This window comes from Rhodoblastus sphagnicola (genome assembly GCF_002937075.1).
Taxonomy (GTDB): Bacteria; Pseudomonadota; Alphaproteobacteria; order Rhizobiales; family Beijerinckiaceae; genus Rhodoblastus; species Rhodoblastus sphagnicola.
On the sequence record NZ_NHSJ01000055.1, the window covers coordinates 1 to 47,930 of the forward strand.

The window sequence follows — 47,930 nt, forward strand, 5'->3', positions numbered from 1 at the left end:
ACGAGCGAAGCGCGTCCGGAGCTATCCAAAGCCTGAGGCCTCGACCGCTTCGCTCGTCAGCGTCAGGCCGTCGGCGTCGGTTTCGTCCTTGAGTTGGACGCCGCTCAGTCCGCGTTTTTGCGCCGCGCCTAGAAGATAGATCGTTTTGCGCGCGGCGGCGGTGTAGGTGAGGCCTTCCGGTCGGATGTTGGAGATGCAGTTGCGGTCGGCGTCGGTGCGGCCTTTTTGCGGCGCGTAAGTGAGGTAGAGGCCCATGGAATCGGGCGAGGACAGGCCCGGCCGCTCGCCGATCAGCACCAGCACGATTTTAGCGCCCAAAGCTTGGCCGATTTCGTCGCCGAGCGCGACGCGGCTTTGCGCGGCGAGCGCGACCGGGCCGAGGGTGAAGTTTTCTTGTCGCAGCATGGGCAGCAGCACGGCGAGGAAGGGGGCGACGTTGGTCTCGATGGCGAGCGAGGACAGGCCGTCGGCGACGACCAGCGCGAGATCGCAAGGGTTTGGTTGCAGTTTTTCTCGCGAAGATTCGTCGAGGCGGCGGCCGAGGTCGGGGCGCTGAAGGTAAGTCGCGCGGTCGGGCGCGGCGCTGTGGACCCGGAACACGTCGAGGTTTTGGGCGTGTAACGCCGCCTCGACGGCGTCGGCGTCGAGCGGGCGGTGCACGGCGTCGCGGGCGCGGGCGTGGTCGAACTGGAAATCGAGATGGGCTGATGTGGGCAGGCTGGTGCCGGCGCGGCCCAGCGCGATGCGCGCGGCGGTGAGGCGGCGCAGCTCGGTCCAGGGGTTTTTTGTGACTTCGCTCATTGGGCGCCTCCAAAGGCCAGGGCGCGCAACTGGGACGGCAGGTTTTGCCCCAGCTTCGCCGCCGCCGCGTCGACAAAAATGCCGGCGCGCTCCAGCCATGCCGCGAATTCGGGCGCGGGGGACAGGTTCAGCACGCGGCGAGCGTAGAGCGCGTCGTGGAAGCTGGTGGTTTGGTAATTGAGCATGATGTCGTCGGAGCCGGGGATGCCCATGATGAAATTGACGCCGGCCGCGCCGAGCAGGGTCAGCAGCACGTCCATGTCGTCCTGGTCGGCCTCGGCGTGGTTGGTGTAGCAGATGTCGCAGCCCATTGGGACGCCGAGCAGCTTGCCGCAAAAATGGTCTTCCAGGCCGGCGCGGATGATTTGCTTGCCGTTGTAGAGATATTCCGGGCCGATGAAGCCGACCACCGTGTTGACCAGCAGCGGCTTGAATGCGCGCGCCACAGCGTAAGCGCGGGCCTCGACGGTTTGCTGGTCGACGCCGTGGTGGGCTTCCGCCGAGAGCGCCGAGCCCTGGCCGGTTTCGAAATACATGACATTGTCGCCGAGCGTTCCGCGCTTGAGCGACAGCGCGGCGTCGCGGCCCTCCTTCAGCACAGCGAGATTGACGCCGAAACTGGCGTTGGCGGCCTGCGTGCCGGCGATGGACTGGAACACCAGATCGACCGGGGCGCCTCGCGAAATGGCCTCGATGCTGGTGGTGACGTGGGTGAGGACGCAGGATTGCGTCGGGATGTTCTGGCGCGAGATGATTTCGTCGAGCATGGCGACGAGCTTTATGACCGCCGGAATGGAATCGGAGGCCGGGTTGATGCCAATCACCGCGTCGCCCGAGCCGTACATCAGGCCGTCGAGGACGCTGGCCGCTATGCCCGCCGGGTCGTCGGTGGGGTGATTGGGTTGCAGTCTGGTCGAGAGGCGGCCGGGTAGCCCGATTGTGTTGCGGAATTTGGTGACGACGCGGCATTTGCGCGCGACCAGGATGAGGTCTTGCGCGCGCATGATTTTCGACACCGCCGCCGCCATTTCCGGCGTCAGGCCGGGCGACAGGGCTTTGAGCGCGGCCTCGTCGGCGGCGTCGGACAGCAGCCAGTTGCGGAAATCGCCCACGGTGAGATGCGAGACCGGGGCGAAGGCGTTGGCGTCATGGCTGTCGACGATCAGCCGCGTGACTTCGTCCTGCTCGTAGGGGATGACCTGCTCGTTGAGAAAAGTTTTGAGTGGCAGGTCTGCGAGCGCCCATTGCGCGGCGGCGCGCTCACTGTCGTCGGACGCGGCTATCCCTGCGAGCGCGTCGCCGGAGCGCGCCGGAGTCGCCCTGGCGAGCAGGGTCTTGAGGTCGTCGAAGCAAAAAGTTTGTCCCTTGACGCTCTGCACATAGGCCATGGATTTTTCCGTCGTCGGTTTCGTCGGAGTAAAATAGACTTTGGTCGAAGATGGCCGCTATCCCAAATCGGCAAAGGCCGAAAAAAAAGTTGATGCGCGGCGCCGATTTCGCCCGGCCCGCCAAAACCGTGGATTTGCGGCGCAAAACTCTTGCCTTGTGCGCAGCGGCAGGGCAGTCTTGCCCCCCTTTTAAGTTCGCGTTTCGGATCGCCGTTCAGATGAAAGTCACGCTTGAGAGATCGGCCCTGCTCAAATCGCTTGGTCATGTGCATCGCGTCGTCGAACGGCGCAACACCATTCCGATTCTGTCCAACGTGCTGCTGAGCGCCAGCGGGGACGGCCTGCAATTGAAAGCGACCGATCTCGATCTGGAAGTGACGGAGAGCGTGCCGGCCGACGTCGGCCAAGCCGGCGCCACCACCCTGCCCGCCCATACGCTGTATGAAATCGTGCGCAAATTGCCCGATGGCGCGCAGGTGTCGCTGGAGGCCGGGGAAAACGGCCAGTTGCAACTGCGCTCCGGGCGCTCGCGCTTCAACCTGCAAAGCCTGCCTGAGGGCGATTTCCCCGATCTCGCGGCCGGCGAACTGACGCATGCGTTCAAACTCGCCGCGCCGGAGCTGAAACGGCTGATCGACAAGACGCAATTCGCCATTTCCAGCGAGGAAACCCGCTATTATCTCAACGGCGTGTTCATGCATGTCGCGGAGGTCGAGGGTCAGGCTTTCTTGCGCGCGGTGGCGACGGATGGGCATCGGCTGGCGCGGCTCGAAACCCCAGCGCCAGCGGGCGCCGTGGGCATGCCGGGCATTATCGTTCCGCGCAAGGCCGTGGCCGAGGCGCAAAAACTGATCGAGGACCCGGAGACGGAGATCGGGATCGAACTGTCGTCCACAAAGATCCGCTTCACCATCGGGCCGGTGGTGCTGACCACCAAATTGATCGACGGCTCCTTCCCCGATTACGGCCGCGTGATCCCGACCCAGAACGAAAAGTTCCTGACGGTGGAGCGCAAGGACTTTTCCGAGGCCGTGGACCGCGTCTCCACCATTTCCTCCGAACGCGGGCGGGCTGTAAAGCTCGCGGTGTCCGAGGGCAAGCTGGTGCTGTCGGTGACCAATCCGGATTCCGGTTCGGCGGTCGAGGAGCTTGAGGTCGATTACGATGGGGGGCCGCTCGAAATCGGCTTCAACGCCCGCTACCTGCTGGACATCGCCGGCCAGCTCGACAGCGACACGGCTCTGTTCAAACTGAACGATTCGGGTTCGCCGACCATCATCCAGGACCGCGACGGGGCCAGCGCGCTCTATGTGCTGATGCCTATGCGGGTTTAGCCGACGCTTCCGAAAGGTGTTGTCACGCCGGGATCACGATGATGTGATCCCGGGTGACGTTTCGGCAATATTCCTCGGCAAATCGCGAGGATTGAACTGTAATCGGCCAGGATCAGGGCGGTTTCAACTCGCGAATTGCTTGGGATGCAATTCGCGAGTTAATGGATCATTAACTTTCGTGAGCGCATCATTTTTTACTCAAATTGTACTGAGGGCGTTGTTGTACTGAAGGCGTTAATACGGGGTCGATGAAGGCCCCTGGGGGTCGCCATGTCCGCCATTTGTGTCATTGATGATGACTGCCTGACGCGCCTCGCCGTCGAAATGACGCTACTGGACGCGGGCTTCCCCGTTCAAGCTTTCGCGTCGGCCGCAGAATTCCTGCAAGCCCGCGAGTTCGATGACATCGGCTGCATCCTGACCGACATCGAAATGCCCGGCGGCGTGACCGGCCTCGATCTGCTGGCCGAGATCGGGAAAAACGCGCCCGACTGTCCCGTGGTGGTGATGACGGGCAAGGGCGAGGGCGCGTTCCGGAGAGCCGCGCTTGCGCTTGGCGCCAGCGCCTATCTCGAAAAGCCGGTTTCCGCCAAACGTCTCATCGACGCCATTTCCAGCGCCCTGCGGCCAGCCGCGCGCATAATGGCGGCGGAATAAAACGCGACGAAGGCCGCGGCGTTCGGACGAGACCTCATTGAGTCAAGCGCAAAGGCTTTCCTGACGACGTCGAGGCCAATGCCCCCGCCCCTTCACCTTCCCCCGCTTCCCGCGCGCTGGGAGAGCGGGAAAGTATCGCTGCGGCCGAAACCTTTTGACAGGAACACCCGAGCCGCCCCTGGCGGGAAATTCTCGATCCGCCCGGCGATGACAAAGCCGCCGCGCTCGTAAAAAGCGCGGGCGGCAGGGCTGAAGGTATCGAGATAAATCCCGACGCAATTTTTCGCGCGGGCCAGGGATTCCGCGCGCGCCAGCAGGGCGCGGCCGAGGCCCGCCCTGCGCGCCCGTGGGGCGACGTAAAACTGCGCGATATAGAGCCAGCGCCAGTGGATCACGCCGTTGACGCCGCCGATGCGCGCGCCGGCGCCGTCGCGGGCGACCAGGGCGAACGCCTCCTCGTCGCGCGGGCCGAATTCGGCGGCGACTTCAGCGCCCAGCGCCTGTGCATTAGCCTGCGCCTCGCTTGCGTCGCGGGCGGCGATTTCGATATGGAAGCTCTCGGCGCTTGCCATTGCGTCAGTCATGGGTTCGTCATGAAACGATTTTTATTGGCCTTGGCAATAGCTTTTTGCGCATGCGGCGCGGCGCGCGCGGACGATTGCGCCACGCCAGTCCGGATCGAGGCGCCGCTCGACGAGCCCTTGCGGTCGCTGGAGCGCGTCACCGATTACCAGATGATGCTGGAAAGCTGCACACGCGACGACACCGCGATTCTGGCGATTCGCGACATGAAAGTCGATGGCGAGGAACTGTTGCTGACCGTCAATCCCGAAACGCTGCAGACCCGGTTGGAGCGCGCCGCCTGCTGGACGTGTCGCGAGGCGGGGCCGGACGCATGGAAAAGCCGCTATATCCGCGCGGTGGAGGAATTTGGCGCGGCGACCGGCAAAAAACTGCCTCCCGGCGCGAGTTGGCTGGAAAACGCCGGCCTGACCCACGCGCGCGACAATCGCGGCGTGTTCGTCACCGGCGATCTCTGCCCGTCACACAAGCCGCTGGAGCGGAGGTTCCTGCAAAATCTGGAAACGCAGGACGCAAAGATCGCCCTGTCCGTTACCGGCTTGTGGGTCACGCAACATGGGGATGATTTTCGCTGGCTGCGAAAAGAAAAGGCGGAAAAACGGCTGGACATCCTGTGGACAAATCACTCGTTCACCCACCCGTTCCGGCCCAGCCTGCCGGACGGCGACACTTTCATTCTGACCAAGGGACTCGATCCCGAGGACGAAATCGTCAATGTCGAGCGACTGCTGATCGCCAATGGCGAGACGCCCAGCGTGTTCTTCCGCTATCCTGGGCTTGTTTCCAATTCCGCTTGGGCGACCCGCTTGCGCGCAGCGCATTTGATTCCGCTTGGCGCCGATTCCTGGCTGGCCCTGGGCGAGAAGCCAGGACCGGGAGGCGTGATCCTCGTCCACCCCAACGGCAACGAGCCGGCGGGGATAGCCGCCTTCGAAAGACTCAACCATTCCGGCGCTGTGCCCAGACCCTTCCGACCACTCATGGAAGCTCCCTGATCAGCCGCAGGCCAAGCGTTGCGTCGCGGTCGCCTGCGAGCGCGGCGCGAAGCAATGTTCGGGCGGATCGCGGTCCACGACAATGCTGCGCATCTCGCTGGCCGCCGGGCGCGGCGCGCGGTCGAACAGAAAGGCGGGAACGACCTGAGCGGCCGCAGGTCTCGGCTCCGCCGTCCGCGCGGGCGGAGCGGGCTGGTTGGCGAGCATGGCGAGTCCCGCCAAGACGCCGGTGACAAGGAATAGACGACCGAACAGAGCTGACTGCTTCATGACCGCCTCCGAAACAGGAATTCCACAACGCAACCGCACGCTAGCGCGTTCATTCCCTCGATTCGAATCACAAGGTCGTGTACTGCGGCGGCAGTGTCGGAGGTGGTAAAGTTTCCACACTGACCGGGTTTCAAAACGGAGCGCCCATGGAAGCCAAGGATTCACCGCTGACCTTTGAGGCCGCCATGCGCGAACTCGAAGAGATCGTCGGCGCGCTGGAAAAGGGCAATGTCGATCTCGACAAAAGCATCTCGCTATACGAGCGCGGCGAGTTCCTGAAGAAACATTGCGACGCCCTGCTGAAGAGCGCCGAGGCCCGCATCGAGAAAATCGTGCAGGGCGCCGACGGGTCCGCCAAGGGGGTCGAAAAGCTCGACGTGGAGTGAGCGCGCCATGAGCGAAACGGTCGAAGCCCGAATCATTCCACCCTTGCGTGACATCGGCGGGTTCGGTGTGCGCCGCGCCCTGCCCGCGCCGGCCCGGCGCTCGATCGGGCCCTTTGTCTTTCTCGACGAAATGGGGCCGGCGGATTTCGCGCCCGGACTTGGCCTCGACGTGCGGCCGCATCCCCATATCGGCTTGGCCACACTCACCTATTTGCTCGACGGCGCGCTGTTTCATCGCGATTCGCTCGGGAACGACCAGGAGATCACGCCCGGCGCCGTCAACCTGATGGTGGCCGGCCGCGGCATCGTCCATTCCGAGCGTTCGCCGCAAAAATTTCGCGCCACGGGCGGACGCATGGCCGGGCTGCAATTCTGGCTGGCCTTGCCCCAGGCGCGGGCCGAAATCGCGCCGAGTTTTTGCCATTACGATGCCGGGCGACTTCCCTTGATCGCAGGCGATGGTTTTCGCGCCCGAATTGTCATTGGCGCGCTGGAAGGCGTCGCGGCGCCGGTCGAGAATCTGTTCGGCCCCTGCGAGTTGGCCGAAATCACCCTCGAATCCGGCGCGGCTTACGAAATAGGCCGCACATACGAGGAGCGGGCGCTCTATCTGATTTCCGGCGCGATCGAGATCGAGGGCGAGGTTTTTTCCGACAAGAGCCTGATCGTGCTCAAACCCGGCGCCGACATCGCCTTGCGCGCGAAAACGGCGGCGCGCCTCGCCCTGGTCGCCGGCGATCCGCTCGACGGGCCGCGTTTCCTGTGGTGGAATTTCGTCTCAGCCAGCCACGCGCGCATCGTCGAGGCGCGCGAGGACTGGATTGCCGGACGATTTCCGGGCATTGAGGGGGATGCGGACTTCATTCCCGCCCCCGAATTGAAAGCGCTATGACCCAGACCCATCACGCCCGAGCGCCCGCGAAGATCAATCTCACGCTCCACATCGAAGGGCGGCGGCCCGACGGCTACCACGAATTGACGAGCCTGGTCGCCTTCGCCGGCGCGGGCGATCTGCTCACCTTCGCGCCTGACGATCTGTTTTCGCTGGAGGTTTCCGGGCCGACCGCGATCGAGGCGGGAGACGGCGGCGACAATCTGGTGGCGCGGGTCGAACGCGCGCTGCGCGCGGAAAAACCCGACTTGCGCACGGGCGCCTTCCATCTGACCAAGCAGCTGCCGGTGGCGGCGGGCGTCGGCGGAGGCTCGTCCGACGCCGCCGCTGCGCTGCGGCTGCTGGCCGCCGCCAACGGCCTTGCCGCCGACGCCCCCACGCTCTACGAAGCCGCGCGGCGCACCGGCGCGGATGTGCCGGTCTGTCTCGATCCCCGCGCGAAATTTATGCGCGGCGTTGGGGAAAAGCTCGGACCGGCGCTGAAACTGCCGGCGCTGCCAGCCGTGCTGGTCAATCCGCGCGTGCCCGTCGAAACCAAGGCCGTGTTCCAGAAACTTGGCCTGAAACCCGGTCAAAGCTTTGGTTATGGCCCGCATCCCTCTGTCACCGACGGCATGGACTTCGAGAGTTTTCTGCGCGCGCTGAAAAAAGGCCGCAACGACATGGAGGACGCGGCCTGCGTGATCGCCCCCATCGTCGGCCATGTGCTGGCGACGCTCGCCGGCGCGCGCGGCTGCCGTCTGGCGCGCATGTCCGGTTCCGGCGCCACCTGTTTCGCCTTGTTCGACACCTGCCGGCAGGCGGGCGCGGCGGCGCGCGCGATCACCGCCGCGCATCCGCAATGGTGGGTGAAGCCGACCGTGCTGCGGTAAACGCGCGCATGCAGCGTCCGCGTTGCCGGCGCCTCAATCGCCCGGTTCCGCCCTGACAAAAAAAAGGCCGCTGCAAACAGCGGCCCAAGTCTAGGGAGGAAACGCCCAAGGAGGGCTGCAGCACAGGCGAGGCCCGCGCTACGAAGAACAGCCTATGTTGCGCCGCACAAAATGTCAATTGCTTTTGCTGCGTCGCATCATTGCCTGATCGCAAAGGTGGAATTTGGCGGCGATACAGGCGAAGCGCCTGTCGTTCGGGAGGAAGATCGCTTGGGGGAAACATGGTGAAATCCGCCGTTCATGGGGCTGTTGTTCTTTATGTGGCGCTGGCGCTGACGCCCGCCGCCTTCGCGCACGATGCGGCTTTCGTCGCGCCCGAACAATCCGAGGCGATTCTGATCCTGCCCGATCCGCCGGCGGAGGGGTCCGACGCGCAAAAAGCCGATCTGGCGCGCTTGCACGAGATCGAGCTTACGCGCACGCCGCAGCAGGTGGAGGTCGCGCGCGCCGATGGCGCCAACCAGACGATTTTCCTGTTTCAAAACCTGTTCGGCGAGATGTTCACGCAGGCCAGTCTGCCGCTGACCGCCGCGCTGGGCGCGCGCGTTGTCGCGGACGCCGACGCCAACGCGGATGCGGCGAAGGATCTGTTCCAGCGCAAGCGGCCCTTTGTCGCCGATCCCACGCTGCGGCCGGCGTGCCCGGCCTCGTCCAGGAGCAATTCCTATCCGAGCGGCCACGCCATGGTCGGCTGGCTGCTCGGCCTCACGCTGGTCGAAATGGTCCCGGAGCGGCGCGCGGAAATTCTCGCCCGCGCGGCGGATTACGGCCGCGCCCGAAACATCTGCGGCGCGCATTATCCCAGCGACGTGGAAGCCAGCCGGGCGCTGGCCTATGCCGTCCACGGCGTCATGGCGCGGAACCCGGCTTATCGAGCGGAGCTTGCGGCGGCGCGGGCGGAATTGCGCAAGGCGCTGAACCTTCCGGACGCGCCCTGACCGCGTCATACGGTTTCCGCAGGATCGCGATTCGCGGAAACAAGATCGCGCGGAATTCCTTGAGTTGGAAGCGGAATTCCGCGCGAACGGAATACGAAATCAAAAATGAATCATTCGGATTTCGTATCACTCCATCCCGGCGACGGTATGGTCCTTGTTGAAGCCGCGGTTCAACATGATCGCCTGGGGATGGCCTTGGGCGTCGCGCCATTTGGCGCGGCAGATTTCCGGGCCGCACCAGATTTCCGGAAAATGGTAGAGCGGCTTGCCGTTGTTCATGCGCGCGCCATAGGAGACCTCGGGCTTCCAGCCCTTGGCGAGCAGGGCCGCGCGGGTCGGCTCATAGGGCGCGCCCGAGGCGATTTGCGCCAGCGCGGGCGTGGCCAGCGCGACGGCGAGCGCCAGTGCGCAAATGCTTGTCTTCATCATTGTCTCCAGGATCACCAAAACTTGCCAGATTGTTCATAACGGCTTCGCGTACAGCAATTCCAGCACGGCGCGCGAAGGATAGCCATCCGCCCTTGGCAGGCCAGCGCCGCGCTGAAAGGCGTGGATGGCGAGCCGCGTCACCGGACCGAATCGCCCGTCGATCTTGCCATCATAAAGGCCTTTTGAGGTCAGGCCGCGCTGGATCGCCTCGCGCTCGGCCGCCGAAAGCGGCTGCGCCTCGACGGGCCATTTCTGCTGCAACACCGGGCGCCCGGCGATGCGCTCTGCCAGCACCGCGCCGGCGAATGCGTAGGAGTCCGAGAAATTATAGGCCTTCAGCACGAAGAAATTTTCGCTGAGCAGGAAGGCGGGGCCGTCGGCGCCAGCCGGGAAGAACAGCATGGCGACGCCTTCGCGCGGCAACGCACCGCCGTCGAGTTTTTGAAAACCCGCCGCGCGCCAAGCGGAAAAATCCTGCTTCAGCGTGGCATAGTCGAAAGTTTCCGGCGCGCGCGTCTCGATCAGCGGGGTGAGGCCCGCGACCCAGCCGCTTTCGTGCAGGAAATTGCCGATGGAAAGCAGCGAATCCGGCGCGCTCCAGATGTCCGGCGCCGAGCCGGATGCGCTTTTGGCGTATTTGAGATAGGCCGAGGGCATGAATTGCGGATCGCCCATAGCCCCCGCCCACGAGCCCTTCAGCTTGTCTCTCGCGAAACCTTTTTGCAGCAGCACGAGGCCGGCGACGAATTCCTGGGCATAGACGGGATTGTCAGGATGCAGGAAGGCGAGCGTGGCGAGGGTGCGGAAAATGTCGCGGTCGCCGCGCGAACGGCCGAATTCGCTCTCCATGCCCCAGAGCGCGACGATCATCTCGCCGGGCACACCCGTGGCGCGGGCGGCGGAGGCTAAAGCGGCGGCGTTTTTTTGCGCCATGTCGCGGCCGGTTTTTGCGCGGCTGGGCGAGGCGGCCTCATCGACATAGGTTTTGAGCGGGCGGGTGAACTCGCCCTGCCCCGCGCGCTTGCCGGAGAGCGAGGGATCCAGGCTCAAGCCGCCGGCGACGGACTCGAAAATATCGTCCGACACGCCAGCCTCGCGGGCGGGGCCGCGCAGGTTTTCGACAAAGCCGGAGAACTCGTCGGCGAAAGCCGGGCTGGCGGCCAGCGCCGCCATCAGTGTCAAAAATCCGCGTCGGTTCATGCCAAGACTCATTTTCGGCCGCCCCATTCGGCCAGAGCTATGCCAGACAAGCCCAGAATCATGGCGGCGGCATGGTAGGCGTGAAACGGCTCGCCGAGCAGGCTTATCGCAAACAGGGCGCCGAACAAAGGCGTCAGATTGGTGAAAATGCCCGCCCGCCCCGGCCCGATCAACTCCACCGCGCGCATGAAGAAGATTTGCGAGATCAGCGACGGAAACAGCGCGACAAACAGGACGAAGGCCCAGCCTTTCGGCGTCGGCCAGAAGAAGCCGCCGGAGGCGATCTCCCAGGCGAAGAAGGGCAAGGATTCGACAAAGGCCGCGATCGCCATGCCGGAGAAGAACACCAGCGGCGCGAGCGGCGGTCTTTCGCGCAGGGCGACCGTGTAGAGCGCGTAAAGCACGCAAGCCGCGAGCATCATGGCGTCGCCCACATTCAGCGAGAACGCGCCAAGCGCGAAAATATCGCCGTGTGTGGCGATCAGGCCGGCGCCGCTGAAGGACAAGCCCATGCCGGCGATTTGCAGCGGGGTCGCGGGCAAACCCTTGAACAAGGCCCCGATCGCCAGCACCGTCGCGGGGATCGCCCCTTGCAGCAGCACGATATTGACCGCGCTGGTGCGCGAGCCCGCGAGATAGAACAGCACGTTGAAGCCGGTATAGCCGCAGAGCGCCATCAAGACGAGATAGGTTTTCCGCGCCCGCAAAACCGGCGCGGCCTTGCGCAATTTTCCGCGCAGAAACGGCAGCAGCAGGCCGCAGACCACCAGCCAGCGCAGTGTCACCAGCGTGAGCGGCGGAACCTCGCCCACGGCGGCGCGGCTGACCACGCCGTTGGCGCCCCACATGGCGGCGGTCAGAACCAGCAAAGTCACCGCGCTGCCGTTGAGGGCGCGTTGCGCGCGAATCCATGCGGTCACGTCTCTCTCCTCAAACCGCGAGGACTTTGGCGGCGCCGGCGGAAATGTCCAGTACTCGCCGCGCAAGCCGGGTTTGCGTCGAAAAAAACACGCAATCGCGCGGCTACACTGCGGCCAAGCTTCCGACCCGGAGTCGACTCCCATGCGCCTGCTGCTGTCTTTCGCCGCCCTGTGCCTCGCCTGCCCCGCGCTCAAAGCGGCGGAGATCGAGGCCTCGTCGCGGATCGAGTCCGTCACGCTCTATCCCGACGCCGCGCAGGCGACCCGCGCCATCGAAGTCGATCTGCCGGCCGGGGCGAGCCGCGTCGTGCTGCGCGGCCTGCCGGCGTCTCTCGACGCGTCCACCCTTCAGATCGCCGGCGAGGGCGACAATGCGCTTATTCTTGGCGCCGTGGACGTGCGCCGGACCGCGGCCAAACCCGATTCCGGGTTCGAGGCTCAACTCAAAGCGCTGCGCGACGAACGCGAGGCCGCGCAGGTCAAGGTGGACGCCCTCGCCGCGAAAGTGGCCATGATTCAGGCCTATGGGCAAAAGGGTCCGCAAGCCAGCGACGACAAGCCTTTTTCCGCGCCGGACTGGAGCGCGGCCTTCGATCTGTTGGGAAGCGCGCTGGCCAGGAACGGCGAGGATCTGCGACTGGCGCGCGCCGCCGTGGCGGGAATCGAGACCCGGATCAGGGCGCTGGAGGCGGCAAAACCCGCGCCCGGCCCGCGCGGCGCGGCGCAGGATGTGGCTGTCGATGTCGAGGCGCCGGTTTTGGGCAAATACCGGCTCAGCCTGACCTATCGGCTGCGCGGCGCGCGCTGGACGCCCGCGTACGAGGCGCGGCTGACCACCGGCGACAAGGGCAAGGGATCGAAGCTGGAATTGCTGCGGCGCGCCGCGATCAGCCAACGCACCGGCGAGGATTTTGACAATGTGACCCTCAGCCTCGCCGCCTTCCCCGCCGCCTCCGGCGCCAGCGCGCCCGAGCCGCAGCCGCAACGAATCGACTTTTTCGAGCCGCCGGTAATGGGCGCGGCGATGCGGGCCGCGCCGGCGCCCGCCGCCGCGCCGCCTGCCATGGCCGAGGATTCCGCCATGCCGAAGCGACGCGAGGCGGCCAAACCACAAATGGCCCAGATCGAATCCCATGGCGTGCAGGCGTTTTTCCGCGCGCCGGGAAAAGTGAGTCTCGCTTCCGACGGGACCACCAAACTGGTCGCGCTGTCGGCGCAGACACCCGCCGTGGAACTGAGTTGGAAGACCGCGCCCGCGCTCGATCCGCGCGCCTTCCTCGCGGCGCATTTCGTCAATGGCGAGGAGGCGCCGCTGCTGCCCGGCCCCGTAACTCTTTATCGCGACGGCGCCATGATCGGACAGGGCGCGCTGAAAATGGTCGCGGCGCAAGAGGCCGCGGATCTCGGTTTCGGGCCGGACGAGCGGGTGAGCGTCACGCGCGCTCCGATCAAGCGCAAGGAAAACGAGCCGAACTGGTATGGCCAGACCAAGACCGAGACGCGCGAATATAAAACCGTGCTGCGCAATCTGCACGATTTCCCGGTCAACCTGCTGGTGGCGGACCAGACGCCCTATTCCGAGACCAACGCCATCAATGTCGAGCTGTTGCCGCAGACCACGCAAGGCGCCGACAAGGACCCAGAGGGCAAGCGCGGCCTGCTGAACTGGCGTTTTTCGCTCGCGCCCAATGAAAGCAAGGAGGTGCGCCTTGCTTATCGCATGAAATGGCCCGCCGACCGCGAGGTTGTCGTTCCCGGCGCCGATTGACGCTGATGGATCTAAGCGGCGGCGTCCCCGTCCGCGCTCACCACATGTCCAGCGCCACGCGGGCCTCGTCCGACATGCGACTCTGGTCCCACGGCGGGTCGAACACCATTTTCACGTCGACGCCGGCCACGCCCGGCACGGACGAAACCGCGTTCTCGACCCAGACCGGCATTTCGCCCGCCACCGGGCAACCCGGCGCGGTGAGGGTCATGTCGATCTTCACGAAATGGCTGTCGTCGATCTCGACGCGGTAGATCAAGCCGAGTTCGTAGATGTCGGACGGAATTTCCGGGTCGTAGACCGTCTTCAGCGCGGCGATGATATCGTCGGTGAGCCGGTCGTAATCCTCCGGACGCACCTGCGCGTCGGCGGCGATCACAGGATGATTGGGCTGGGTGTCGGTTTCGGTCATTGCGGGCTTGTCCTGGCTTCATCCATCAGGCGAACAAATCGGCGGCGCGGATCAGAGCGGCGACGAGGGCGTCGACCTCCTCGCGCGTGTTGTAGAGGGCGAACGACGCCCGGCAGGTCGAGGTCACGCCATAGCGCGCCAGCAGCGGCTGGGCGCAATGCGTGCCGGCGCGCACGGCGACGCCGGCGCGGTCGATCACCGTCGCGACGTCATGGGCGTGCGCGCCTTTCATCTCGAAGGAAAACAGCGCGCCTTTATCCGGCGCCGTGCCAAACAACCGCAGGAACGAAAGATCCGCGAGGCGCGCGCCCGCGTAATCCGCGAGATCGGCCTCGTGGGCGCGAATGGCGTCGCGGCCGAGGGAGTCCATGTAATCCAGCGCCGCGCCAAGGCCGATGGCCTCGGCGATCGGCGGCGTGCCGGCTTCAAATCTGTGGGGAGGAACGCCATAGGTGACATTTTCGCATGTCACGGTCTCGATCATCTCGCCGCCGCCGGCGAAGGGCGGCAGCTTTGTCAGCCATTCCTTCTTGCCGTAGAGCGCGCCGATGCCGGTGGGACCATAGAGCTTGTGGCCGGTGACGATGTAGAAATCGACGTCGAGATCGCGCACGTCCACTTGCGTGTGGACCGCGCCCTGCGAGCCATCGATCAGCACCGGAATCCCGCGCGCGTGGGCGATCCGCACGATCTCCTTCACCGGCGTCACCGTGCCCAGCACGTTGGACATGTGCGTCAGCGCGACGATCTTGGTCTTGTCGGTCAGCGCCGCCTCGAAACGGTCGAGCGAAAAGCTTCCGTCATCCTCGACATCGACCCATTTCAGCACCGCGCCCTTGCGCTCGCGCAAAAAATGCCAGGGCACGATGTTGGAATGATGTTCCATGATCGAGAGCACGATTTCGTCGCCCTCGCTTATGTGCGCAAGGCCGTAGGACGAGGCGACCAGATTGAGCGCTTCCGTCGCGCCGCGCGTGAAAATGATCTCGTCGGTCGAGCCGGCGTTGAGGAAGGCGCGCATTTTTTCGCGCGAGGCTTCATAGGCGTCGGTCGCGGCATTGGCGAGATAATGCAGCCCGCGATGGACGTTGGCGTATTCATGCTCGAACACATGGGTGACGCGTTCAATCACCTGACGCGGCTTTTGCGCGCTGGCGGCATTGTCGAGATAGACCAGCGGCTTGCCATAGGGCTTTTCGCTCAGGATCGGGAAATCCGCGCGGATCTTCGTCAGATCGTAAATCGGCTTCATCTGGTTCATACCAGCGTCTCCTCGCCTAAAATTTCGGAAAGATCGACGCGCAGCAGGTCGCGCAGAACTTCGCTTTCGAGCGCGTCGAACACGTCGGCCGCGAAGGCGTCGATCAGGATTTTTTCCGCCTCGATTGTTGGGATGCCGCGCGTCTCCAGATAGAACAGGTTTTGCGCGTCGAGTTTTGTTACCGCCGCGCCGTGGCCGCAGGCGACATCATCCGCGAAAATCTCCAGCTCCGGTTTTGCCGAGAGCGCAGCCTCGTCCGAGAGCAGCAGGCCCCGGCACATCATCTTGCCGTCGGTTTTTTGCGCGTGCGGCGGCACGGTGATCTTGCCTTGAAAGACGCCGTTGGCGTGATCGGCCAGCACATATTTGAAGGTCTCGCGGCTCAGTCCATGCGGCGCGTCGTGGCGCACCACCAGCGTCACGTCGGCATGATCGTTGCGGCCCAAAACGGCGGCGCCGCCGAGGTGCAATTGCGCGCCCTCGCCCGCCAGCGACACGAAATATTGCCGACGCAGAAACGGGGTTTGCGCCAGCAGGGCGACCGAACGCAATTTGGCGCGGGCGGCGAGCGTGGCGGTGAAGGACTGCAACTCGACGCCGGCCGTCTCGCGGCAGCGGCAGGCGTGATCGAGTTGCGCGTCTTCACCGAGTTCGATGAACAGCGCGCTGTCGCCGAAACCGGCGAAACCCTCGTCGCGGGTTTCCACGATTTGCGCGCGGGCTTTCGCGCCGAGGCGGATGAGGTTGCGGCCGAAGCGGCTGCGGTCTGTCTGCGCGCCGGTCAGAGCGACGATCTCGATCACCGGGTCGATGCGCGCGCCCGCCGCGATGTCCAGCACGAATCCGCCGCGTGAAAGAGCGGCGTTGAGATCGAGCAGCGGATCGGCGGCGGCGCCGAGAAAATCCGTCTCCCGGGCCGACGCGATGGCGACGCCGGCGATTTTGGAGACATCGTCGGAGAGGTCCGGAGCGTAAAATCCATCGACGGTGACGATCCGCAGCCGCGCGCTCGCGCCGAGCTTGCCGCGCGCGACCGAGAGCGACGCGTCGTCCGGCGCGGCGGCCAGCGGCGGCACTGTACGCAGCCGGGCGCGCAGGTCGGAATAATGCCAGCTTTCGACACGACGGCTAGGCAGGCCCGCCTGCCTGAACTGCGCGAAGGAGGCGCGTTCGGACGGGGAGGCGTCGGCCGGGAGAAGTGTTGCAAACGCCTCGTCGGCCTTGCTGGGCGCAAGCGCAATCACGCCGCCGCTCCTTCCGCGTATTCGGCATAACCGCTGGCTTCCAGCGCCAGCGCCAGTTCCGGACCGCCGCTTTTCACGATTTTGCCGCGCGACATCACATGCACAATGTCGGGTGAAATAAAATCGAGCAGGCGCTGGTAATGCGTGATCACCAGCAGGCCACGGTCTTTTCCGCGCAAGGCGTTCACCCCTTCCGCACAGGTTTTCAGCGCGTCGATATCGAGGCCGGAATCCATTTCGTCGAGGATGGCGAAGCGCGGCTCCAGCAGCGCCATTTGCAGGATTTCCATGCGCTTCTTCTCGCCGCCGGAAAAGCCGACATTGACCGGGCGCTTGAGCATGTCCTGGGAAATGTCGAGTTTTTGCGCGGCGGCGCGCACCTGCTTCATGAAGTCCGGGATTGGCAGATCGCTCTCACCGCGCGCGCGGCGCTGCGCGTTGATCGCCGCTTTCAGAAACGTCATGGTGGCGACGCCGGGGATTTCCAGCGGATATTGAAACACCAGGAACAGGCCAAGGGCGGCGCGTTCGGCCGCCGATTTCCGCAGAAGGTCGATTCCGTCGAGGCGGATGGACCCCTGCTCCACCTCGTAATCGGCGCGGCCCGCGACGACATAGGAGAGGGTGGATTTGCCGGAGCCGTTCGGACCCATGATCGCCGCGACCTGACCATCCTCCACCGTGAGGGTGAGGCCGTTGAGGATTTTCTTGCCGGCGATGGAGACGTGAAGATTTTCGATTTCAAGCATTGTGCAAAACCCTGTCAGCCGACGCTGCCTTCGAGCGAAATGGCGATGAGTTTTTGCGCCTCGACAGCGAACTCCATCGGCAATTGTTGCAGCACGTCGCGCACGAATCCGTTGACGATCAGCGCGGTCGCCTCCTCGGCCTCAAGCCCGCGCTGCATGCAGTAGAACAACTGGTCGTCGGAGATTTTGGAGGTGGTCGCCTCGTGCTCGAATTGTGCGGTCGAGTTTTTCGCCTCGATATAGGGCACGGTGTGGGCGCCGCATTGATTGCCGATCAGCAGGGAATCGCAATTGGTGAAGTTTCGCGCGCGCAAAGCCTTGCGATGCGCGAACACCTGGCCGCGATAAGTGTTTTGCGAATGGCCGGCGGATATGCCTTTCGAGATGACGCGACTCGACGTGTCATTGCCGAGATGCAGCATTTTCGTGCCGGAATCGACCTGCTGATAGCCGTTTGAAATGGCGATGGAATAGAACTCGCCGCGTGAAAAATCGCCGCGCAAAATGCACGAAGGATATTTCCAGGTGATGGCCGATCCCGTCTCCACCTGCGTCCACGAGATTTTCGAGCGAATCCCGCGGCAATCGCCGCGTTTGGTGACGAAATTGTAGATGCCGCCTTTGCCCTCGCTGTCGCCGGGATACCAGTTTTGGACGGTGGAGTATTTGATCTCGGCGTCATCGTGCGCGATCAGTTCGACCACCGCCGCGTGCAACTGGTTTTCGTCGCGCTTGGGCGCCGTGCATCCCTCAAGATAGGACACGTAGGAGCCGGCGTCGGCGATGATCAGCGTGCGCTCGAACTGGCCGGTGTTCTGCTCGTTGATGCGAAAGTAAGTGGACAGCTCCATCGGACAGCGCACGCCCGGCGGGATGTAGACAAACGATCCGTCGGAAAACACCGCCGCATTGAGCGTGGCGAAATAATTGTCGGTGGCTGGCACCACCGAGCCCAGATATTTTTTTACCAATTCCGGGTGGGTCTGCACCGCCTCGGAAATCGGGCAGAAGATCACGCCGGCCTTGGCGAGTTCTTCCTTGAAGGTTGTGACCACGGAGACGGAATCGAATACCGCATCGACGGCGACGCGGCGCTCTTGCACGCCCGCCAGCGCTTCTTGCTCGCTCAGGGGAATGCCGAGCTTGGCGTAGACGCGTAAAAGTTCGGGATCGACATCGGCGAGCGTTCTTGGTCCCGCCGTGCCCTTGGGGGCGGAATAATAATAGAGATCCTGATAGTCGATTTTCGGATAATCGACCCGCGCCCAGCGCGGCTCTTCCATGGTCAGCCAGCGCCTGAAAGCGTCGAGCCGCCATTGCGTCAGCCAGTCCGGCTCATTCTTGCGCGCGGAAATGAAGCGAACGATATCCTCGTTCAGGCCCCTGGGCGCCTTGTCGGATTCGATCTGAGTGGAGAAACCGTATTTATAGGCGTCGACGTCGAGCGTCTTCACCGTGTCGACCGTCTGTTGGACCGCCGCCATTCACTCTCTCCTCACCTAACGCGGGTTCAAGGCCCGCTGGTTGAGTCTATGGATAGAATGCACCCCGAGCTTACGCCCGGTTCCGCATCCGTTGTCGTACTCTAGCCAAAATTGAAGGAAAAGCTACGCCCTCCTGCTCATTATTTGGCCATCCCAGCGAAATCCGCAAGGCGCAGCGCGCGATTTCGGGCGGAACCCCCATGGAAGCCAGCACGGCGGACGCCGAAACTTTTCCCGAGGAGCAGGCCGAACCGGAGGAAATCGCCACGCCCTCGACATCCAGCGCGGCGACCAGGGTTTCCGCAGCGAGACCGGGCAGCGCGAAGGCGAGCGTGTTGGGCAGACGCGGCGCGCCCGCGCCGAACACGATGGCTTCCGGCGCGAGCGCCGTTACGTCAGCCTCGATCCGGTCGCGCAGCGCGCGCAACCGCGTCATCTCGTCCGCGCCCTTTGCCAAAACCTCCTGGAACGCGGCGGCGAAGCCGGCGACGCCAGCGACATTTTCCGTGCCGCCGCGATGGCCCCGCTCCTGCCCGCCCCCGCGCACAAAAGCCTGCGCCGGAATCACGGCGCGGCGCGAAAAAATGGCGGCGCCGACGCCCTTGGGGCCGCCGATCTTGTGGCTGGAGACGAACAGCACGTCCGCGCCGGTCGCGGCGAAGGCGCAGTCCACGCGGCCGAGGGCCTGAACCGCGTCGCAAACCACGACGCCGCCGGCTTCATGGACCAGGGCGGCGGCTTCTGCGACCGGTTGGATCACGCCGGTTTCGTTGTTGGCGGCTTGCAGCGCCAGCATGGGGGCGCGCGAAAACCCAAGTTTTTCGCGGAGATCGGTGAAGTCGAGCCGCCCGTCGCCATCGAGCGCGACGCGCGCCGTCGCCGCGAAACCGTGGCCGGACGCCACGCAGGGGTGCTCGCCGCCGCCGATCAGCAGGTTTTCGCAAGCGAGGCCGACCAGCGCCGGCCGCAGGACCGTGTTGGCGGCTTCCGTCGCGCCGGAGGTGAAGACGACAAGCTCCGGTTTCACGCCGAAATGCCTGGCAAGGAGTGACCGGGCGTTCTCGATTTTCGCGCGCGCCGCGCGCCCCTCCGCGTGGATGGACGAGGCGTTGCCGGCGTCCAGCGCCGCGACAACAGCTTCGCGCGCCGCTGGGCGCAGCGGCGAGGTCGCGTTATGGTCGAAATAGAGGCGCGCCATGCAAAAGCTCCGGGCAAGTCCGGGATAGTCACTTAAGCCCGGAGCGCCAAGCGGAATTTGGACGATGACCCTGAACGACAGCCTCGACCCCGAAAACTGGGAGGACTTCCGCCGCCTGAGCCATCGGGCGCTCGACGACGCGCTCGACGACCTCATGAGCTTGCGTGAGCGCCCGGTCTGGCGCGAGACGCCGGCCGACGCGCTGGCGCGGCTCGATGACGCGGCGCCGGCGCAAGGGGTTGGTCTGGAACAGGTTCTGGCCGAATTTGTCCGCGACATCCAACCCTTTGGCGTCGGCAACCGCCATCCCGCCTTTTTCGGCTGGGCGCATGGCGCGGGAACGCCGGTCGGCATGGTGGCGGAACTGCTGTCGGCCGGGCTGAACCTCAATTGCGGCGGGCGCAACCATGTCGGCGTCGCGCTTGAGAAAAAGATCGCCGCCGCCATGGCGAAACTTTTCGGCTTTCCCGCGACCGCTTCGGGTCTGTTCGTCACCGGGGCGTCGCAGGCCAATTTTCATGGCGTGGTGATGGCGCGGCGCGCGGCGCTTGGCGCGGACGTCCGCGAAAACGGTCTTCAGGGCGCGAGCTTGCGCGCCTATGCCTCGACCCAGGCCCATGGCTGCGTCGAACAGGCGATGGATCTCGCGGGTCTCGGGACGGCGGCGCTGCGGAAAATTCCCTGCGATGCCGACGGCCGGATGCGCCTCGACCTTTTACGCGCGGCCATCGCCGCCGACCGCGCGCGCGGCGACCGGCCCTTTCTGCTGGTCGCCTCGGCGGGAACGGTCAATTTCGGCGCGTTCGACCCGCTGGAGGAACTGGCCGACCTCGCGGCGCGGGAAAAACTCTGGCTGCATGTGGATGGCGCCTTTGGCGCCCTGACCGTGTTTTCCGACAAGCTCAAGCCGCTGGTCGCCGGCATTGAACGCGCTGACACCATCGCCTTCGACTTCCACAAATGGGCCCATGTTCCCTATGACGCCGGGTTTATTCTGGCGCGCGACGGCGCGGCGCAACGAGCGGCCTTCGCCGCGCCGGCGGCCTATCTCTCCCGCACCGAAACCGGGCTCGCCAAGGGCGAAATCTGGCCCTGCGACCTCGGCCCCGACCTTTCACGCGGCTTTCGCGCGCTCAAAGTGTGGATGACGCTGCGCGCCTATGGGTTTGCGCGGCTTGGCGAATGCATGGAGCGCAATTGCGCCGACGCCCGCGTCCTCGCCGGCCTGATCGACGCGTCGGAAGAGTTTGTCCGCGCGGCGCCGGTTCCGCTCAACATCGTGTGCTTCCGGCTGAAACACGCCGATGACGCCGCCAATCGCGCTCTGGTCGAGCGCCTGCATGTGGACGGCGTCGCGGCGCCGTCGTTGACGCGTCTGGACGGCCACACGGCGATCCGCTGCGCCATCTTCAACCACCGCACCCGGTCGGGCGATGTGGAGGCCTTCTTCAATGCGGCGCGAGAGGCCGCGAAAGCCTTTCAGAAATAATGATTTACGAAGCGCATGAAGAAGCGCGAATCTCCAGAGGCCATCATCCAGGAGATGCCGCACAGAAAGGCGACCGTCAACGTGCCCAGCAGCAACTGGCCGACGAATTTCACGGTCTCCGCCGCGCCGTCGTGCTTGCCGACCGGCCGGGTCTGATCCTCGAAACGATGAACGAAACGACCCATTTTGTCCTCTTGGGAATGCGGCGGTCGCGAAAGGCCGCGACTTCAATCCTGGATTGATAGCTACATCATGACAATCTCAGGTTTATTTTATGCTAACCGGGCGTGCGGACGCGGACGGCTTCGCTGTCCGGTCGCCGCGCGCCGGCGCATGTCGAGGCGCGCAAGCCCACATCCTCGACAGACGATTTGGACTTGCCGCGAAAACGACGTATGAGGAGTCCTATTGGCTTGCCTATGCTGGACTCGACATGGCGCGCGAAGGACTTTTCGACGATCAGGATTGGGCCAATGAGGCCAACGTCGCCGTATATCCCTTTCCAACGCCGCAGCGCTGGGATCTGGTTGTCACCTGTGGCGAGTCCCTCGCCCATGGCGTCGATGCGAGGTCCGGCGACATCTTAAGGCTTCTCGTCGCGCTGGAGGCCGAGGCGCGGGATCGCGCCATCCTGCTGATCTGCGCCGAGTCCGTCGATCCCGCTTTGACATCGGCGCTGGAGCGGGTTGTCGTCCTGGTCGCGCCGCCCCGCCGCAATGCGTTCGGCCGCTATGTCCATTTCCTCGAAGCGCCGGCGCTGCGCTTCGCCTTCGCCGCCGCCGAACTTCTGGCCGAACTGCAACGGCGCGGCCACGAATTCGCCCTCGCCTGCTGCGCCGACCGGGGCGCCGAAGCCTTCTACATTCTGAAAATGCGCCGCCACGGCCAGTTGCGCATCGATGGCGTCGCCTTGCGGCTGCACGGGCCCACCGCGCTGGAGAACGAGGACCAGTCCGCGCCGCTGTGCGAAATGGACCCGCAGATCCGCAACCTGATGGCCGAGGAGATCGCCTGTCTGCGGCAGGCCGACGTCCTGCTCTACAGCGACGAAAACATCCTGGCGCGGGTCGGACGCCTGTGCCGACGCCACGGTTTCGACCCTTTCGCCGGCCCTTCCGCGCGCGCGCGTCGCGAGGCGGCGCCGCTTTGGACGACCTTCGCGCCGCCACCGCCGCAGGCGCGCCTCGACCCGCCGGATGTCCCCGTCGGATTCGTCATTCCCCATTTCAACAATGCCGGATTCATCGCGGACTGCCTGGGCTCCGTGCGCGCCTGCGCCGAACCCGGCGACGAAATCGTGGTGGTCGACGACGTCTCGCGCGCCGACGAGAAGGCGGCGCTGCGCGCCGTGGTCGCGCGGCTGAACGCCGAGGGCGGCGTACAAATCGCGCTGCATGAATTGTCGCACAACGGCGGCCCCGCCGCCGCCCGCAACATCGGCGTCACCCTGCTGGAGCGCGCCGAAGCGATCCAGTTCATCGACGCCGACGACGCGCTCGACGCCGACGGCTTCAAGGCGACGCGCCGCGCCCTGCGGCTCAATCCCGATCTCGCCATGGTTTATGGCCTGCAACGCAATTTCGGGGCGGATCGATTCTATTGGGTGACCATGGACGCCAATCCGCTGACGGCGTTCGAGGAAAACTACTGCCACAGCGCCCCGCTCGTCCGCCGCGCCGCCTTCGAGGCGCTCGGCGGGCAGGACTCCGCCCTGCGCTTTCATTATGAGGATTGGGAGTTCAACGTCCGTCTGTGCCTGTCCGGCCTCGCCGGCGAAATGGTGATGGCGCGGACCCAGCAGTACCGCATGGGCCACGCCTCCCGCACGCTCGAAAACCTCGACCGGCTCGACGCCTCGCGCCAGGCCCTGTTTTCGCATGTCGCGCGCGCGCGACTGTCGGGCGATCCGCACCGCGACCGGCTCGCCGCGACGCTCGCCGTTTATGCCTCCATGCTCGAACGCGCCGGCCTGCTGCAGCCGGGCGCCGGGCAGAGCCGCGAACAGGCCTTGGCGCGCCGGACCGTCGTCCACATCACCGATCTTGAGGAACAGTTGAAGGCGCGGCCGCTGCCGACGTGGCGCAAGAAACTGGCCCGGCTCGCGCTGTCGGTCGCGCGCCGCATCGGCCGCGCGCGAAGGAAATGAGCGCGCGCGGCGTTCACCCGGTCACGACTTTTTCTTGAACTTGCGGGTGAGCGCCTTGATATGCGGACGCATGCGCCGCTCGAACGCATGCGCGGCCTCCCGTTGGCGCCAATACCAGGCGTCCAGTTCGAACTTCAGCTCTTGCGCGCGGGTGCGCGCCCAGGGCGTCTCGTTGCGCCAACGCCAATACAGCGCCGCCAGCGGATGCTCGCAGCGGGGATGCCACGGTTTTGAGGAATCCGTGTAGTGAATCAGGCCGGGATGCAGCGCCGCTTCATGGGCCTCCGCCTCCGAATATTTGTATTCGAGTTCGTTCCAGTCGTAGAGCCGCGCATTGGCGTTCCAGCGCAGCGGCAGCAGCTTGATCCTGTCGTGGAAGGCGATGTTCAGAATGTCCTGGTCCTGAAGCGAGATCAGGTTTTTGTTGCGCGCATAGGACTCCAGATAGAGGCTGTCCGCATCGCAGCCGCGCAGCTTCTCCAGATTGAACACGCAGACGCCCGCGTTGAAATAGCTGTGGCTGAGCGGCAGCCCCAGGCGCCGCGTCTGCATCACGCCGCCCTCGTCCGGACAGGCGGCCGCCAGATTGTCGTCGAGATCGACCCAAATTTTACAGATGTTGTCGGCAAGGATCACATCCGCGTCGATATAAATGGTCTTTTTGACCTCGGGCGGCAGAACCTTGTGCAAGACCAGGCGATAATAGGTCGCGCGCGAAATGTAGGCGCGGTTGTTGGGAAAGAAGTCGAAATCCCCGGCCGGAATTTCGATGAAGTCGATTTGCGTTTCGGCGCGGGGCATCAGCGAAGCCAGCAGGCTCCGGCTGAGTTGCGACAGCGTCGCGTCATGCAGGATGTGAATGGTCAATTGCTGCCGGTCGTGAATGTTGCCGAGCAGCGAGGCGATGGCGGCGCCGCAATGGGGCGCGTATGTGTCGTCGATGGCGAAGGTGACATGGACGCGCTCGGGAACGAGAAAGGCGCGCGCCTCGGCCGCCTGAGCCTCGATGTTGCGCAGCGCCTCTTGCCCATCCGTTACGGGTTTGGCGAAGACGCCGAACGCGACCGAGGCTTCCGCCACGCGGGCGCCGGCCGTCGCGACGAGGTAATCGACATAGGCGCCGCACAGCCGTTCGGACAGGAAGCCGAAAACCCGCTTCTGGTAGCCGTCATAGCCGGAAACGTCGATGTCCTTCTCCGCATCGAACAGGACGTCGAACAGCCATTGTGCGTAGCGCTTGAAGTAATCCGCGCGCATGACGAACATATTCGCGAACGTGCAGCGCTCCGAGTAAAGGTAGCGCAGCACAAACGGATAGATTTCTGGATACTTGTTCTTGATGACCGCGATAACCGTGTCGAGATCGCGGATGTTGTGCTCCTTCGCGAAGAAGTCGTAATTGGTCATCGTCAGCTTTTCGAGCCCGACCGGATGCACGTCCCAGCGCGGCGAGGTGACGATGTCGCATGTGGTCAGCAGGGCCTCGATCTGAGGCCGGCTCCACCCGAACCGGGCGATCGTTTCGGGTGAAACATCGTTGAATGAGCTGAATGTGCTGGTCAGCGCGCCGATGCGCCTGAAATTGAGGAAACGACGATATTGGAACAGGCCGTAATAGTCCGCCTCGACGTTTTTCCACATCCAGTACAGCGCGGTCAGTTCGCAATAGCTCGGATTTTTCGCCGAGATGTTATCGCCCGTGTCGTCGCGCGCGCATTGCGGCAGGTGCGTCTCGGACAGGGCGGCGCCCACCTGGATCGGCGTGAATATGTCATCGCGGAAGATCGGACCGGGCTTGTGATGGCAGACAAAAAACGCGAATTTCCGCTTCGAGTCCTGATCCATTTCACACCAAACAGTTGAGACCGCGAACAGCGGGCCGGCGCGCGAACAATGCGTTCGTTTTGCAGAGCGGCCCCGGCAAGTCAAGATTTAATCCCTTTTGGATAGAAACTTGAATAGATTGGACGATTACCAGAAAATAGCCGCCTCGGCGCATGATTTGCCAGCGGAACAGGCGGACTGAGCATTCGATGAATGCGGGCTTGCTCGGTCAGGCTGGCGAGCGCGGCGCCTCGCCTTCGCGCGCCTCGCCTGCTATAGCGGGCAGGCATTTGGCTCGCCGTTCGCGGATTATCTGGATTCCCTTTATGCTCTCCGACGCAGGATCTCCCCAGTCTTTGACGACCCCGCTGTTTGAAGACCGCGCCGCACGTTTCAATCTCAAGCCCCGGCGCTGGGATTTCGTCCTGACCTGCTACGAACCCCTGAGCATGGTGACCGGCGGCATCGGCACCTATTCGCGCCTTCTCTTGCGGCTGCTGTCGCAAAACGCCGAAGGCCGGTCCGTGCTGCTGATCTGCGCCGCCGACCTCGATCCGCGCCTCGCGGCGCTGCTGCCGAACATATCCGTGATCACGGCGGCGCCGATCCATCATCGCCAGGGGCTGCATGTCGAGGATGTCGGCAACGACCACATGCGCTTTTCGCTCGCCGTGGCGGAAACGCTGTGGATGTTGCAACAGCACGGCCACGGTTTTCGGTTCATCGAATTTCCCGATTACGGCATGGAAGGCTATTTCAGCCTGAAAATGCGACGCCACGGGCAGTTGCGGCTGGACAGGGTGGCGGTGCGGCTGCATTCGCCATTGCTCATGCTGTTCGACGACAACAACGACCCGCTTTACGTCAACGACGTGATCCGGCGGCGCTCGCTCGGCTACGAACTGTTCTGCTACCGCCACGCCGACGCGCTGACCTATGGCGCGCGGGCCATGTTCGAACGCGTCGAGGCGATCTGCCGGCAAAAGGGCGTGGAGATCGCCGCGCGCGCCGTCCGCATTCCCCATCCCAAGGCGGAGCCAGGCCTGTTCGAGCTGGAGGCGGCCCCGGCCGACCCGAAGCCCGCGCCGCGCCCCGATGATCGCCCGCTGACGCTGTGCTATGTCGGACGGCTGGAGAACCGCAAGGGCATCGCCCATTTCTTCGAGACCGTCGCCGCCGCGCCGGACATTGTCGCGTTGATCAAGGACAGGAACCTGCGGTTCCAACTGCTGGGCCTCGATCTGCCCCATGACGAAAAGCACAGCAATGGCGATCTGATCCACGCCGCCGCCGAACGCGCCGGCCTCAGCGCCCATGTCGAAATTTTCGGCTATATCGACCAGCAGACGTTGCCCGAACAATTCCTGGCCCACGCCGACGCCTTCCTGTTTCCCTCGATCTTCGAGAATTATCCCAACGCCTTGCTGGAAACCCTGCCCTATGGCAAGCCGACGCTGGTGAGCGCGCGCGGCGGTATGCCGGAAATCGCAGCGCCCTTTCCCGAGGTGAAAAGCTACGATCCGCTCGCGCCCGACGCGGCCGACGCCATTTTCGCTTTTCTCTCGGCGCTGACCCCGCTGCCGCCCAACCCCGACGCGCGGGAAAAATTCGACAGGATCGCGCGCGAGTCCAACGCCAGAATGCTCGCCGATTATTTCGCCCTGGTCGAGGCGCCCGCCGCGCCGCCGCCGGCGGAGGGCGCGGATTTCGGCGTCGCCTTCATCGTGCCGCACTACAATTCCACCGCCGATCTCGCCGAATGTCTCGGCTCGATCCGCGCCTGCGCCAGGGAGGGCGACGAAATCATCGTGGTGGACGACGCCTCGCGCCCCGAGGAGGTCGGGCGCCTCGGGGAGATCGTGGAAAAGGCCAATCGGGCGGGAAAGCCGGCGATCCAGCTCATCGCGATGGAGCGCAACGGCGGCCCCTCCGAGGCGCGCAATCGCGGCGCGGCCGCCGTCGGGACGGCCAGCGTCCTCCAGTTCCTCGACGCCGACGACATGCTGGACGCCGACGGATTTCGCGCCACGCGGACGGCGCTGCGCCGGAATCCCGACCTCGACATGGCCTATGGCGTTCAGCGCTCCCATGGCGAGCGCAACCATTTCTGGTTCACCACCGACGCCAATCCCATGACCGTGCTCGACGAAAACTGCGCCCACAGCGCCATTCTCGTGCGCAAATCCGCGTTCGACCGGTTGGGCGGCTATGCGCCGGACCTGCGCCATTTGTTCGAGGACTGGGAGTTCAACGCCCGCTTCTGTCTGGCTGGCTTCACCGGCGAGGCGGTGATGGCGACGACGCAGATCTACCGCGTTCGACCGAAGTCACGCTCGACCGAAAACGCCGATGTGCTGTTCGATGCGCGCCAGCGCCTGCTCGCCCATCTCGCCCGCTGCGACAGAATTTCCGGCGACGCCCACGCCGACCGGTTGATCGCGGCCATCGCCGGCTATGTCTCGATGCTCGCCCGACACGGGCTGATCTCCCGCGCAGCCTTGCAGGACCCGGAGGCGTTCGGAAAACCGGAAATGCTGGAGGGCCGCGTCGTCCAGAATGCGACGGTGCGTGAGTTGCGTAGCCGCATCAAGGAAAAAAACCTGCCGCGCTGGCGCAAGCTGGCGTCGAGCCTGCTGCTGTCGCTGACGAAAAAGCTGGGGGGACTTCCGGTGTGACGGCGGCTGAACCGCTATATCCCCATCAGCGTCAGCACATGGGCGGCGACCGAGCGCGCGAGACCGTCGAGGTCGTAGCCGCCTTCAAGCAGCGACACGACACGACCGCCGCATTTGCGGTCGGCGAGATCCATCAGTTTTGACGTCGCCCAGGCGAAATCAGCCTCGGTCAGATTGAGATTGGCGAGCGGATCGCGGCGGTGCCCGTCGAAGCCGGCGGAAATGATCAGCAAGTCGGGGCTGAAGTCCTCAAGGCGCGGCAGGATGGCGACTTCCATCGCCTCGCGAAAATTCATGCTTCCGTCGCCGGCCGACAGCGGCGCATTGACCATATTGTTGTATTCGCCACGCTCGCCGGCCGAACCCGTGCCGGGATAAAGCGGCATTTCGTGGGTCGAGGCGTACATCACGCGCGGGTCGGACCAGAAAATGTCCTGGGTGCCATTGCCGTGATGGGCGTCGAAATCCATGATGGCGACGCGCTGGGCGTCGTGGACGGCTATGGCGTGGCGGGCGGCCACGGCGGCGTTGTTGAAGAAGCAGAAGCCCATCGGCGTCGCGCGCTCGGCGTGATGACCGGGCGGGCGCATGGCGACGAAGGCATTGTCCACCTTGTGCGTCATCACCTCGTCAATGGCTTGGCAGCAGCCGCCGATGGCGCGATAGGCCGCCGCAAGCGTGCCCGGACTCATGGTGGTGTCGCTGTCCAGTTTGGCGAAGCCGTCGCGCGGCGAAGTTTGCTCCAGCGCCGCGAGATAGGATTCGGGATGGACGCGCAAGGCCTGTTCGCGCGACCCGTCGACCGCCTGATCGCGGATCAGCGTCATGAATTTCTCATGTTCGAGAATGCGCTCCACCACACGGACGCGGTCGGGGCGTTCGGGATGCCCGGGTCCATTGTCGTGATCGAGCCCGCTGGGATGCGTAATCAGAAGCGTGTTCAAGTGCTGCTCGCCAATGTCCTCGACGGGTCCGTGCGCCACGGCGTGCGGGCCGGCGGCGAAGTCCCAAGGATTTCCAGCAGTTTGAAATGCACAGCCGTCTCATAGGCGGAAAAAAAGCTCCGCCCTGTCGCCGGCCAAAGCATTTCGCGCGCGGGAAAAACCTCGGCGTCTTCCTTCCCCAAATTTCCTTTTACGCGAAGCTCCGCCTTTCGGCTGGCCTCGCGCGCTTGTTGGCGGAAAAGCTGCGCCTTCCCGCGCTATAGGGTCAGCATCGCGCTATTTGCCGCTTCTGTCCAACATTGTTTATGGCTTTCGCCGAAAGTCGAGCATTTGCCGAAAAATTTTAACCATGCCTTGAGATTGTTCTCCAACAATGGCCTTGGCGTCGCAGTGTCATTTTTGGGTGACGGTGTGGCCCATCCGTCACAGGACTCGCTTTTGACGCGATCCGGCCGCCTTCGCGGTCGCAATCGGGGTGACGGCGCGGCTGCATATGGTAATTATCGATTGAATGGACCGGGCGGAACAATTCGGGGCGGGCAATGAATTTTCGAACATTGGCATGTATTGGCTTGATGACGACGGCCTTGGCCGGCTGCAACGGCGTCGGCGGCGTCCGCACGCCGGACCCGAACCTCAACGCCAAGGACAAGGAATTCCTGTCGCTGGCGCCCAACGCCAATGTCGGCGGCGAATATGAGCGCTTTATCGTGGACGATCCCACCGGCGCCGCGCCGGGCACGATCACCATCGATTCCAGCCAGAATTTCCTCTATTATTCCATGCCCAACAAGAAGGCGATCCGCTACGGCGTCGCCACCGGCAGCGAGGCCGCCGGCTGGAAGGGCGAGGCGCGCGTCGGCAAGCTGGCGGAATGGCCGGGCTGGATGCCGCCGGCCGACATGCTGGAGCGCTGGCCGCATCTGCGCCCGACGGCGGAAGCCGGCGGCCTGCCCGGCGGCCCCGACAATCCGCTCGGCGCGCGCGCCCTGTACCTGTTCCAGGGCAGCAAGGACACGCTGTACCGCATCCACGGCACCAACGAGCCGGACAAGATCGGCCAGCACGTGTCATCGGGCTGCATCCGCATGCGCAATGTGGACGCCATCGACCTCTACAACCGCGTGAAGATCGGGACCAAGGTCGTCGTGCTCTGAGGCCATCCGCGCAAAACCAAAAACGCCCCCGGAAACGGGGGCGTTTTTGTTTGCGCGCCGAGGAGGAGCGTTGGGGTTAGGGACGTTGGCTTTCCTGAACATGGAAGCCAATGCCCCAGCCCCTCTCCCCCAAAGCGGGGCCAGAGGACGCGCGTCGTCGACCGGGCGTGAAGAGCCGTGCGGCGCGGAACGGGCCTCAGGCGGCGCGGTTCGGGAACGTCAGCACCTTGGCCTCGGCGGCGCCCCGTTCGATCTGGCGCTGTTGGATCTCGGCAAGCAGGAGATCCGGCGCGAACAGCGCCGCCTCGACGGCGGCGAGGCCGATTTCGCGATAAAGCCGCGATTGCAGATCGCGCGCGTCCTGCCGGGGCGGCTGGGCGGGGATGGCGGTGGAGAGCAGTTCGTTCATGGCACGACTCGGGGCTTACGCGTTACGCTCGGGCGACAAGTCCCCGCCGACCCGGGAGGGTTCACAAAGTGCGAAGACCATGCCCACAACTTGAACGATCAGAGTAAAGCGGCCGTTAAGCCGGCGTTCAGGCGCCTGTGCCAAAAGGAAATGGCGGCGGCCGAAATCCGCCGCCGGCCTCTTCGATCACGGCGGCCAGCGCCAGCGCCGACCGGTCCTCGTCATAGGGACAAATGATTTGAACGCCGCGCGGCAGGCCGGAAGGCCCCGGCGCCACCGGCGCGACCACGGCCGGCAGATGCGCCAGAGCGGCGAGGCAGGCCCATTTCAACAGGTCATGATAAGCGAGATCGCCGGAGCGAAGCGCGAGCCGGCGCTCGAACGGGTCCGGCGTCAGGTCGTGCGCGATGGCGAGACAGGGCGCGGGCGGACAGAGAATCGCGTCATGGCGCTGGAAAAAATCGGCGAAGGCCTGTTTCATCGCGCCGCGCCGCGTCATGAGCTGCGCATAGGCGGCCGCATCCATCCGCGCGGCGCGCGCCCGCAGCGCCAGCCAGAAGGAACCGCCCGCCTGCTCGGCGGCGCGGCGCTTGACCTCGGGGGCGGCGCCGGCGAAGCCGATGGCGAAGTTGAGCAAAGCGTAGATCTCCACCGCCTCGGCGAAAGCGAAATCCGGCTTGGCCGGCTCAACGCGCGCGCCCGCCTCGCGCAGCAAGTCGGCCGCGTGCAAAACCCCCTGTTCGACTTCGGCATCGACCGGCGCGAAATTCGGATCGAGCCAGAGCGCCACGCGCCAGTCGCCGGGACGGCGGCGGCGCGGTTTTGCCAGAAAGGCGGGGCCGGACGCATTGACCGGCCCGGCGATCACCGACAGGGCCAGCTCCAGATCCCCGGCCGAGCGCGCCAACGGCCCGGCGACGCCGAGATCGGGCGGGTTCTTCAGCTTGATCGACGGCAGCGGCGGAATGTGGCCGAGCATGGGAACCTGGCTCCAACTGGTTTTCAGCCCAAAAACGCCGCAGCCATGCGCCGGCCAGCGGATCGAGCCGCCCAGATCCGAACCGAGTTCGAAGGCGGTCAGCCCGGCCGCCACCGCCGCCGCCGCGCCGCCGGACGAGCCGCCCGGCGAACGCGAGAGATCCCAGGGGTTGCTGGTCGCGCCGAACAGGGCGTTGTGGGTTTGGAAATCGCCGGTCATGCGCGGCACATTGCTTTTGGCGAAAATCACGGCGCCGGCGGCGCGCAGCCGCGCCACGGCGAGCGCGTCCTCCTCCGGCATATAGTCGGCGAGCTCCTCGGCGCCGCAGGTGGTGGGCATGCCGGTGACGGCGAAGCTGTCCTTGATCGAAAGCGGCAGGCCGTCGAGCGGCAGGCCATCGCGGCGGGCGAGGCGTTTGTCGGACTCGTCGGCGGCGCGCAGCGCGGAAGACTCGTCCCAGCCGATCAGCGCGTTGAGCGGCGGATTGCGCTCCAGCACCCGATCCCACAAGGCTTCAAACAATTCGCGGGCGGAAAAATCGCGCCGGCGCAGGGCGTCGCGCCAGACGCGGGCGGGCGCGGCGAAGAACGCCTCGTCGAAACCGGTGAGATCGGACACGTCAGGCGTCCTGTTCGGCCACGTCGCCGGTCGCCCGGACGAGGTCGCGCAACTCCACCAGCAGGCCGTCGAGCTGCGCCAGCCGCTCCGGGGCGATGCGCCCGAAGGTGTCGGCGACGAAGGCCTGCTGCGCCTCTATGCCGCTTCGCGCCAGCTCTCGGCCCGCGGGCGTGAGATGGATGGCGTGCGAGCGGCGGTCGCTCTGCAAGGTGCGGCGCTCGACCAGACCGCTGGCGACGAGACGGTCCACCAGCCCGGAAATATTGCCCTTGGTGACGTAAAGCCGCGCCGCCAGCTCCTGCTGCGACATGCCCTCGCGTTCCGTCAGCGTGGTGAGCACGTCGCATTGGGCGACGGAAAGATCGAAGTGACGCAAGCGGCTGGCCACCGCCATGCGGCTGCGGGTGTGCAAGCGGATCAGGCGGAACCAGACCCGCAAGGCGTCGTCGGTTTGTGTCATTCAGGCAAAAGCCTCCCGACTCCGAACGTAACCGCACCGGCCTGCCGCCGCAAGGAGCCCCCTATGCGGCGGCGTTCACCACCTTGGCCGGCGCGGCGGGCGAACCGGCCCATTCGGTGTTCGCAGGAATCGATTCGCCCTTCATCACGATGGTCAGCGGCCCGAGACGGGCGTAATCGCCGACATGGGAATCGTACAGCACGGTGGAGCCCGCGCCGACGGTGACGCCCGAACCCAGCTTGACGCGGCCGACCTTCATCACCCGGTCCTCGTAGAGATGGGTTTGCAGGGCGCAGAGCGCGTTGAGGTTGCAGAAATCGCCGACCTCGACGCAGTCGAATTCGGTGATGTCGGTCATGTCGAACACGCAGCCCTTGCCGATTTTCGCGCCGAACAGCCGCATGAACCAGGGCAGGAACGGCGTGCAGCGCAAATGGTCGAGCATGACCTTGCCGGCGAGGCCCCAGTAGAGCACGGCGACGGCTTCCGTGCGCATCGCCCACCACGACCACATCGGCTTGGTCACCGGCTCGTAGCGCCCCATGGTCAGCCATTTCACCGCCACCACCACCAGCGTCATGGCCGCCGCGATCAGCGTCGAGGCCGCCACGAACATCCAGAACACCTCGCCGTAGCGGCCTTCGAGCATGGCCGGCCCGAACCACTCGATCGCCCAGGTGCCGAAGGTGATGAACAGCATGGTCGGCAGCGAAATGTGGACCGCTTCAAACACGCCGCGCGCGATTTTTTTCCATTTCGGCGGTTCATAGGTCCAGTTGGCGCCGGCGCCGTCAAAACGCTGGCGCACCGGCAGCTTGATCGGCGGCGAGCCGAACCAGGTGTCGCCCGGCGACATCAGGTCATTGGCCGGCGGCTTGGACTTGATGCCGATCAGCGCGCCGTCGGGGATCACGGCGCCGGGCGGGACCACGCCGTCATTGCCGACGAAGACGCGCGATCCCGTCGTCAGCTTTTCCAGCCGCATCCAGCCGCGCCTGATGTCCTCGTCGCCGAGGATGACCTCGTCGGCGATGAAGCATTTGTCGCCGATCTCCACCAGATCGTAGCGCCCGGAGAGATTGGTCGAAATCTCCGAATCCTTGCCGATTTTCGCGCCCATCAGCCGGTACCAGGTCCGCATGTAGATGGTGGCGTAGAGCGAGGACAGGGTTTCCAGCGTCACCTCGGTCGCCAGCGCCACCGCCCATTTGCGCATGTAGAACCAGGAGAACACCGAATAATTGCCCTCGCGCACGCGGGGCAGGACGATCCAGCGCACGCAGGCGATGAAGCCCACGGTCACCAGCACCATGACGAAAGCGGTCGGCCACGCCATGATCGGAATCGCCTCCATGTAGAGCATACGACTCTGCGCCGCGAGGCCGAGCGCCTCGTCGATGCGGTCGAACACCCAGAAGGCCGGAAACAGCGGCAGCAGGCCGACCGGCGGGATGGCGAGCAGCAGCAGGGTATAAAGGAAGGTTTGCAGGCTGCGCTTGCCAGCCGAGACCGTCGCGAACGGGCGCAGGGACTCCTTGTCGACCGACCCCACGCACACACCCGGCGAGCCATCGAAAATTTCCCAGGCGCGCACCCTGGTGTGGGGCGCGAGCGCGGTGAGGTCGCGCATTTCTGCGCCCTCCTCCAGCACGCAATGGTCCTCGATCACGCAGGACGAGCCGATATAGCAGTCCGGGCCGATCTCGATCGGACCGACGATCATTTCGTCGCCCACGAAGGTCACGTTGGAGAGCTTGGCGCGCTGGCCGATGGTGGTTCCCTCGCCAATGGAGACGAGGTCGAACGCGCCGATCTCCAGCTCGGAAATATTGGCGTCCTGGCCGACCCTGACGCCCAGCGCCTTCAGGTAGATCCGCATCAGCGGCGAGCCCTGGAACCACTTGATGTGCGTCAGGTTCAGCATGCGCTGCACCAGCCACCAGCGGAAATAATACACGCCCCAGATCGGATAGCGGCCCGGCTTGAACTTGCCGATGACGATCCATTTCACCGCTATGGCGAGGATGACCGTGACGACCTGGACGATCAGATAGACGCCGAGCAGCGAGGCCACCTCCTGGCCGAAACTGGCGTCGGTGTCGGTGAGCAGCATGTAGGAGACGAAAATACCCAGCCATTGCGCCGTGGACAGCGCCAGCAGGAACGGCAGGCAGATCGCCTGGGCGAGGCCGCACAGGAAACGCCGATAAAGCGGCGGCGGCGTGAACGAAAGGTCCTTTGGCGCGCCGACCGTGGCGGATTTTTCGTCGAGCAAGGCCGCGATGGCGCGCAGCGTCCGGCCGGAATACATGTCCTGCAAGGTGACGCCGGCGAGGCGCGGCGTCTGGCGCACGATGGAGACGAAACGCGCCGCCAGCAGCGAATGGCCGCCAAGATCGGTGAAGAAATCGGCTTCGAACGGCACGGTCTGCGGCGGCAGCACTTTTAGCGCAGCCTCCAACAGCAGGGCTTCCGTCTCGGTTTGCGGGTCTTCCTGCGCCTCCGCCGTCGCCGGCGCGGTGAGCGGCTCCTTCTTCAGCGCCTTGCGGTCAACCTTGCCGGAGGACAGGCGCGGCAGGTTTTCGCGCGTCTCATAGCGCGCCGGGGTCATGTAGGCCGGCAGGGTCGCGCGCAGGCCGCTGCGTAAAATCTTGGGGTCGAGCGTGGCGCCGTCCTCGGGCACGAGGAAGGCGACCAACTGGTCCATGCCGTCGTCATTGCGCAGCACCACGGCGGCCTGTTTCACGCCCGGCTGGATGGAAAGCTTGGCCTCGATCTCGCCGAGTTCGACGCGGAAGCCGCGAATCTTGACCTGATCGTCGATGCGACCGTGGAAGGAGAGGCTTCCGTCCGCCTCCATCACCACGGCGTCGCCGGAACGGTAGAGGATCGGGTCGTCGCCGGTCGAGGGGAAGGGATTCGCGATGAATTTTTCCGCCGTCAGCGTCTCGCGCTTGAGATAGCCGCGCGCCACGCCGGGGCCGCCGATCAGCAATTCGCCTTCCACGCCGCGCGGCAGCAAGTTGTTGGCCTCGTCGGCGACATAGCAGGTGTAATTGGCGATGGGGTCGCCAATGCTCACGGGCTTGTCCGGATGGACCTCGGCCATGGTGGCGACGACCGTCGCCTCGGTCGGGCCATAGGAATTGAAGATTTTCCGGCCCGGCTTGCACCAGCGCGCGGCCAGCGCCGGCGGGCAGGCCTCGCCGCCGAGAATGATGAGGCGCAGGCCGCCGGGGTCGCGCGGCAGCAGCGACAGCAGCGTCGGCACGGTGTCGAGCACGCTGACGCCGATTTCATCCATCAGATCGGGCAGTTTGTCCGCCTCGCCCATGACTTCGGGCGTGGCGACGAACAGTTCGGCGCCGACCAGATAGGGAATCCAGATTTCCTCCATCGACAGATCGAAGGCGATGGAGGCGCCCTGGAACACCACGTCGGCGCGGGTGACGCCATAGTTCGCATTGGCCGAGCGCAGGTAATGGCAGATGTTGCGCCCGGTGATGACGATGCCTTTCGGCGTGCCGGTCGAACCGGAGGTGTAGATCATGTAGGCGGGATGGTCGGGCGTCGTCCCGTTCTTCCGCGCGTCCACCGGCGTCTGGTCGTTGGCGTCGATCAGGTCGGACTCGGTGACGACGGCCACGCTGATTCCGCCTCTGGCCTTGAGCGCAAAAGTTTCGGAGGTCAGCAGCGCCTTGGCCTGCGCGTCCTGCAAACAGGTCTCGATGCGCTCGACCGGCGCGTCGGCGTCAAATGGCAGCCAGGCGGCGCCGGTTTTTGCAATGGCGATCTGGCCAATCAGCAATTCCGGGCCGCGCGCGCCCCACAGGCCGACCACGTCGCCCGGTCCGATGCCGCGCCGAATCAGACCGCGCGCCAGGGCGGTGGCCTCATGATCGACCCGGCCATAGGACAGCTTGCGCTCCATGGTGGTCATGGCGATGGCCTGCGGCGCCGTCTTGACCGTCTCGGCGAAGATTTCGGCCAAAAGCTCGTCGCGCAAAAATTCCGGCCGCTTCGCGCCGCGCAGGACGGACGACTGCGAGCCAGGATGGGCGCCGGCGGACGACTCGGAGGCAATGATCGTTTCGGCGTCTGATTCGCTCATATCCCTGATCCGTCTGGAACCCTGGGCGTCGATTGCGGCAAATCGCAACGCGCCTCACATCGTCTGTTCTCGAAGGTTTCGAAAACGACCCAAATTTTCGCATGGCTACGCCATGGCCTGCGCGCGAGGGCGGCGGCCCCGTCTATCATGGTTTTCCGCTCGGTCCTACCCGCAAATATCCGACCTGCCCGCTCAACTTTCCTGCGCCGGGGCGCGGTGCTAGGAATAGGAAAAAGGAGGCGGGAACATGGCGCGCATCGATCGCTCGGTCTGGTTCGTCACGGGATGCTCGACCGGTTTTGGCCGCGAAATCGCCCGGCAATTGCTGGAAGCGGGCAAAAAAGTGGTCGTCACCGCCCGCGACGCCGAAAAAATCGCCGATCTCGCCGCCTTGGCCCCCGAAAACGCGCTGGCGCTCAGTCTCAACGTGGACAAGGCCGACGAGATCGCCGCGGCCGTCAAGGCGGCGCGGGAAAAATTCGGGCGAATCGACGTGCTCGTCAACAATGCCGGCTATGGCTATCTCGCGGCGGTCGAGGAAGGCGAGGACGCGGAAATCCGCGCCATGTTCGAGACCAATGTGTTTGGCCTCGCCGCTTTGTGCCGCGCCGTGCTGCCGATCATGCGGGCGCAAAAATCCGGCGTCATCGTCAATATTTCCTCGATGGGCGGAATCTGCGGTTTTCCCGGAATCGGCTATTACAACGCCACCAAATTCGCGGTCGAGGGGCTGTCGGAGGCGATGGCCAAGGAATTGGCGCCGCTCGGCGTAAAAGTCTTGATCGTCGAGCCTGGCCCGTTCCGCACCGATTGGGCCGGACGGTCGCTGAAAACGCCGAAACAGGCCATCGACGCCTATGCCGAAACCGCCGTCGCCCGGCGCAAGGCGACGCAGGCCTATAGCGGGACGCAACTCGGCGACCCCGCGCGCGGGGCGGCGGCGATCATCGCGACGGCGCAGAGCGCCAGTCCGCCGTTGCGGTTGGCGCTCGGTTCGGTGGCGCAAAATGTCATCGGGGAACGCACGGAAGCTTTTCGCCTCGAACTGGAGGCCGGGCGGGAGGTGGCGCTGTCCTGCGATTATCCGGAGACGGCGGAATCTGGGGGCAAGCCGAAGATCCGTTAGTGGCGCGGTTCCGGCTCGCTTGACTCTTTCGCTGCCGTTGCGCCAAGGTCGCTGCGAAAATTTCGGGGTCAAGCGTCATGGCCAAAGTCTTGCGTATTATTGCCGTTGTCGCCGTCGGTCTTGCCGCCGCCGCCTGCACCCCCTGCGGCGACTGGTCGAAGTTCAACAGTTTCACCAACGCCTGCCATTCGACCGAGGTGAAGTGATCGCCGGGCTGTGAGTGTTTGACAAAAGCGTGGACCGCTCTCGTGCTTCGAGACGGAGCTTTCAGCGCATCTGCGGTATTGAAGCTGTTGGAGCGCCATGCGCGCCAAATGGATTCCAAATCGTCAAGCTCGTGATCCAAAATGACGCGCGTCATTCCGAATGGCCGCCGGACGGACGGAGCTTGCGCTTGACTTTCGTGAGTTGACCAGCTTGACCGGGGACGCGCCGCTCATCATGAATTCGTTGGTCCAACGAATTCATGATGAGCTTCCTTCGTGTTCGCAGGATTTTCTTCCAAGAACCGGCGTCCGCTTCCCGTTCCCGGGAATCCTGCTTAGAGATTGATGTGAGCCAAGGGCAGACGAAAAGAAAAAAACGAAATCCGCCACGGATCGGCCTGATCGGGCTCGGCGCCTTCGGCCGGTTGATCGCCGCGCATCTGGGCGGCCGTTTTCCGCTTCTGGGCTACGATCCGCAGGCGTCCGCGCAGCTCAAGGGCGTCGCCCTCGCCGCCCTGGCGGAGGCCGCCGCTTGCGACGTGGTGATTCTGGCGGTTCCCGTGCCGGCGCTGCGCAACGTCATCCGCGACATCCGGCCGCATCTGCGCGCCGGCGCGCTGGTGCTCGACGTCGGATCGGTCAAGGTTCTCCCCGCCCGGATCATGCGCGAGGAACTGCCGGACACCGTGGACATTATCGGGACGCATCCGATGTTTGGCCCGCAGAGCGCGCGCGGCGGCGTCAAGGGTCTAAAAATCGTGCTGTGCCCGATTCGCGGCCGCTGGGTCCGGCCGCTCGCCGGCTGGCTGCGCCAGACCCTCGGGCTCGACGCCATCATCGCCACGCCGGAGCAGCACGACCGCGAAGCCGCCATGGTGCAGGGCCTGACCCATCTGATCGCCAAGGTGTTGGTGGAGATGGAGCCCCTGCCCCGCGCCATGACCACGGTCAGCTTCGACCTGCTGATGCGCGCAGTGGACATGGTGCGCCATGACGCGCCGGAGGTCTTTTACGCCATCGAGCGGATGAACCCTTATGTTCCGGAAGTGCGGCGGAAGTTTTTCGGGCTGGCGGCCGAACTGGCCGAGCATCTGGAGCAGAACGGCGAAGGCGGGGAACAAAAGCAGGGCGACTGCTTGCCGCATTGACTCCGGCGGTGTTTATTTTGGCGCGCGGGATCGCGTTTCATGGTTTTCGCCGCCATGACCGCTTGAGCCATCAGGGGGGCGACCGTCATGGGACCGACGCCGCCGGGATGAGAGCCGGCGTCGATGACGACGGCGCGGTCCATGATCCAGTCGCCGCGTATGAAACGCGCGTTCGAGATCAGGTGCTTGACCACCTTGAACGCGAAAAGCATGTCGCGAACCTGCGCCGCAGATGATTGGGCTTTCGCGACAATGCGAAGGTCCGTCTCGTGGATCACGGAATTGTCTGCGTTCCGCACGAGAAGCCCGCCAGCGACCGTCTTGAGAACGCGCCGGGGTTCGGCCTGGATCTCCGGTTGTCATGGCCTTGATCCTCTGGCGCACGGCGCGCGAACACTCTGTGCTGCGCCGCGCAAGGCGCGCGCAAAACCATACACGGATTCCAGGGCGGCGCTCGCGCCGCCTTGCGCGAGCGTTTCGACCAATTGCGAGCCGATGACCACAAGGTCGGCCTGTTCGGCGAGGTCGCGCGCCTGCGCCGGCTCGCGAATGCCGAAACCGGCGGCGACGGGGAGTGTCGTGTGGCGCCGCACGCGGGCGATGGCGGTTGAAACCTCAGCGGGCGAACAGCGCGCGGCGCCCGTCGTCCCGTTGATCGTGGCGTGATAGACGAAGCCGCTGACGCCCCGCAAAATCTCGGCAAGCCGGGCGTCGTCGCTGGTCGGCGCCGTCATCGCGATCAGATGCAGGCCGGAAGATCGCGCCGCCGCGCGAAACGGCGCGGCGTGCTCGACCGGCAGGTCGAGCAGCAGCGCCGCGTCCGCGCCTGAGGCCGCCGCCTCCGCGAAAAAGTTTTGGACGCCATATTGCAGCGCCGGATTGAGATAGCCCATCAAGACAACCGGCGTGGTCGCATCCGTTTCGCGCAGCGCCGCGACCAATGCCAGCGTGCGCGCCGTGGTCTGGCCGGCGGCGCGGGCGCGCAAATGGGCTTTCTGGATGGTCGGGCCGTCGGCGACCGGATCGCTGAACGGCAGGCCGAGTTCGATGACGTCGGCGCCCGCCGCGCCAAGCCCGGCGAGCAGCGTCCGGCTGGCGTCGAAATCGGGATCGCCGGCCATGAAATAGCACACCAGACCCGCGCGGTTTTGCGCGCGCAACTGCGCAAGTCTTGCGTCGAGGCGGTTCATGCGGCATCTCCCTTATGCTGGAGAACGGTGTCGAGATCCTTGTCGCCGCGCCCGCTGAGATTGACGACGAGAATTTCGTCCGGCGTCATGGTTGGCGCCAGGCGGCGCGCGAAGGCGAGGGCATGTGCGCTTTCCAGCGCGGGCAATATGCCCTGGCTCCGCGCCAGCCAGTGAAAGGCTGCGAGCGCCTCGTCGTCGTCCACCGTGGCATAGGTCACGCGACCGCTTTCGCGCAGTTGGGCGTGTTCGGGGCCGACGCCCGGATAGTCCAGCCCGGCCGAGACGGAATGCGCGTCGAGAATCTGGCCGTCCTCGTCCTGCAACAGATAGGTGTAATTGCCGTGCAGGACGCCGGGGCGTCCGCCGGAAAGACAGGCCGCGTGCTTGCCGCTGGCCAGTCCGAAGCCGCCAGCTTCGACGCCATAGCAGCGCACAGAGGGCTCCGCGAGAAACGGATGGAACAGGCCGATCGCGTTTGAGCCGCCGCCGACGCAGGCCACCAGCGCGTCGGGCAGGCGGCCGCAGCGGGCGAACACCTGCTCGCGCGTCTCCTCGCCGATGATGCGCTGGAAGTCGCGCACCATCGTCGGATAGGGATGCGGGCCGGCGCCGGTTCCGAGCAGGTAGTACGAGTCCTCGACATGGGTGATCCAGTCGCGCAAAGCCTCGTTCATCGCATCCTTGAGGGTCGCGGCGCCGGACTGCACGGCGCGGATTTCGGCGCCGAGCAGGCGCATGCGCGCGACATTGGGCGCCTGCCGCGCCATGTCCGCCGCGCCCATGTAGATCACGCAGCGCAGGCCGAACAGCGCGCAGACGGTCGCGGTGGCGACGCCATGCTGGCCGGCGCCGGTTTCGGCGATCACCCGGCGTTTGCCCATGCGCTCGGCGAGCAGGATCTGGCCGACGCAATTGTTGATCTTGTGCGCGCCGGTGTGGTTGAGGTCCTCGCGCTTGAGAAAGATTTGCGCCCCGCCCAGTTCCTTGGTCAGTGTTTCCGCCGGGAACAGCGGACTAGGCCGCCCCACATAATCGGCCAGGATCTGGCGGCGACGCGCGTGAAAGGCGGCGTCGGCGTCGGCCTTCGCCAGTTCCTCGCGCAATTCGCGCAAAGCCGGCATCAACGTTTCCGGCATATAGGCGCCGCCGAAACGGCCGAACAGTCCCGCCGCGTCCGGCTCCCGCGCCTGTCGAGGAGAATTCGTCATGGTCATGTCGCGCTCCTGATATAAGATAGACTTGCAGCCTATCCCTTCAGATACGCTTGTTATATTGATGATTGCTCACATGAAGATATGAGCTGAATTCACACCAGAAAGCCCTCCATGCGCCGCCTGCCGCCTCTGAATGCGCTGCGCGTCTTTGACGCGGCGGCGCGCTGTCTGAATTTTTCCGCAGCGGCGGCGGAGCTGTGTGTCACCCACAGCGCGGTCAGCCACCAGATGCGACAACTGGAGGCGTTTTTGGGCTGCGCGCTGTTCGTGCGCCATGCTGGCGGGGTGCGCCTGACCGCCGCGGGCGAGCGGTTGCGCGTCGCCAGCTTTTTGGCGTTCGATCAGTTGGAGCGGTGTTGCGCAGAAATTTCCGCCGGCGACGACGCAACCGAACTGACGCTCGGCGCGCCCGGCAGCTTTCTCGCCAACTGGCTGATCCCGCGCTTGGCCGGCTTCGAGGTCGCGCAGCCGGACATAAGCCTGCACTTGCGCACCTGCGGCGATCTGGAGGCGCTGGAGAAACGGCGCGTCGACGCGCTGATCCTGAGCGGGCGCGACTGGCCGCGCGTGATCAGCGCCCATTCGCTGTTCGAAGACGCCGTCGGCCCGGTCTGCGTCCAGGCGCTGGCCGACGGTCTTCGCCAGCCGGCCGATCTCGCGGGGCGACCGCTGCTGCACACCAAGTCGCACCCGGAGGCGTGGCCGATCTGGGCGGCAACCCTGGGCCTGCCGGCGGCGGGCTTCGACGCCGGGCGCCGGTTCGACCATCTCGCACTGATGCTGGAGGCGGCGGCTTCGGGACTCGGCGTCGGCATTGCGCCGGCGCTGCTGGTCGCACGCGAAATCGAAAGCGGGCGTCTGGTCGCGCCGTTCGGCTTCGCGCCCTGCGGCGCGTCTTTCGCCTTTTGCACGCTGAGGACGCGCGCCGCCGAGCCGGGACTGCGGGCCTTGCGCCAATGGCTGGAGGATGAAGCGGGTGGGCGCGGGCCTCCGGCCCAAACGCCGTGCTGCAAATGAACCAACCCATCAGGCGCCGTTCGAAATGCGCCATGAAATCCACCACCCGCGCCGACGAGGGCGGCACATGACGGTCGACCTGCGCGTCCTCCCTAGCCCCAGCCCGAAACGCCCCGGGCCCGATTGGACGGACGACGCCGTCGGGCGACGTCACAACCCGAAATTCCTCAGGCATTGCCTCATAAGAGGCGCGATGAACCCAGCGGATGAACTCGACCGAGATCGGCGACGGCAATGCGCCCGTCAGGTAGAGTTCGTCGATCCGGCGATGCGCCAACACATGCGCGCGCTTCGAACGCCAAAGGGCGACGCTCGGGTTCGACTTAAGCCCCAGCCAATGCGCGTTCGATATCCCGGGCCGCGTGTTGCGCCCCTCGATCAGATTCGAATAGTGGCAATTCATGACGCGAACGAGATCGGCGAGTTCGGCAGCCGCCTCGGGATGGAGTCCCGCCCCGAGCGGCGCGGATTCAGCTTGTATCGCCTTGAGCGGAATGCCCCAATCCACCTTGGCCACCTGAAGACAGTGACGCAGGATGGTCAACTCCCTTCGAACCGACGAAGGTGAGACCTGTTTCAGGCGGTCATCCCTGTAGGAAGCCACCTTAGCCGAGTTGAGCTTGGTCAGCGGCGTCTGGGCTATCGAGTGGCTCCGCAGCGTCCGCGGCCGGTAAGATTCTGTGCGGGAACCCTTCTTCGCCGGGGTTACCGTTTCGGCATACCTGACCAGCAGGTCGTCCAGGCTGGCGAAAGATTGTGACACCGGGGCGTTACCCTTGAGTCTCATCTGGGCCTGCCAGCGAAATCCCCTTTCGCGAAACGTCGCCCTGCCTGCTCACCTCGTGTGACAAGCGGTGTGACAACCTGAGTTTAGGCATGGGAACACGAGGGCTGAACTGGGCGAAATCCTCGGTTTTTCAGGGCCTTGAGATGGCGCGCCATTCAGAATAAAACCACGAACTCTTATGTAATTGAGATCATGTTATAATGGACATTCCATTGGCTGGGGACCGCGCGGCCGTCAGAGCCGCTCGCTCCGCCGACGTCGCCACCGGCATAGATGCGGATCGGCTCGTCGTCATTCGCATGGGTGATGGTCTTGTTGTGCTGATGGCGCTCGGTGGTGTCGGCGGCGCTCGGCAACACGATCGGGAACACCAGCGCCGCGCCCGTCTTGGTCTCTCCATAGTTGGACGACAACGCCCCCGGCGGCCAGGCGGGCTCGGTGTCGAGCATGGCGATGGAGGTGGAGGCGATATCGCCGCCGGCGAGCAAGCCAAGCTGCCCCGCCGGGCTCGGCGCCAGAAGGATGGATCTCGCCACGGTGATACCTTGCACGTTCGTGCGCAGGTCGATGTCGCCGGTCAGCGCGACGGCGCCGAACGAGCCAGGATAGACCGCCTGCTGCCTGCTGCCTGCTGCCTGCTGCCGCTTGGGCGTAGAACGACGTGAGCAGGCGGTCGTTCTTATTGGTGACGGTGACGCTGCCGTTGGCTTGCAGGGTCAGGGCGGCGTTGGCGGAATAGAAGGGCGAGGCGTTGTGATTGCTCGCCAGCGCCGAGCCCGCCGTGCCGCCGTTGTCGATTTCGTACTGCTGCGGCCCGAGCGCGGCGGCGCCCTGCAAGGTCGGGCCGCCGCCGGCTTCGATGTCGATGGTCGCGTCTGTCATGGAAAGCCGCAGCAGATTGAGGAGCGAGAGATTCGATGGGATGCGGCCGTTTGAGTGATGTCGCCGCCGGTCGCGATCGTCACATTGCCGCCGCCGAAGGTGGCGATCGCCTGCGGGTTCTTGAGGCTTGAGGACGAACGGAGCAATATTTGAATATTGCCCGCGCGGCGCGGGCGCACTTCAGCTAAACTTGCATACTAATCAAGCTTGAGCGGACGCCGGAGGCCATAACTTACGCGCTGAAATCTTTCAAGAGACCCGAGGAGGCGCTGATTCTCGCAAAGGCGCTGCGCGAAGCGGCGGCGCATGATGAAGCGCTGGAGATTGCAGACATCGGTCTTGGGTTTGCAGGCAATGTAGACGAGAGATGGAGGCCAATGGATTTGCAGTTGGCCAGCCGATGGCGCAAAGGGCGTTGCATCCGAATTATCACCCAGCCTCATTGGAATATCAGCGTTCGTCGAGTCGGCGCCGCTCCGATTGCGCCAGTTGCTGCTTCTGCTCATCGGTGAGCTCGCCGACGCCAACGATCTGAAAGGCGCTGTTCGGATTGTAAGTTCGCTTCTCCTTATAACGCGACGGTTGGTCGGGCTGCTGCCGCGCGCCATTATCATCACCCCCGCCATATCCGATCACCTCAACGATGATGACGGAGGGCCGGTCGCTGTTGTTCGGCTGGGCCGGCGCTTCGGCGGTCTTGGCGGCGGCGCCGGCAGCGTTATTGGCCGCGGTCAGCGCGCCGACCGGCGGTCCCTGCGTCACCGGGAGGCCGGCGCTGACGCCCTGAACCTGGATGTTGAAGGCGTTCAAAACCTGCAGGGCGACGAGGTTGAGGTCGCCGGCCACCCGGATGCCGGCGGCGCCCGCGTCGATGACGCCGTGCGGAGCGGTCAGGATCACATTGCTCTTGGTCGGATCCTGCCCCGGCACCGAAATCAGCGCGCCGATGCCGGCGCCTGTGACGAGCCCGGTCGGCGACACCCGGCAATAGCCGTCGCTGTCGCAGATCAGCCGCAGCGGCGGATAGGCCGCTGAGCTCTTTGGCCCCTTGCCGGCGTTGAGGTCGCCATTGGCTGAGAACATCTCGACATTGCCGCCCTGCTCGGTGAAGACGCGGCTCTGATAGATCAGCACGCTGGCGTCGGTATAGGTGCGCACTGAGCCGCCCTGCAGCGTGAGAATGCCTTGCTGCGCCGGCGTCAGCGTGTCGGCGCTGTTGGAGCCGACATAGGCGTTACCGCCGGGGCCGAGAATATCGATGTCGCCGCCGGTCTGGGTCTCGACCAGCGTGCGCGGCATTCTCAAATCCCCGGTGCGCCTGAGCGCGGGCGCCGCCCCGGTGCCGCCGGCGCTGTTGTCGGTATAGCCGAGCGAGGCCGGAAACAGCGTCGCGATCGCCTCATAGGCGCGGGCATATTTGCCGGAATAAGCGCTCGACGGATCGTTGTAGTCGAGGCCGACCTGCTTCAGCAGCGTGAGGAAGTCGCGGTCGATGCCCAGCTTCATTGCGTCCAACTGATGCAGCAGCGACAGGAACTGCGCTGGCGTCAGATCGAAGGCGAGGCCGCCGAGGCCGGTCTTGGCCGCCAGCGCTGACAGCTTGCCGTTGATGGCCACGGTCGGCAGCGCATTGAACACCTCCGCAGCCTCGGCGGGGGTGAGCGTGACGGCCACGCTCGGATTGGCAATGCCGGCCGCCTTGGCTTGCTTGACGATCAACTGCGCGACAAGCTGTTCGAGCTGCGGAACGATGCTAGGGACGACGTCGATGCCGCTGGCCGCGGCGGTGGCCGCATCGCCATAGCTGGCGATCGCGGCGGCATAGTCGATGCCGCCCGCGACGCCGAAACGCAGCGCGATGTCGGCGCCTTGCCTCGGCAGGTAGAATTTGGTCGGCAAGCTGGTCCGGCCGCTGTTGGCGCCGTCGCCGATCGCGAAGATGCCGCCGCCCATGTCGCGGTCCGGGTTTGCGGCGATGGAAACCCTGTCATAGGTGCTGAACGGCCCGAGGTTGCGGCCAGCCGCGATCAGAAGGTCGCCAGGTCCGTAAAGGGTGAAGCTGGTGCTGGTTCCCGATGGAAATTGGCCGATGACCTCGGGCATGCGCCGGGCGAGGATATCGCGGCCGGCGACGATGCTGGTGATGTCGGCGTCAGCGTTGTTCTCGCCGGTCAAGGTGATGTTGACGATGTCGCGCCCCGCCCTCACCCTTGCCGGTTTCAGCAGCGAATAGCTGCCGCCGCTGATGTCCTTGCCGGCGTAGATCAGCACTGGGACATCGTCGCCAACGTGCAGCGGCGCGACCGACGCGTCGTCTAACATCGTGACCGTGACGGGAACGGTGTCCGTGGAATGGCGGATATTGGCGGCACTGCCAAGGATCGAACCGCCGGCGATAAGGCTCAACTGGCCGGTCGAGGATGCATAGAGATTGATCTGATTTTGCGGGACGCCACTGGCCAGCGCGATGTCGCCGGTCAGCGCCGTGACGGAGAGGTTCGGCGGCATAAGACTGCCCGGTTGGGCGCCACCGATATAATTCTCAAAGATGGCCCCGTGGGTGAACAGCGTGTCGGTGTAGCCATCGCCGGATCCATTGGACTGGTAGAGCGAATTGACGGCGATCGCCCCCGTGCTGCTCTGCAGCGCCACGCCGCTGTTCGCCCCAAAGCTTTCGAAACTGGCGCCGATGGCAGACGGCAGGGTGCGCCCCGCCTTGGCTTGACTATAGCTTTTCGGCAGCTCATTCGCCAACAAATCGGCGGGAATTTTGGTCGGCTCGAAAATGCCGCCGAGGTCGATCGACCCCGCCGCCTGCACGCTGATATGGCCGTCCTGCACGGCGAGCAGCAGCGGTACAGAAAACTGGATCATCTGTCCGGTGTCTGGATCGCTGCTCATAGGAAGTTTATCATAACTCAACACGGTCTTGTAGAGCGTCGCGTCGGCGACAACGTCTCCGCCGGCGCGAATCAAACCGGCGCCGCGGCCGACATAATAGACGCCGGAGAGCACGTCATTGCCGGCTTCGACCAGCAGATTGCCGCCGCCGTAATAATGCGCGGTCGCCGCCGGCCCGGTCGCCGACTGGCCGCCCGAATACTGGATGGTCTCGGGGAGCGAGGCCGAGACGTCCTGCACATTGCGACCGGCCTTCAGCATGATGTTGCCGCCGCCGAGCGCTCCGAAGCCCTGGAAGAACCTGCCGTAGTTGATCCAGCTCGAATATTGCACGCCACTGCCCGACGGATCGAACGGCACGCTGGGGATGGTGGCCACGCGGCCGTTGACATAATACCAGCCGCTCCAGAACTCGCCGGTAGACACCCCAACGGAATTGCCGTCCGTCGCGTACCGGAACCCATCCGGATCGACCGGCGTCTCGATGCCGATGATGTCGCGCCCCGCCGTCACGGTGATGGCGCCGCCACCCTTCGCCCAGACCGGCGTGGTGAGTATCCCGTTGCCAACCGTTCCGCTTGGAAGGACTGAACCGCGCCGGGTTTGCCGGAGGCTCCAACTCCCAAATAGGATGGAGCCATCATGAGCACTACGACCAACAAATTTTCACCTGAGGTTCGCGCCCGCGCGGTGCGGATGGTTTTGGATCACGAAGGCGATCACGCCTCGCACTGGGCGGCGGTATCGTCGGTGGCGTCGAAGATCGGCTGCTCGCCGCACACCCTGCGTGAATGGGTCAACAAGGCT

41 protein-coding genes are annotated in these 47,930 nt (G+C 64.9%); 16 read left to right on the forward strand and 25 right to left on the reverse strand.

Going from position 1 to position 47,930, the window contains the following annotated elements; genetic code table 11:
• Positions 1–21 precede the first annotated feature (21 nt).
• Both eutC and CCR94_RS08485 read right to left on the reverse strand, forming a co-directional pair.
• Positions 22–801 (reverse strand): ethanolamine ammonia-lyase subunit EutC, encoded by a 780-nt coding sequence (gene eutC / locus CCR94_RS08480; RefSeq protein ID WP_104507442.1) that lies wholly within the window; start codon positions 799–801, stop codon positions 22–24.
• Entirely contained in the window at positions 798–2,189 is a 1,392-nt protein-coding gene (locus tag CCR94_RS08485; RefSeq protein WP_104507443.1) for an ethanolamine ammonia-lyase subunit EutB, read from the reverse strand. The genes eutC and CCR94_RS08485 overlap by 4 nt, the downstream gene beginning before the upstream one ends.
• A gap of 218 nt (positions 2,190–2,407) precedes the next feature.
• Here CCR94_RS08485 and dnaN point away from each other — a divergent pair, with 218 nt between their 5' ends.
• On the forward strand, positions 2,408–3,523 hold the full coding sequence (dnaN, locus tag CCR94_RS08490) for a DNA polymerase III subunit beta (RefSeq protein WP_104507478.1): 1,116 nt from the start codon (positions 2,408–2,410) through the stop codon (positions 3,521–3,523).
• 270 nt (positions 3,524–3,793) lie between these two features.
• The gene (locus CCR94_RS08495; RefSeq protein WP_104507444.1) at positions 3,794–4,180 is read left to right on the forward strand and encodes a response regulator transcription factor; all 387 of its coding nucleotides are present in this window, start codon (positions 3,794–3,796) and stop codon (positions 4,178–4,180) included.
• A gap of 92 nt (positions 4,181–4,272) precedes the next feature.
• On the opposite strand, the gene CCR94_RS08500 is transcribed toward CCR94_RS08495, so the two are convergent.
• The gene (locus CCR94_RS08500; protein WP_244593995.1) at positions 4,273–4,764 is read right to left on the reverse strand and encodes a GNAT family N-acetyltransferase; all 492 of its coding nucleotides are present in this window, start codon (positions 4,762–4,764) and stop codon (positions 4,273–4,275) included.
• A gap of 9 nt (positions 4,765–4,773) precedes the next feature.
• On the opposite strand from CCR94_RS08500, the gene CCR94_RS08505 reads away from it, so the two are divergent.
• On the forward strand, positions 4,774–5,757 hold the full coding sequence (locus tag CCR94_RS08505) for a polysaccharide deacetylase family protein (RefSeq protein WP_146089913.1): 984 nt from the start codon (positions 4,774–4,776) through the stop codon (positions 5,755–5,757).
• Here the strand turns inward: CCR94_RS08505 and CCR94_RS08510 are convergent, their stop codons facing one another.
• Complete coding sequence (locus tag CCR94_RS08510) at positions 5,758–6,027, reverse strand: hypothetical protein (RefSeq protein ID WP_104507447.1); 270 nt, start codon at positions 6,025–6,027, stop codon at positions 5,758–5,760. It abuts the gene before it with no gap.
• 146 nt (positions 6,028–6,173) lie between these two features.
• On the opposite strand from CCR94_RS08510, the gene CCR94_RS08515 reads away from it, so the two are divergent.
• The 4 genes from CCR94_RS08515 to CCR94_RS08530 all read left to right on the forward strand — a co-directional run bounded on the left by CCR94_RS08515 (position 6,174) and on the right by CCR94_RS08530 (position 9,175).
• On the forward strand, positions 6,174–6,413 hold the full coding sequence (locus tag CCR94_RS08515; RefSeq protein WP_104507448.1) for an exodeoxyribonuclease VII small subunit: 240 nt from the start codon (positions 6,174–6,176) through the stop codon (positions 6,411–6,413).
• Between the two features lie 7 nt (positions 6,414–6,420).
• Positions 6,421–7,305, forward strand: coding sequence for a pirin family protein (locus CCR94_RS08520; RefSeq protein ID WP_104507449.1), 885 nt, complete (start codon positions 6,421–6,423; stop codon positions 7,303–7,305).
• On the forward strand, positions 7,302–8,177 hold the full coding sequence (locus tag CCR94_RS08525) for a 4-(cytidine 5'-diphospho)-2-C-methyl-D-erythritol kinase (protein WP_104507450.1): 876 nt from the start codon (positions 7,302–7,304) through the stop codon (positions 8,175–8,177). The genes CCR94_RS08520 and CCR94_RS08525 overlap by 4 nt, the downstream gene beginning before the upstream one ends.
• Positions 8,178–8,458: 281 nt before the next feature.
• Positions 8,459–9,175, forward strand: coding sequence for a phosphatase PAP2 family protein (locus CCR94_RS08530; RefSeq protein ID WP_104507451.1), 717 nt, complete (start codon positions 8,459–8,461; stop codon positions 9,173–9,175).
• Positions 9,176–9,301: 126 nt separating this feature from the next.
• Here CCR94_RS08530 and CCR94_RS08535 read toward each other — a convergent pair whose 3' ends face one another.
• The 3 genes from CCR94_RS08535 to CCR94_RS08545 are packed head-to-tail and all read right to left on the reverse strand — an operon-like array spanning position 9,302 to position 11,724.
• Positions 9,302–9,601 (reverse strand): hypothetical protein, encoded by a 300-nt coding sequence (locus CCR94_RS08535; protein ID WP_104507452.1) that lies wholly within the window; start codon positions 9,599–9,601, stop codon positions 9,302–9,304.
• Between the two features lie 36 nt (positions 9,602–9,637).
• Positions 9,638–10,804, reverse strand: coding sequence for a lytic murein transglycosylase (locus tag CCR94_RS08540; protein ID WP_244593996.1), 1,167 nt, complete (start codon positions 10,802–10,804; stop codon positions 9,638–9,640).
• Positions 10,805–10,812: 8 nt separating this feature from the next.
• The gene (locus tag CCR94_RS08545; protein WP_244593997.1) at positions 10,813–11,724 is read right to left on the reverse strand and encodes a DMT family transporter; all 912 of its coding nucleotides are present in this window, start codon (positions 11,722–11,724) and stop codon (positions 10,813–10,815) included.
• 142 nt (positions 11,725–11,866) lie between these two features.
• Between CCR94_RS08545 and CCR94_RS08550 the strand changes: the two genes are divergently transcribed.
• Positions 11,867–13,492 carry a mucoidy inhibitor MuiA family protein gene (locus CCR94_RS08550; protein ID WP_158254681.1) on the forward strand — a complete coding sequence of 542 codons (1,626 nt, stop codon included), beginning with the start codon at positions 11,867–11,869 and terminating at the stop codon, positions 13,490–13,492.
• A 37-nt stretch (positions 13,493–13,529) separates the two neighbouring features.
• On the opposite strand, the gene CCR94_RS08555 is transcribed toward CCR94_RS08550, so the two are convergent.
• The 6 genes from CCR94_RS08555 to CCR94_RS08580 all read right to left on the reverse strand — a co-directional run bounded on the left by CCR94_RS08555 (position 13,530) and on the right by CCR94_RS08580 (position 19,840).
• Positions 13,530–13,904, reverse strand: a complete 375-nt coding sequence (locus tag CCR94_RS08555) for an SUF system Fe-S cluster assembly protein (RefSeq protein ID WP_104507454.1) — start codon at positions 13,902–13,904, stop codon at positions 13,530–13,532.
• 25 nt (positions 13,905–13,929) lie between these two features.
• Positions 13,930–15,165, reverse strand: a complete 1,236-nt coding sequence (locus CCR94_RS08560; RefSeq protein WP_104507455.1) for a cysteine desulfurase — start codon at positions 15,163–15,165, stop codon at positions 13,930–13,932.
• Positions 15,162–16,409, reverse strand: coding sequence for a SufB/SufD family protein (locus tag CCR94_RS08565; RefSeq protein ID WP_158254682.1), 1,248 nt, complete (start codon positions 16,407–16,409; stop codon positions 15,162–15,164). Before CCR94_RS08565 ends, CCR94_RS08560 begins: the two co-directional genes overlap by 4 nt.
• The gene (gene sufC, locus CCR94_RS08570; protein WP_104507457.1) at positions 16,406–17,158 is read right to left on the reverse strand and encodes a Fe-S cluster assembly ATPase SufC; all 753 of its coding nucleotides are present in this window, start codon (positions 17,156–17,158) and stop codon (positions 16,406–16,408) included. Before sufC ends, CCR94_RS08565 begins: the two co-directional genes overlap by 4 nt.
• 14 nt (positions 17,159–17,172) lie before the next feature.
• Positions 17,173–18,642, reverse strand: a complete 1,470-nt coding sequence (sufB, locus tag CCR94_RS08575; protein ID WP_104507458.1) for a Fe-S cluster assembly protein SufB — start codon at positions 18,640–18,642, stop codon at positions 17,173–17,175.
• 70 nt (positions 18,643–18,712) lie between these two features.
• Positions 18,713–19,840, reverse strand: a complete 1,128-nt coding sequence (locus tag CCR94_RS08580; protein ID WP_104507459.1) for a cysteine desulfurase family protein — start codon at positions 19,838–19,840, stop codon at positions 18,713–18,715.
• A 64-nt stretch (positions 19,841–19,904) separates the two neighbouring features.
• Here CCR94_RS08580 and CCR94_RS08585 point away from each other — a divergent pair, with 64 nt between their 5' ends.
• Complete coding sequence (locus tag CCR94_RS08585; RefSeq protein ID WP_104507460.1) at positions 19,905–21,329, forward strand: pyridoxal phosphate-dependent decarboxylase family protein; 1,425 nt, start codon at positions 19,905–19,907, stop codon at positions 21,327–21,329.
• On the opposite strand, the gene CCR94_RS08590 is transcribed toward CCR94_RS08585, so the two are convergent.
• On the reverse strand, positions 21,320–21,514 hold the full coding sequence (locus tag CCR94_RS08590) for a hypothetical protein (RefSeq protein WP_104507461.1): 195 nt from the start codon (positions 21,512–21,514) through the stop codon (positions 21,320–21,322). The genes CCR94_RS08585 and CCR94_RS08590 overlap by 10 nt on opposite strands.
• 248 nt (positions 21,515–21,762) lie before the next feature.
• Here CCR94_RS08590 and CCR94_RS08595 point away from each other — a divergent pair, with 248 nt between their 5' ends.
• Complete coding sequence (locus tag CCR94_RS08595; RefSeq protein ID WP_158254683.1) at positions 21,763–23,475, forward strand: glycosyltransferase family 2 protein; 1,713 nt, start codon at positions 21,763–21,765, stop codon at positions 23,473–23,475.
• Between the two features lie 21 nt (positions 23,476–23,496).
• On the opposite strand, the gene CCR94_RS08600 is transcribed toward CCR94_RS08595, so the two are convergent.
• Positions 23,497–25,320: a DUF4422 domain-containing protein gene (locus tag CCR94_RS08600; RefSeq protein WP_104507463.1), complete on the reverse strand. Its 1,824-nt coding sequence runs from the start codon at positions 25,318–25,320 to the stop codon at positions 23,497–23,499.
• Between the two features lie 335 nt (positions 25,321–25,655).
• Here CCR94_RS08600 and CCR94_RS08605 point away from each other — a divergent pair, with 335 nt between their 5' ends.
• Positions 25,656–27,974: a glycosyltransferase gene (locus tag CCR94_RS08605; RefSeq protein WP_158254684.1), complete on the forward strand. Its 2,319-nt coding sequence runs from the start codon at positions 25,656–25,658 to the stop codon at positions 27,972–27,974.
• A 14-nt stretch (positions 27,975–27,988) separates the two neighbouring features.
• Here the strand turns inward: CCR94_RS08605 and CCR94_RS08610 are convergent, their stop codons facing one another.
• Entirely contained in the window at positions 27,989–28,918 is a 930-nt protein-coding gene (locus CCR94_RS08610) for a histone deacetylase family protein (RefSeq protein ID WP_104507481.1), read from the reverse strand.
• A gap of 575 nt (positions 28,919–29,493) precedes the next feature.
• Here CCR94_RS08610 and CCR94_RS08615 point away from each other — a divergent pair.
• Positions 29,494–30,075 (forward strand): L,D-transpeptidase, encoded by a 582-nt coding sequence (locus CCR94_RS08615; RefSeq protein WP_244593998.1) that lies wholly within the window; start codon positions 29,494–29,496, stop codon positions 30,073–30,075.
• A gap of 196 nt (positions 30,076–30,271) precedes the next feature.
• On the opposite strand, the gene CCR94_RS08620 is transcribed toward CCR94_RS08615, so the two are convergent.
• The 4 genes from CCR94_RS08620 to CCR94_RS08635 all read right to left on the reverse strand — a co-directional run bounded on the left by CCR94_RS08620 (position 30,272) and on the right by CCR94_RS08635 (position 36,652).
• Positions 30,272–30,484, reverse strand: a complete 213-nt coding sequence (locus tag CCR94_RS08620; protein WP_104507466.1) for a hypothetical protein — start codon at positions 30,482–30,484, stop codon at positions 30,272–30,274.
• 127 nt (positions 30,485–30,611) lie between these two features.
• Positions 30,612–32,081: an amidase family protein gene (locus tag CCR94_RS08625; protein WP_104507467.1), complete on the reverse strand. Its 1,470-nt coding sequence runs from the start codon at positions 32,079–32,081 to the stop codon at positions 30,612–30,614.
• A gap of 1 nt (position 32,082) precedes the next feature.
• Entirely contained in the window at positions 32,083–32,541 is a 459-nt protein-coding gene (locus CCR94_RS08630; RefSeq protein WP_104507468.1) for a MarR family winged helix-turn-helix transcriptional regulator, read from the reverse strand.
• Between the two features lie 61 nt (positions 32,542–32,602).
• Complete coding sequence (locus tag CCR94_RS08635; protein ID WP_104507469.1) at positions 32,603–36,652, reverse strand: Pls/PosA family non-ribosomal peptide synthetase; 4,050 nt, start codon at positions 36,650–36,652, stop codon at positions 32,603–32,605.
• A gap of 247 nt (positions 36,653–36,899) precedes the next feature.
• Here CCR94_RS08635 and CCR94_RS08640 point away from each other — a divergent pair, with 247 nt between their 5' ends.
• Together CCR94_RS08640 and CCR94_RS08645 are read left to right on the forward strand one after the other, a co-directional pair.
• Positions 36,900–37,778, forward strand: a complete 879-nt coding sequence (locus CCR94_RS08640) for an oxidoreductase (RefSeq protein ID WP_104507470.1) — start codon at positions 36,900–36,902, stop codon at positions 37,776–37,778.
• 547 nt (positions 37,779–38,325) lie between these two features.
• Positions 38,326–39,132 carry a prephenate dehydrogenase gene (locus CCR94_RS08645; RefSeq protein ID WP_244594000.1) on the forward strand — a complete coding sequence of 269 codons (807 nt, stop codon included), beginning with the start codon at positions 38,326–38,328 and terminating at the stop codon, positions 39,130–39,132.
• Here CCR94_RS08645 and CCR94_RS26600 read toward each other — a convergent pair.
• Genes CCR94_RS26600 through trpB form a run of 3 tightly spaced genes read right to left on the reverse strand, consistent with a single transcriptional unit; the run spans position 39,018 to position 41,536 of the window.
• Positions 39,018–39,431, reverse strand: a complete 414-nt coding sequence (locus tag CCR94_RS26600; RefSeq protein ID WP_158254685.1) for a Rossmann-fold NAD(P)-binding domain-containing protein — start codon at positions 39,429–39,431, stop codon at positions 39,018–39,020. The two genes, CCR94_RS08645 and CCR94_RS26600, sit on opposite strands and share 115 nt — an antisense overlap.
• Positions 39,432–39,491: 60 nt before the next feature.
• On the reverse strand, positions 39,492–40,322 hold the full coding sequence (gene trpA, locus CCR94_RS08655) for a tryptophan synthase subunit alpha (protein WP_104507473.1): 831 nt from the start codon (positions 40,320–40,322) through the stop codon (positions 39,492–39,494).
• Positions 40,319–41,536, reverse strand: coding sequence for a tryptophan synthase subunit beta (trpB, locus tag CCR94_RS08660; RefSeq protein WP_104507474.1), 1,218 nt, complete (start codon positions 41,534–41,536; stop codon positions 40,319–40,321). The genes trpA and trpB overlap by 4 nt, the downstream gene beginning before the upstream one ends.
• Positions 41,537–41,647: 111 nt before the next feature.
• Here trpB and CCR94_RS08665 point away from each other — a divergent pair, with 111 nt between their 5' ends.
• Positions 41,648–42,553 carry a LysR substrate-binding domain-containing protein gene (locus tag CCR94_RS08665; RefSeq protein WP_104507475.1) on the forward strand — a complete coding sequence of 302 codons (906 nt, stop codon included), beginning with the start codon at positions 41,648–41,650 and terminating at the stop codon, positions 42,551–42,553.
• 963 nt (positions 42,554–43,516) lie between these two features.
• Here CCR94_RS08665 and CCR94_RS08670 read toward each other — a convergent pair.
• Together CCR94_RS08670 and CCR94_RS08675 are read right to left on the reverse strand one after the other, a co-directional pair.
• A complete protein-coding gene (locus CCR94_RS08670) occupies positions 43,517–43,876 on the reverse strand; it encodes a hypothetical protein (protein ID WP_146089915.1) in 360 nt (119 codons plus the stop codon).
• Between the two features lie 796 nt (positions 43,877–44,672).
• Positions 44,673–47,636 carry a filamentous haemagglutinin family protein gene (locus CCR94_RS08675; protein ID WP_104507477.1) on the reverse strand — a complete coding sequence of 988 codons (2,964 nt, stop codon included), beginning with the start codon at positions 47,634–47,636 and terminating at the stop codon, positions 44,673–44,675.
• 129 nt (positions 47,637–47,765) lie between these two features.
• Between CCR94_RS08675 and CCR94_RS08680 the strand changes: the two genes are divergently transcribed.
• Positions 47,766–47,930, forward strand: a 165-nt coding sequence (locus tag CCR94_RS08680) for a transposase (RefSeq protein ID WP_146089916.1), incomplete at its 3' end; no start/stop codon positions are given.

Excerpts from the sequence above, each read along its gene's own strand:
- eutC (WP_104507442.1), bottom strand. The coding sequence starts at position 801 with ATGAGCGAAGTCACAAAAAACCCCTGGACCGAGCTGCGCCGCCTCACC.
- CCR94_RS08485 (WP_104507443.1), bottom strand. The coding sequence starts at position 2,189 with ATGGCCTATGTGCAGAGCGTCAAGGGACAAACTTTTTGCTTCGACGAC.
- dnaN (WP_104507478.1), top strand. The coding sequence starts at position 2,408 with ATGAAAGTCACGCTTGAGAGATCGGCCCTGCTCAAATCGCTTGGTCAT.
- CCR94_RS08495 (WP_104507444.1), top strand. The coding sequence starts at position 3,794 with ATGTCCGCCATTTGTGTCATTGATGATGACTGCCTGACGCGCCTCGCC.
- CCR94_RS08500 (WP_244593995.1), bottom strand. The coding sequence starts at position 4,764 with ATGACTGACGCAATGGCAAGCGCCGAGAGCTTCCATATCGAAATCGCC.
- CCR94_RS08505 (WP_146089913.1), top strand. The coding sequence starts at position 4,774 with ATGAAACGATTTTTATTGGCCTTGGCAATAGCTTTTTGCGCATGCGGC.
- CCR94_RS08510 (WP_104507447.1), bottom strand. The coding sequence starts at position 6,027 with ATGAAGCAGTCAGCTCTGTTCGGTCGTCTATTCCTTGTCACCGGCGTC.
- CCR94_RS08515 (WP_104507448.1), top strand. The coding sequence starts at position 6,174 with ATGGAAGCCAAGGATTCACCGCTGACCTTTGAGGCCGCCATGCGCGAA.
- CCR94_RS08520 (WP_104507449.1), top strand. The coding sequence starts at position 6,421 with ATGAGCGAAACGGTCGAAGCCCGAATCATTCCACCCTTGCGTGACATC.
- CCR94_RS08525 (WP_104507450.1), top strand. The coding sequence starts at position 7,302 with ATGACCCAGACCCATCACGCCCGAGCGCCCGCGAAGATCAATCTCACG.
- CCR94_RS08530 (WP_104507451.1), top strand. The coding sequence starts at position 8,459 with ATGGTGAAATCCGCCGTTCATGGGGCTGTTGTTCTTTATGTGGCGCTG.
- CCR94_RS08535 (WP_104507452.1), bottom strand. The coding sequence starts at position 9,601 with ATGAAGACAAGCATTTGCGCACTGGCGCTCGCCGTCGCGCTGGCCACG.
- CCR94_RS08540 (WP_244593996.1), bottom strand. The coding sequence starts at position 10,804 with ATGAACCGACGCGGATTTTTGACACTGATGGCGGCGCTGGCCGCCAGC.
- CCR94_RS08550 (WP_158254681.1), top strand. The coding sequence starts at position 11,867 with ATGCGCCTGCTGCTGTCTTTCGCCGCCCTGTGCCTCGCCTGCCCCGCG.
- CCR94_RS08555 (WP_104507454.1), bottom strand. The coding sequence starts at position 13,904 with ATGACCGAAACCGACACCCAGCCCAATCATCCTGTGATCGCCGCCGAC.
- CCR94_RS08560 (WP_104507455.1), bottom strand. The coding sequence starts at position 15,165 with ATGAACCAGATGAAGCCGATTTACGATCTGACGAAGATCCGCGCGGAT.
- sufC (WP_104507457.1), bottom strand. The coding sequence starts at position 17,158 with ATGCTTGAAATCGAAAATCTTCACGTCTCCATCGCCGGCAAGAAAATC.
- sufB (WP_104507458.1), bottom strand. The coding sequence starts at position 18,642 with ATGGCGGCGGTCCAACAGACGGTCGACACGGTGAAGACGCTCGACGTC.
- CCR94_RS08580 (WP_104507459.1), bottom strand. The coding sequence starts at position 19,840 with ATGGCGCGCCTCTATTTCGACCATAACGCGACCTCGCCGCTGCGCCCA.
- CCR94_RS08585 (WP_104507460.1), top strand. The coding sequence starts at position 19,905 with ATGACCCTGAACGACAGCCTCGACCCCGAAAACTGGGAGGACTTCCGC.
- CCR94_RS08590 (WP_104507461.1), bottom strand. The coding sequence starts at position 21,514 with ATGGGTCGTTTCGTTCATCGTTTCGAGGATCAGACCCGGCCGGTCGGC.
- CCR94_RS08595 (WP_158254683.1), top strand. The coding sequence starts at position 21,763 with ATGGCGCGCGAAGGACTTTTCGACGATCAGGATTGGGCCAATGAGGCC.
- CCR94_RS08600 (WP_104507463.1), bottom strand. The coding sequence starts at position 25,320 with ATGGATCAGGACTCGAAGCGGAAATTCGCGTTTTTTGTCTGCCATCAC.
- CCR94_RS08615 (WP_244593998.1), top strand. The coding sequence starts at position 29,494 with ATGACGACGGCCTTGGCCGGCTGCAACGGCGTCGGCGGCGTCCGCACG.
- CCR94_RS08620 (WP_104507466.1), bottom strand. The coding sequence starts at position 30,484 with ATGAACGAACTGCTCTCCACCGCCATCCCCGCCCAGCCGCCCCGGCAG.
- CCR94_RS08630 (WP_104507468.1), bottom strand. The coding sequence starts at position 32,541 with ATGACACAAACCGACGACGCCTTGCGGGTCTGGTTCCGCCTGATCCGC.
- CCR94_RS08635 (WP_104507469.1), bottom strand. The coding sequence starts at position 36,652 with ATGAGCGAATCAGACGCCGAAACGATCATTGCCTCCGAGTCGTCCGCC.
- CCR94_RS08640 (WP_104507470.1), top strand. The coding sequence starts at position 36,900 with ATGGCGCGCATCGATCGCTCGGTCTGGTTCGTCACGGGATGCTCGACC.
- trpA (WP_104507473.1), bottom strand. The coding sequence starts at position 40,322 with ATGAACCGCCTCGACGCAAGACTTGCGCAGTTGCGCGCGCAAAACCGC.
- trpB (WP_104507474.1), bottom strand. The coding sequence starts at position 41,536 with ATGACCATGACGAATTCTCCTCGACAGGCGCGGGAGCCGGACGCGGCG.
- CCR94_RS08665 (WP_104507475.1), top strand. The coding sequence starts at position 41,648 with ATGCGCCGCCTGCCGCCTCTGAATGCGCTGCGCGTCTTTGACGCGGCG.